General features: G+C 37.8%; 48 protein-coding genes and 1 pseudogene. 31 read left to right on the plus strand and 18 right to left on the minus strand.

Annotation, left to right across the window (positions count from 1 at the left end):
• Window positions 1-3,389: BapA/Bap/LapF family large adhesin (locus AC1M9C_RS06785; RefSeq protein WP_481953422.1), on the plus strand; the 3,389-nt coding region annotated here is incomplete at its 5' end.
• Window positions 3,390-4,431: 1,042 nt separating this feature from the next.
• On the opposite strand, the gene AC1M9C_RS06790 is transcribed toward AC1M9C_RS06785, so the two are convergent.
• Window positions 4,432-5,826, minus strand: a complete 1,395-nt coding sequence (locus AC1M9C_RS06790) for a hypothetical protein (protein ID WP_481607774.1) — start codon at window positions 5,824-5,826, stop codon at window positions 4,432-4,434.
• Between the two features lie 243 nt (window positions 5,827-6,069).
• Between AC1M9C_RS06790 and AC1M9C_RS06795 the strand changes: the two are divergent.
• Both AC1M9C_RS06795 and AC1M9C_RS06800 read left to right on the plus strand, forming a co-directional pair.
• A pseudogene (locus AC1M9C_RS06795) lies at window positions 6,070-7,001 on the plus strand (IS5 family transposase).
• A gap of 145 nt (window positions 7,002-7,146) precedes the next feature.
• Window positions 7,147-8,082 (plus strand): hypothetical protein, encoded by a 936-nt coding sequence (locus AC1M9C_RS06800; RefSeq protein WP_481607773.1) that lies wholly within the window; start codon window positions 7,147-7,149, stop codon window positions 8,080-8,082.
• Window positions 8,083-8,116: 34 nt separating this feature from the next.
• Here AC1M9C_RS06800 and AC1M9C_RS06805 read toward each other — a convergent pair whose 3' ends face one another.
• From AC1M9C_RS06805 to AC1M9C_RS06825, 5 genes are all read right to left on the minus strand, one after another.
• Entirely contained in the window at window positions 8,117-10,081 is a 1,965-nt protein-coding gene (locus AC1M9C_RS06805; protein ID WP_481607772.1) for a TniQ family protein, read from the minus strand.
• A complete protein-coding gene (locus tag AC1M9C_RS06810) occupies window positions 10,078-11,028 on the minus strand; it encodes a TniB family NTP-binding protein (protein WP_481953423.1) in 951 nt (316 codons plus the stop codon). Before AC1M9C_RS06810 ends, AC1M9C_RS06805 begins: the two co-directional genes overlap by 4 nt.
• Window positions 11,015-12,898, minus strand: coding sequence for a Mu transposase C-terminal domain-containing protein (locus AC1M9C_RS06815; RefSeq protein WP_481953424.1), 1,884 nt, complete (start codon window positions 12,896-12,898; stop codon window positions 11,015-11,017). Before AC1M9C_RS06815 ends, AC1M9C_RS06810 begins: the two co-directional genes overlap by 14 nt.
• Before the next feature lies 1 nt (window position 12,899).
• Window positions 12,900-13,598 carry a PDDEXK family nuclease gene (locus AC1M9C_RS06820; protein WP_481953425.1) on the minus strand — a complete coding sequence of 233 codons (699 nt, stop codon included), beginning with the start codon at window positions 13,596-13,598 and terminating at the stop codon, window positions 12,900-12,902.
• A 193-nt stretch (window positions 13,599-13,791) separates the two neighbouring features.
• Window positions 13,792-14,037, minus strand: a complete 246-nt coding sequence (locus AC1M9C_RS06825) for a hypothetical protein (RefSeq protein WP_481607769.1) — start codon at window positions 14,035-14,037, stop codon at window positions 13,792-13,794.
• Between the two features lie 105 nt (window positions 14,038-14,142).
• Between AC1M9C_RS06825 and AC1M9C_RS06830 the strand changes: the two genes are divergently transcribed.
• Window positions 14,143-14,949 carry a hypothetical protein gene (locus AC1M9C_RS06830; RefSeq protein ID WP_481953426.1) on the plus strand — a complete coding sequence of 269 codons (807 nt, stop codon included), beginning with the start codon at window positions 14,143-14,145 and terminating at the stop codon, window positions 14,947-14,949.
• A 1-nt stretch (window position 14,950) separates the two neighbouring features.
• On the opposite strand, the gene AC1M9C_RS06835 is transcribed toward AC1M9C_RS06830, so the two are convergent.
• Window positions 14,951-15,193, minus strand: coding sequence for a transposase (locus AC1M9C_RS06835; protein WP_481953427.1), 243 nt, complete (start codon window positions 15,191-15,193; stop codon window positions 14,951-14,953).
• 117 nt (window positions 15,194-15,310) lie between these two features.
• On the opposite strand from AC1M9C_RS06835, the gene AC1M9C_RS06840 reads away from it, so the two are divergent.
• The 3 genes from AC1M9C_RS06840 (at window position 15,311) to AC1M9C_RS06850 (ending at window position 21,282) form a co-directional block, all read left to right on the plus strand.
• Window positions 15,311-15,526 carry a helix-turn-helix domain-containing protein gene (locus AC1M9C_RS06840; protein ID WP_068517820.1) on the plus strand — a complete coding sequence of 72 codons (216 nt, stop codon included), beginning with the start codon at window positions 15,311-15,313 and terminating at the stop codon, window positions 15,524-15,526.
• 162 nt (window positions 15,527-15,688) lie between these two features.
• Complete coding sequence (locus AC1M9C_RS06845; protein ID WP_481953428.1) at window positions 15,689-19,348, plus strand: AAA domain-containing protein; 3,660 nt, start codon at window positions 15,689-15,691, stop codon at window positions 19,346-19,348.
• 35 nt (window positions 19,349-19,383) lie between these two features.
• Window positions 19,384-21,282 carry a phospholipase D-like domain-containing protein gene (locus tag AC1M9C_RS06850; RefSeq protein ID WP_481953429.1) on the plus strand — a complete coding sequence of 633 codons (1,899 nt, stop codon included), beginning with the start codon at window positions 19,384-19,386 and terminating at the stop codon, window positions 21,280-21,282.
• Between the two features lie 138 nt (window positions 21,283-21,420).
• On the opposite strand, the gene AC1M9C_RS06855 is transcribed toward AC1M9C_RS06850, so the two are convergent.
• The 5 genes from AC1M9C_RS06855 to AC1M9C_RS06875 all read right to left on the minus strand — a co-directional run bounded on the left by AC1M9C_RS06855 (window position 21,421) and on the right by AC1M9C_RS06875 (window position 26,784).
• Complete coding sequence (locus AC1M9C_RS06855) at window positions 21,421-22,704, minus strand: ribonucleotide-diphosphate reductase subunit beta (RefSeq protein WP_481953430.1); 1,284 nt, start codon at window positions 22,702-22,704, stop codon at window positions 21,421-21,423.
• A 111-nt stretch (window positions 22,705-22,815) separates the two neighbouring features.
• Entirely contained in the window at window positions 22,816-23,052 is a 237-nt protein-coding gene (locus tag AC1M9C_RS06860; RefSeq protein WP_481953431.1) for a CRISPR-associated protein Cas2, read from the minus strand.
• Between the two features lie 335 nt (window positions 23,053-23,387).
• Window positions 23,388-23,519 (minus strand): YhgE/Pip domain-containing protein, encoded by a 132-nt coding sequence (locus tag AC1M9C_RS06865; RefSeq protein ID WP_179999438.1) that lies wholly within the window; start codon window positions 23,517-23,519, stop codon window positions 23,388-23,390.
• A gap of 132 nt (window positions 23,520-23,651) precedes the next feature.
• On the minus strand, window positions 23,652-23,825 hold the full coding sequence (locus AC1M9C_RS06870; protein ID WP_481953432.1) for a hypothetical protein: 174 nt from the start codon (window positions 23,823-23,825) through the stop codon (window positions 23,652-23,654).
• Between the two features lie 133 nt (window positions 23,826-23,958).
• Window positions 23,959-26,784 (minus strand): ribonucleoside-diphosphate reductase subunit alpha, encoded by a 2,826-nt coding sequence (locus AC1M9C_RS06875; RefSeq protein ID WP_481953433.1) that lies wholly within the window; start codon window positions 26,782-26,784, stop codon window positions 23,959-23,961.
• A 604-nt stretch (window positions 26,785-27,388) separates the two neighbouring features.
• Between AC1M9C_RS06875 and bfmR the strand changes: the two genes are divergently transcribed.
• Together bfmR and bfmS are read left to right on the plus strand one after the other, a co-directional pair.
• The gene (bfmR, locus tag AC1M9C_RS06880) at window positions 27,389-28,105 is read left to right on the plus strand and encodes a response regulator transcription factor BfmR (RefSeq protein ID WP_035267251.1); all 717 of its coding nucleotides are present in this window, start codon (window positions 27,389-27,391) and stop codon (window positions 28,103-28,105) included.
• Window positions 28,106-28,152: 47 nt separating this feature from the next.
• Window positions 28,153-29,802, plus strand: a complete 1,650-nt coding sequence (bfmS, locus tag AC1M9C_RS06885; RefSeq protein WP_481953434.1) for a sensor histidine kinase BfmS — start codon at window positions 28,153-28,155, stop codon at window positions 29,800-29,802.
• A gap of 54 nt (window positions 29,803-29,856) precedes the next feature.
• On the opposite strand, the gene AC1M9C_RS06890 is transcribed toward bfmS, so the two are convergent.
• A complete protein-coding gene (locus AC1M9C_RS06890) occupies window positions 29,857-30,213 on the minus strand; it encodes a hypothetical protein (RefSeq protein WP_092766947.1) in 357 nt (118 codons plus the stop codon).
• 469 nt (window positions 30,214-30,682) lie between these two features.
• Between AC1M9C_RS06890 and ndhC the strand changes: the two genes are divergently transcribed.
• The 15 genes from ndhC (at window position 30,683) to AC1M9C_RS06965 (ending at window position 47,684) form a co-directional block, all read left to right on the plus strand.
• Window positions 30,683-31,231 (plus strand): NADH-quinone oxidoreductase subunit A, encoded by a 549-nt coding sequence (gene ndhC, locus AC1M9C_RS06895; protein ID WP_035267255.1) that lies wholly within the window; start codon window positions 30,683-30,685, stop codon window positions 31,229-31,231.
• Between the two features lie 6 nt (window positions 31,232-31,237).
• Window positions 31,238-31,918 carry a NuoB/complex I 20 kDa subunit family protein gene (locus tag AC1M9C_RS06900; RefSeq protein ID WP_035267257.1) on the plus strand — a complete coding sequence of 227 codons (681 nt, stop codon included), beginning with the start codon at window positions 31,238-31,240 and terminating at the stop codon, window positions 31,916-31,918.
• An 88-nt stretch (window positions 31,919-32,006) separates the two neighbouring features.
• Window positions 32,007-33,794 (plus strand): NADH-quinone oxidoreductase subunit C/D, encoded by a 1,788-nt coding sequence (gene nuoC, locus AC1M9C_RS06905; protein WP_035267259.1) that lies wholly within the window; start codon window positions 32,007-32,009, stop codon window positions 33,792-33,794.
• A 12-nt stretch (window positions 33,795-33,806) separates the two neighbouring features.
• The gene (gene nuoE, locus AC1M9C_RS06910; RefSeq protein ID WP_035267260.1) at window positions 33,807-34,316 is read left to right on the plus strand and encodes an NADH-quinone oxidoreductase subunit NuoE; all 510 of its coding nucleotides are present in this window, start codon (window positions 33,807-33,809) and stop codon (window positions 34,314-34,316) included.
• The gene (gene nuoF, locus AC1M9C_RS06915) at window positions 34,313-35,644 is read left to right on the plus strand and encodes an NADH-quinone oxidoreductase subunit NuoF (RefSeq protein WP_481587298.1); all 1,332 of its coding nucleotides are present in this window, start codon (window positions 34,313-34,315) and stop codon (window positions 35,642-35,644) included. Before nuoE ends, nuoF begins: the two co-directional genes overlap by 4 nt.
• Window positions 35,645-35,655: 11 nt before the next feature.
• On the plus strand, window positions 35,656-38,334 hold the full coding sequence (gene nuoG, locus AC1M9C_RS06920) for an NADH-quinone oxidoreductase subunit NuoG (protein WP_481587297.1): 2,679 nt from the start codon (window positions 35,656-35,658) through the stop codon (window positions 38,332-38,334).
• Window positions 38,335-38,337: 3 nt separating this feature from the next.
• The gene (gene nuoH / locus AC1M9C_RS06925; RefSeq protein WP_035267266.1) at window positions 38,338-39,348 is read left to right on the plus strand and encodes an NADH-quinone oxidoreductase subunit NuoH; all 1,011 of its coding nucleotides are present in this window, start codon (window positions 38,338-38,340) and stop codon (window positions 39,346-39,348) included.
• An 18-nt stretch (window positions 39,349-39,366) separates the two neighbouring features.
• Window positions 39,367-39,909: an NADH-quinone oxidoreductase subunit NuoI gene (nuoI, locus tag AC1M9C_RS06930; protein WP_035267267.1), complete on the plus strand. Its 543-nt coding sequence runs from the start codon at window positions 39,367-39,369 to the stop codon at window positions 39,907-39,909.
• Window positions 39,909-40,427: an NADH-quinone oxidoreductase subunit J gene (gene nuoJ, locus AC1M9C_RS06935; protein ID WP_171076777.1), complete on the plus strand. Its 519-nt coding sequence runs from the start codon at window positions 39,909-39,911 to the stop codon at window positions 40,425-40,427. Before nuoI ends, nuoJ begins: the two co-directional genes overlap by 1 nt.
• Window positions 40,427-40,735 carry an NADH-quinone oxidoreductase subunit NuoK gene (gene nuoK, locus AC1M9C_RS06940; protein WP_004695395.1) on the plus strand — a complete coding sequence of 103 codons (309 nt, stop codon included), beginning with the start codon at window positions 40,427-40,429 and terminating at the stop codon, window positions 40,733-40,735. The genes nuoJ and nuoK overlap by 1 nt, the downstream gene beginning before the upstream one ends.
• Window positions 40,732-42,627, plus strand: a complete 1,896-nt coding sequence (nuoL, locus tag AC1M9C_RS06945; RefSeq protein WP_481587296.1) for an NADH-quinone oxidoreductase subunit L — start codon at window positions 40,732-40,734, stop codon at window positions 42,625-42,627. The genes nuoK and nuoL overlap by 4 nt, the downstream gene beginning before the upstream one ends.
• Before the next feature lies 1 nt (window position 42,628).
• Entirely contained in the window at window positions 42,629-44,248 is a 1,620-nt protein-coding gene (gene nuoM / locus AC1M9C_RS06950) for an NADH-quinone oxidoreductase subunit M (RefSeq protein WP_481587295.1), read from the plus strand.
• 3 nt (window positions 44,249-44,251) lie between these two features.
• Window positions 44,252-45,808 carry an NADH-quinone oxidoreductase subunit NuoN gene (gene nuoN, locus AC1M9C_RS06955; RefSeq protein ID WP_035267275.1) on the plus strand — a complete coding sequence of 519 codons (1,557 nt, stop codon included), beginning with the start codon at window positions 44,252-44,254 and terminating at the stop codon, window positions 45,806-45,808.
• A 132-nt stretch (window positions 45,809-45,940) separates the two neighbouring features.
• A complete protein-coding gene (upp, locus tag AC1M9C_RS06960; protein ID WP_035267277.1) occupies window positions 45,941-46,576 on the plus strand; it encodes a uracil phosphoribosyltransferase in 636 nt (211 codons plus the stop codon).
• A gap of 118 nt (window positions 46,577-46,694) precedes the next feature.
• The gene (locus AC1M9C_RS06965) at window positions 46,695-47,684 is read left to right on the plus strand and encodes a hypothetical protein (RefSeq protein ID WP_481587294.1); all 990 of its coding nucleotides are present in this window, start codon (window positions 46,695-46,697) and stop codon (window positions 47,682-47,684) included.
• A gap of 29 nt (window positions 47,685-47,713) precedes the next feature.
• Here AC1M9C_RS06965 and gigC read toward each other — a convergent pair whose 3' ends face one another.
• Complete coding sequence (gene gigC, locus AC1M9C_RS06970) at window positions 47,714-48,592, minus strand: LysR family transcriptional regulator GigC (RefSeq protein WP_481587293.1); 879 nt, start codon at window positions 48,590-48,592, stop codon at window positions 47,714-47,716.
• An 84-nt stretch (window positions 48,593-48,676) separates the two neighbouring features.
• On the opposite strand from gigC, the gene AC1M9C_RS06975 reads away from it, so the two are divergent.
• Window positions 48,677-49,438 carry a ferredoxin--NADP reductase gene (locus AC1M9C_RS06975; RefSeq protein ID WP_035267285.1) on the plus strand — a complete coding sequence of 254 codons (762 nt, stop codon included), beginning with the start codon at window positions 48,677-48,679 and terminating at the stop codon, window positions 49,436-49,438.
• Between the two features lie 97 nt (window positions 49,439-49,535).
• Here AC1M9C_RS06975 and AC1M9C_RS06980 read toward each other — a convergent pair whose 3' ends face one another.
• Window positions 49,536-49,958, minus strand: a complete 423-nt coding sequence (locus tag AC1M9C_RS06980; RefSeq protein WP_035267287.1) for a hypothetical protein — start codon at window positions 49,956-49,958, stop codon at window positions 49,536-49,538.
• Between the two features lie 158 nt (window positions 49,959-50,116).
• Here AC1M9C_RS06980 and AC1M9C_RS06985 point away from each other — a divergent pair, with 158 nt between their 5' ends.
• From AC1M9C_RS06985 to AC1M9C_RS06995, 3 genes are all read left to right on the plus strand, one after another.
• The gene (locus AC1M9C_RS06985; RefSeq protein ID WP_035267289.1) at window positions 50,117-50,368 is read left to right on the plus strand and encodes a hypothetical protein; all 252 of its coding nucleotides are present in this window, start codon (window positions 50,117-50,119) and stop codon (window positions 50,366-50,368) included.
• Between the two features lie 201 nt (window positions 50,369-50,569).
• Entirely contained in the window at window positions 50,570-52,249 is a 1,680-nt protein-coding gene (locus AC1M9C_RS06990; protein ID WP_481587292.1) for a mechanosensitive ion channel, read from the plus strand.
• A 67-nt stretch (window positions 52,250-52,316) separates the two neighbouring features.
• The gene (locus tag AC1M9C_RS06995) at window positions 52,317-52,526 is read left to right on the plus strand and encodes a hypothetical protein (RefSeq protein ID WP_092766956.1); all 210 of its coding nucleotides are present in this window, start codon (window positions 52,317-52,319) and stop codon (window positions 52,524-52,526) included.
• Window positions 52,527-52,647: 121 nt separating this feature from the next.
• Here AC1M9C_RS06995 and AC1M9C_RS07000 read toward each other — a convergent pair whose 3' ends face one another.
• Both AC1M9C_RS07000 and AC1M9C_RS07005 read right to left on the minus strand, forming a co-directional pair.
• A complete protein-coding gene (locus AC1M9C_RS07000; protein ID WP_481587291.1) occupies window positions 52,648-53,847 on the minus strand; it encodes a BaiN/RdsA family NAD(P)/FAD-dependent oxidoreductase in 1,200 nt (399 codons plus the stop codon).
• Between the two features lie 102 nt (window positions 53,848-53,949).
• A complete protein-coding gene (locus AC1M9C_RS07005) occupies window positions 53,950-54,810 on the minus strand; it encodes a 1-aminocyclopropane-1-carboxylate deaminase/D-cysteine desulfhydrase (RefSeq protein WP_481953435.1) in 861 nt (286 codons plus the stop codon).
• A gap of 143 nt (window positions 54,811-54,953) precedes the next feature.
• Here AC1M9C_RS07005 and AC1M9C_RS07010 point away from each other — a divergent pair, with 143 nt between their 5' ends.
• The 3 genes from AC1M9C_RS07010 to AC1M9C_RS07020 all read left to right on the plus strand — a co-directional run bounded on the left by AC1M9C_RS07010 (window position 54,954) and on the right by AC1M9C_RS07020 (window position 57,211).
• Entirely contained in the window at window positions 54,954-55,148 is a 195-nt protein-coding gene (locus AC1M9C_RS07010; protein WP_035267295.1) for an NF038215 family lipoprotein, read from the plus strand.
• A 187-nt stretch (window positions 55,149-55,335) separates the two neighbouring features.
• Entirely contained in the window at window positions 55,336-55,959 is a 624-nt protein-coding gene (locus AC1M9C_RS07015) for a LysE family translocator (RefSeq protein ID WP_180028051.1), read from the plus strand.
• Between the two features lie 133 nt (window positions 55,960-56,092).
• Window positions 56,093-57,211, plus strand: coding sequence for a DUF6670 family protein (locus AC1M9C_RS07020; RefSeq protein WP_481587289.1), 1,119 nt, complete (start codon window positions 56,093-56,095; stop codon window positions 57,209-57,211).
• A 61-nt stretch (window positions 57,212-57,272) separates the two neighbouring features.
• Here the strand turns inward: AC1M9C_RS07020 and AC1M9C_RS07025 are convergent, their stop codons facing one another.
• Window positions 57,273-57,629 carry a hypothetical protein gene (locus AC1M9C_RS07025; RefSeq protein WP_035267298.1) on the minus strand — a complete coding sequence of 119 codons (357 nt, stop codon included), beginning with the start codon at window positions 57,627-57,629 and terminating at the stop codon, window positions 57,273-57,275.
• Between the last annotated feature and the right edge of the window lie 42 nt (window positions 57,630-57,671).

Genomic DNA, 57,671 nt, shown 5'->3' on the forward strand with positions numbered 1-57,671 from the left:
CAGAAGGAGCAGACAAAGACGCATTGGATGCACGCTTAGATGATCTAGTCGACATCACCTTACCAACAGTAAATGATGAAAACGAAGATGGCGTAGCAGATGAGTACGAACAAGTATTGGCAGATGCCGAAGCAGCAGTAGAGGCAGCAGAAGCAGCATACGCTGCGGCAGAACAAGCACTGATCGATGCAAATGCCAATGGCCTCATCACCCCAACAGAACTTACTGCATTGACTCAAGCACGTGATGATGCACTTGCTGCGAAAACAGAAGCACAAACAAAAGTGACAGCCTTACCTGAGGCAGTACAAGCAGAAAAAGATGCGCTACAAGGTCGTTTAAATGATCTGGTTGATATCACTTTACCAACAGTAAATGATCAAAATGAAAATGATATTTCTGATGATATTGATACATTACTAGCGGGGGTCGAAGCTTTAATAGAAAGTGCTGAAGAAGCTTATACAACGGCTGAAGAGGATTTAGCTGACGCCTTGCAAGACGGTACTGTAACACAGGCAGAGGCTGATAAATTGCAAGAGTCCCTAGAAGCTGCTCAGGCAGCAAAAACTCTTGCACAACAAGCATTAGACAATATTGATCAAACTTCAGATGCGATTGAAGCTGCAAAAGCTCTATTGCAAGAAAGAATAGATGATCTCGTAGATATTGAGGTACCTGAGCCATTTGCAACAGCGAATAATGATGTGCAATTGGTATTGGATATCACACCGACTGTAGATGTTAATGAAACACCAACAGAGCTTAACTCAACAGGATTTACGGTGGGTTCTGTTGGCTTAGGTCCAGTGTTAAATGCAAGTGTGCTTGAAAGCGTATTTAGCTCTTCAGTTTCCCTTTCAGTCGAAGAAGGCACCGAAAGAGATATTAGTTTCTATGCTGATGCTGGTGGTGTTACAGTAGGGACGATGAACTTATTTATGTATAAGTTAAATGAGTCAACTGGTGAATATGAATTAAAAGAAAAAATTGATAATTGGTATCTCGTTGTATTAGGTGGTGTGTCAGAAACGATAAGTCGTTCTTTAGATGAAGGAGAGTGGCTCATTGTATTAGGTAACGGCCAAGGGTTGTCAGCTGTTACGGGGTATACATTAAGATTTGAATCAGATGCTGTACGTGATTTTAATAATCCAGAAGCTGTGACAGGAACAATAAACGGTAATGTGATTACGGATCAGGATTATCAAAATGGTACAGATGTCGTCCCAGAGGGTAGTAAAATCAGTGGAGTTACTCATGGTGAAGATACCATTAATCAATTTACAGATGGTATTGCAACAATTAAAGGGGAGTATGGCACTTTAACTATCTCTGAAAATGGACAATATACATATACAGTAGATCCATCATTTAGAGATTACGGTGAAGTTGATCGTTTTGTATATGAGGTAACGGCACCAAATGGTGAAAAACGCACAGCTGAATTAAATATTGAATTAGTGCGTGTTGCCACAGATGAAAATGCCATCATTGATAATACAGTATTACTTGATGTTACTCCTGATCTAACTGAAACCACAGGCGAAGCATTAGGTATTTCAAATGCAGTCGCATTGAATTTACTTGATCTAGGTATTGCTGGTGATGTGTTGTCTGCAAGTGTAATTGGTACGGAAGGTGTCATGGACTTTACTGTTGAAGACGGTACTTTCCAAGAAATGACCTTTACTGGTTCCGCGGGCGGGGTAACGCTACTTTCAACATTTAGTTTGGTTATCTATCGTTTAGATGAGAATACTGAACAGTTGGTTCAAGTACATGAAATTCCGAATTTTGTTCAAGTGATCATCGGCGGTGGTGTTTCAACTCCTGTAACATTGAGTTTTGGTGAGGGTACTTACGTTGGTATTATCAAACAAACTAGTGGTGTAAACGTAATTGGAGGAGCATCGGCTCAAGTTACAGATGTCAATATTTATGATTATGCAAACCCAGAAATGATAACTGGATCAGTTCAAGGTGATGCAACCTCGATTACGACAGATAAATTAATATTGGTGAATAACACTGATGTAGTGGAAGGAGAAGTTTTAGTTGTACAGGGTCAATATGGCTCACTCAATATTAGTACTGACGGTACTTATACATACAATGTTACAGTTCCACAAAGTACAGTAGGTTGGACTCCACCATATGGTGAGATTGATCGTTTTGAGGTTGTAGTGGAACGAGCAGATGGCACAACTTACATTGAAGTTCTCAATATTAAGATTGATACCAATACAGTAGCTAACGATGCAGAAGTTGTAGACGTTCAAGCGGCAAACTATTCAACGCTCAATGAATCTGTAGAATCTGGACTTATTGGATCTGCAAGTCGTACATTAGAGTTTAAAGTTGAAGAAGGATCTTATATTAGTAGCTTAGATCTCCAAGGTAATATCACTCGTACTTTAACTAATGATAATCCTTCAATGAGTGTTGTGATTAATAAGGTGACTACTCAGCTTGTCAACGGCGTTGAACAGCAAGTGCTTGAACAAGTTTATACCGGAAATGTTAGTATTACATGGCCAGCTGGAACAATATTGAATCCTTCGACATCAACGACTTATGCCTCAGAAATTATTTTAGATGATGGCAAAGTGCTCGATGCAGGTGATTATGTTATTTCAATTAACACAACGAGTAGTACATTTAATTCAGTGAATGTATCTAGTGCATCAATTACTGGAATAATGGTCAATAATATTACTCCAACTGATACACCATTGCTCGAGGGTGATTTATTTGAAAATGATACAGCTATCGACCAAATTGATATTCTGAAAATTGGATCTAAAGAGCTTTATGTAAATGATCCAGCTAAAGGTGGTCAAGAATTCACAGTTCAAGGTAAGCATGGTGTCCTTACTGTGTTCAAAGATGGCACCTATGAGTATCAACCATCAGGTCTAAGTGGAGGTCTTGAAACATTCACCTATACAACAGTTTCTAAAGCGGGAACATCACAATCTGCAACACTTGAAATTAATGTTTCGATGACGCTAACTGGAAGTGAGGAGGCAGATACCGTGCAAGCATCTGCTTCAATCGATACTTACACTCTTGGTGAAGGCGCAGATACAGTCCTTTATGATGTGCTCAATCAAGCTCAACATACCGAAAGTCCAGATATTTGGACTGACTTTAATCAAGCTGAAGGTGATCGAGTTGATATTTCTGCTTTATTAAAAGATCAGAATGTTACATCGTCTAACATTGGTGAATTTGTAACGATCAAACAAGATGGTGCAAATACGGTGATTAGTGTTGATACTGATGGGGCTAAAACGAAATATAACCCAACTGAGCTTATTGTTCTGCAAAATACAGATAGCAGTCTTTATGCGATCGATGATCTGTTAAAATATAATCAAATTTAATTAAACAAATGAAAAGAGGTCTTTCGAGACCTCTTTTTATTTTTAAAAATGTGAAATCAAAAGTAATTGGTATGAAAAAAATAAAATACTAATAATTTGAATAAATTAATTTTTGAAGAACAAAAATTTTATTTGTTATTTCGTCATTTGAAAAATATTCTAATAAAAGAAAATGCATTATGGAGACGCGATTGCAACAAAAAAATCATATCTAAGCACCATTTTATAGAGCTTTATTTGTTAGTCATCAGGGGTAGACTTAATCATAAAAAAATGTTGTTTAGGATTTATTGATAATAAAAAATGGTAATGATTCAAAAAATTAAATTCCTACTCCAAAGAGATTTCATCTCTATATTTAGACCTGTTTTTGAACGTTATTAAATAGAATATAGAAACAAACACTCGCTCCGTTAAAAAAGTTAACCTTGCTCATTTTTATTTGTGTTTTCAGGTGGCTAGTATGGGGGTAGTAGTAATGTCTAATTTTATAACTCGATATGTGTTGCAGAATTAGGTTATAGAGATCATTTTGCCTGAGTTTGAAGAATAATCCGCTCATTACTCATTATTCACATTGGATTTAAAGGAGTGCTTGCATAATTCGATATTCTTAAATTCGTTGAAAACTCAGTGCTTTAACTTTGATTGATTTTGATGCTTAAATAAACATGTGAATATGAAAATTTTTAATCTGAAAATTTAACCCTGCTATTTTATTTTTTTATTCTTGTACCTTACTAAACCTACTTGAGTCTAAAAAATAAAAGAGCCATATAAGGCTCTTTTATTTTTAGATACAATAGCGTCGTCACGCGACACATAAGTTGTCATTTTGCTAAGTGTAAATCAATAAGTTAACGATCGTTGCGACACATAATGACATTTTTAGCGACACAACCTATGTCATTTTTTGGATAAAACGACACAACCTGTGTCATTTTCTTAAAAGTGGTTTGTTTAATATCATCTTTGAGCTGGTACGTATTAGTATTTATAAATGGTCTCTATATTTTGACACTATTGTTTAATAACCTTTATTTTAAATTTTGTCATTTCCTAATGGGAGCGTGAAATTAGAACTTTCATTATCTAACTGTGCTTTAGCTTCAGGTCGCATGTGACCACATTTTATAAGTTGATCTAATATTTTCGGATTGTTTTTTATACCTACTAGGGTCGACATTTGCTGTATTGCTATCATTTCGTTATTGCTTGATGGGAAGCCATCTGAAAACGTTGCATCGATGGTAGTTGCATTTTTTACTTGAGAAATGTTGGTTGGGTAATCTCTATATGCATAATGATTGTGTTTTTTTATTAATGTGTTTAATTGATTTGCTTTTTGGATTAAATCCACTGGAAGATCATCTGAATTTATATTCCTGCTGATGATTGCTATTTGTGCACTGATGCTATTTGTGATTGGGATATTAAAATCACGGTTTTTAAAATATGCGTACATCTGGAAATTAAATGCTTCTTTAATTTGTTTAGCTATGAAGTCATTGTTATTTTCATTTCCTTTGCTGTAGCAGATCAATTGTAAATTTTGCGCTAAGTTCTTTTCAAGATATCTAGTCATTTGGGCGGCTGCATAAGTTTCAATTGTTAGTTTGTCTAGAGTGTCGATAAAGACTTTAATTTGATCATAAGCTTGATCATCTACACTAGCTGCGTATTTATTCTGCAATTTTGCTAAGCTTTCTGATTGCTTGGAGATGGGTTGCACACACTGTTGTTGAAGCTGATCTGAGTTTAGAAACAAATGGTCTGAAGCTGATTCCAAACACCCGATATATGCTTGCTTTAAAAGATCCACATTGTCCGAAATAGCTTTTAAATAAACTTGTGTAATTTGAGAGCGTTGATTTTTATTAGCTTTGCTTGAGAGATAATTGTCATAAATAAAATAAGATACGAAGCTCATTACTGCAACATAAAAGATAAGTAAGAAAACTTTGTTATCTAAGCTTGATGCAGCATAGCCTGATTGTATAAATTTTTGTGCCCTAGGTGATTCATTTATTCTATCATTTATAGTAGCCCATCCCCATAAACAAACTTGAGCTTGACCTCCGGCTCTTTCTGAGTTGAGTTGTGTAACATAGTCTGTTAGTTGGGTGTCATTTGGCTTGGTGTGTAATATGTAAAATACATCACAATTGTTTGGATATTTTTCATCAATAAGCCTAATCATATCTGATATATCAGATTTTTTTAATTTTGTATTTATTGATTGATCGTAACATTTACACTGTAGCACTATGTGTTTGTTACCCACTATTCCTAAAATATCTGCACCATATTGTGCTTGCCCATTTCTACCATATTTATGAAAGTTAACTTTATATATATCTTCGAACAATACCACTATTAAGCTTTCGAAATCTTTTGGGTTTAATGGCGGGTTATTTTGTAGAGATACTAAAGGCATATGAACTCATCTTTTTAAAGGCTTTAGTTTTGAATTTATATTATTTTTTTATTTGATTTGTATTTATTTTTTACAAGACGATGATTTTAAATGTGGTGTGTTTCGTAGATGGGTTCTTCCAGTTATTATCAAATTATTCTGATACTAATTCATTAATCTCAGCCTTTTTGAAGATTCTTACATTTCATCGGCTTTGTTGCACAAAGCTATTCTTAAGGGCTTCTTCAGCCATATAATTTTCAAATGAAGAAGCCTACACACAAAATCTACCGCACAACCAATTGGCCCGCATATAACCGAGCACTCATTAATCGTGGAAATATTGCCATTTGGTTTGATCCTATTACGCAATGGTATGCTCTATCAAAAGGCAAACAAGGACGAAATAAAACTTACTCCGACGCAGCCATCCAATGCTGCTTAATGATTAAATCCTTATTTCGTCTGTCTTTACGTATGGTTACTGGCTTTGTACAAAGTCTGATTAAACTTTGCGGATTAAATTGGACAGCGCCAGATTACAGTAAGCTTTGTAGAAGACAAAAGTATATTGATATTGCAATCAGCTACCAAAAAAGTAGCTATGGGCTGCATCTACTCATGGACTCTACAGGCTTGAAGTTTCTAGGTGAGGGCGAATGGAAACGCAAGAAACATGGACCTGAATATCGTCGCCAATGGCGTAAGCTACATATTGCTATAGATGCTGAAACTCTTCAAATACGTGCTATTCAGCTCACAACCAATAATATCAGTGATTCACAGGTACTAGGTGATTTACTTGATCAGATTACACAAGATGAGCTGATTGACTCTGTTTATACCGATGGAGCTTATGACACCAAGCAATGCCGTCAGGCCATTGCAGATCGGCAAGCGCATGCGGTGATTCCACCTCGAAAAAATGCGAAACCATGGAAAGATACAAAGAGCAGCTCGCTAAAGCGAAATGAATTATTCGAACAGTTAAACATTTAGGTAGGACACTATGGAGAAAATGGTCAGGCTATCATCGCCGAAGTTTGGTTGAGACTAAGATGCACTGCATCAAATTATTAGGAGATAAACTCAGTGCAAGGAGCTTTGATAGCCAAGTCAACGAGGTTCATGCACGTGTAGCAGTCCTCAACAGATCTACGGAATTAGGTCGACCACTTACCCAAGTTACGCCTTAAATTTGGCTCAATTAGGGGCGCTTTGCCTTTCAAATCTTTGTGCAACAAAGCCGATATTAAGTAATAATAGCTAAAGCTAAATAATCTTGGCATGGATTTCTATTGATTAAAATGATTTGAAAGGAAAAATACAAATGGGGGATAAGTGAATTTTACTCTTTTTTTGGTTCAGAGAATTAAGCTAATTGTTGATAATAGTGGGTTTATTGCTAAATTTATAATAGGCGTTGGCTTATGTATGATCCTGTTATATTTTTGGCATATCGATTACTTTCCTACGGATTTATCTTTAGGAGATGGGCTACTATTTTTCCTTATTACAATAAAGTTTATATTCATTTATGTATTTTTTTTAGCCTCACACTATGCGCTCGGGAGTGTTTTATTATTTTGTCTAAAAGTTATAAGAAATTTTTTTATTATTCTATTCTCTTTACGACAATTCTTTTCTGAAAGAATAATTGATTTAATCTTTTTGAAGTTAGATTTAAAAAGAGTTTTTGAGAAATTAGGCAAAAATTTTCTTAAATTTATCTTTTATATTTATGGCTTTGCTTTTGCGTTAACATTTTATAGTGGAAATTCAAAAAATATATTGTTAATGCTAGTTTTAAGTCTTCTTTTAAAAGTTTTCATTGATAAATTCATTGAAAACCTGAAGTGGAATAACGACAAAATAGCTGACAATGCAAGTAACGAAAAAAATATAAAGCTTTTAATGATGCTACTTTATATTTTATTTGTTCCAAGTACTGTATATGCTTTCTATGCTGAAAAATCCAAAAATATATTTATTAATCTAGTATTAGGTTCCGTAAGAGAGGATGAGAAGAACAGTTTAATCTTTATCAAAACTGAATATAAGGACTTCTTTCCAGAGTCAAGTATTGGCAAGAAAAAAGGTGGATATGTAGAGTTAAAGAGAAGTGAATTACTCTTAAAAGGGATTGGTAAGAATGCATTGATTCAATATAAGACTAAAACCAAAGACCAAAATTCAGAAGATATAATGATAAAAGTGAAAGTTGAAATGCCTAATGATGCCTTATTAATTGTAAGAAGATCCCAACATAAAAACTAAAAGGGGTTTGAAAAAATATGTATTAATCTATTTTTTATATAAATTTCAATATATCAGATTTCTTAAAAAGCCTAATTTTCGTTTCAGTTTTACCAAAATAGTAAGGGATTATAAGTCCTTGAGTTTGTAAATTTGTAATATGTGAATGGCGCATTCCAAGGAGTGAACTAGCTTCAGCACCTGTTAAATACTCTTCTTTTAATTTAATGATTTCATCTAGTTGACTCTTCTTTACAAGTTTCCAATAAGTTAAATCCTTAATGTCTAAAAAGCCTGTTTTACACCAATATTGACTGAACCAGTTCATTCTACAATTGAGCTTTTCTGAAGCATCCTTAGTCGAAATATAGTCTTCACTTTCGATTAAGTTTTTTAGTTTATTCAGAGAAATACATTTAATTTTAATAGGGGTTAAAAACTCGTTCTCCCGCTCTAAAATCTTTAAGTGTGTTAACGTAATGACTTGGTTGGGACTAATTTTTAAGATTGCTGATGCTTCATTCAGTGAATAAGAATCATCATTCATTTTTCTTTTAAAATTTGTTCTTTTTCGACCAGTTTTTGTCGAGTATTCTTTTACCTGGTCTATGTGTTCTTTAGTAATATATTTAATAGAATCCCTAAAAAAAATATTTACAGGTAGTTTATCAATATGAGGACCACTAATAGGTTTGATTCCAATACTTATCATTTTTTCAACAAAATTTCCTCGATTAACATTCAATTTTTTTGCAAGAGTAGAGGCGATGATATAATTTTTTTGAAAACTTTTTAGTTTATGGTAAGGAATTTGTAACGGAAAATTGCTCTTTTTTTCATCATAATTGAGCCAATGGGATTTTGCTAACTTTCTTATCGTATCCGAATTTGTATTCAGTATTTCAGCAGCCAATTTTATATCTACTGTAAAAGATTCATTTGCGTTGTTACAGGTAGAAAGAGGATGCTTTTCAATTTCTAAACTCTTTGCTCCTATTAAAAACATTTCAATATCAGTGCTTGATAAAATTTGTTTTCCATGATTATTTTCTACGAATTCTAGTCGGTTAGAAGCTAGGAGGTTTGTTAGTTTTAGTCGTCCAATTCCAAGTAAAAGCCTTGACTCTTCGAGTGTTAAGTGGATATTTTTACTTTTAGTATTATGTCGATAAGAAATACAATTATTCTCAATATTTGAGAGATAATTCTCTTTAAACCTAACAGTTTTATCTTCTTTGTAAAATGGTAATAGTTGAACTCTTGGATGAGCTAATTGAATTCTATTGTTAATCCAATTACTCATGGTGATTATTGAATGGGGAGTATCTACGAAATATTCGTAGACTATTCTTAAGTAATCTTTATCTGAGCGTGGTTCATCTAATGCTGCAAATTTTTCTAATGCAAACCAAAAAGATGTAAATTCTTGAAATAGCTCATTTGAATTTTGATTTAAAATATAGATAAACCAATGAATTAAAAAATTTTCCGAATAGTGAATTTGTTGAGCCTCTCTTAAGTCTGCTAAGCATTTTGAACATTTTACAATAGAGCCTGATTGTAAGCTGATCTTATATCCGCACATGTAACAGCTGTCTAAGAGTAAAATGGAATGTATAGGGCAAGAGTATACAGGTCTTAAAAGCCAGAGTTTTCTGAAGTATGGTTGTTCCTTTAAGCATTGTGGACAATATGAATGGCCTTTAGTTTTGAACAAACGAAGATCGATGATCACATTCCTATAAATTCTGGGTGATCTACTGGTTAATTTATTTCGATCAAAGGCGAGGGTAATATAATCAGGGTTAAGGCTTAAGTTTTCTAATACATATTTAAAGCGTTTTTGGTCTAAAAAAGTGTAATTAGGTGCTAATTTAGTCAAAAAACTAAATTTTTCTTTGCCAAATAATTGATAGACTGATGTGTGACCATTTAATTCAACAGTTCTTATTAAGTAACTCGTAGCTGATTCATCAGGATAAGGTGTTGCTTCAATAAGAAGTCGTTTGTTTGTATTCATATTTGACTTCTTGCGTGAGTGGTCAATTGTGATAATGACATTTTAAAAGGGTCAGTGTTGAGTTTAGAAATATAGTCAGTAATTCCAAGTTTCCATGCCTCACTAAAATCATGGTTATTGATGATGGTTCGACCTTCATTTAATGCATTAACGATACTTTCTCTAATTAAACCAATAATATAAGAGTGATAACCTTTAGTAGCCGTGTAAATTTGCATACCCATGAGTGGATTGTCGAGAGGTGGTGAAAATGAAATATTTTTTTGTGCCATTTTACGAGAAATTTCACTTAAAAATGCGTAAATTGTGCCATGTCCTTGAGAGGATTCGATGTAAAGAGGATTTAATGTATAGATAAATGGAAATCTTCGGGCAATTTGGCTATCGACTTGTAATATTTCTGCAAATTCTGGAAGACCGACTAAGCAAAAACTGATGCCTGTTCGGTTAACAAGTGTTTTTAGCCAATTTCCTATGGTTACGTTCATTCGTGTATATGATTGTTTACGCTCGAATAAATGATGAAATTCGTCTAGAAATACGAGCTTAGTTTCACAGATACTGAGTAAATAACTTAATCTGTCAGTCAAGTAGGATGTTGTACCACTGTTATAAGTTGGATCACCTAGTTCTTGCAGCATTGTGATTGCGAGTGATTTAACAGTGGCTGGAGAAGGAACTTCAACATAAAATGCTGGAATAATTGTTTTTTTATGATCTTCTTCAATTTTAGTAGATTTAGGCATTTGGCTGACTATTGTTTTACACAAAGTCGTTTTCCCTAAACCTCCCTTCGCAAGAAGCATGCTTCCTATAGGCTCTTTATAGGCTATGCTTCTCTTTACACAATTTTGTATTCCTTGAAAGGCTGTCATAAACTCATCTGAAGTGACTACGATGTTATTAATCGAGCTAATTTGTTCAAAATATTTATCAAATTTTTCCATTTTTCATCACCTCAAATGATCCAAAACTCAAATTATTCTTTTTGTTATCACAAGAGGCTTCAATATTCGGTTTCTCGTGAATCTCTACGATAGGTGATAAATTCTTTTCGATATTTTGAAGTATGAGGGGAAGCTCAAGTTTTATTGGTTTTAACTTTGATCTGTTTCTAATCAAATCTGATTGAATTTCATGTAAAAGTTTGTAGAGGCCAAATAAGTCTGAAAACTTTCCTAATTTTTGTTGATCTTGTTCAGACAGCTGTTTTTTTCTTTTTTGAGCCTCTAGATGAATTGTCCTTGATAATCCAGAAGTGTAGTCTTGGTTGGTAGAATTCGCTTGTATTACGGTATTCATATCATTTGGATCAACGATATAAACTTCATTTAAGTCAAGATCATCAATGAGTACGGTGACTTTCTTAATGCCTTTTATTTGTAAAGTAGTTAAGGCATGAGAAAAATAACTTAAGCCATCAACTTTAACTTGGCCCTGATGGATTGTACGTTCGATTGGTCTTCGACATAAAATTTTCGCATCAACTTCAGAAATATCGCTCGGTTTAATATCGGTAATAGCATCTTGCCACATAACAGATGGTGAGCGACCAGTCATACTATGAATTGAGCAATGATAGACATCACTGATCCACATATCGATATATTTTTGAAGTTGCTCTATCGTAAATTGAACGTTTTTTGTGGAATTGTAGCTTCCTCTAGCTGATGGATTTGAAAAAGTGGTTCCAGGCAGTTTTTGAATAATGCCGTGAGTAAGGGTGCTAAAAAACCTTTCAATATGAGGCTTGTTGTTTGGAGTACCAATTTGAGAAGGTGTTAAAGTAATTTTTAACTGATCACAGACTCTTGCCAGGGAATTATTTTTAAATTCCACTCCGTTATCTGGAATGATAATGCTCGGAATACCGCCTGGTAAATTTTGATTCGGTCGAGTGATCATATCTTTGATGACTGCTAGCGTTGTTGTTGCACTCGGTGGATACATACTTATATAAGTGCCTACAATTGCCCGAGTATGTGTATCAATTGCACAAGCTAAAAAAGGGCGACCAAGAGCGACATTTGTTTTTGGATCTATCACAATAACATCAAGATAGTGCGTATCAATTTCAACCATATATAAAGCAAAAGGACTGAGAAGACCTCTACCTGAAGCTTGAAAAGTTTTTTTTGCAGTTCGATTTCCATTCTTAGCTTTTACGATTAGATATGGGTCAAGCTTTTTAATATACCTTTGTATGCATCTGCGGCTAGGTAATTGATCTAAAGAAATTCCTTTTTCTACTAATTTACCTAACATGGTTGCATGAACATCTTTACTCGTTCGAAATTCGGGCTTTAGATAAACTTCCTCTATGGTTTGATTGATAATCTGATAAATTTCAGGGCTAAAACGTAATGAGTTATTACCCTTACGTTCGTTTTTTAGAAAAAGTTTATTATGAGAATAACTTTTGTATTTAAAAATCCATCTTGCAACTGTTCTAGGCGAAGGAGGAGATTTATCATCTATCAAAGTCGCAATTTCTTGAATAAATGGTGAGAGTTGGTTAAGGCTTGTAGGGTATTCTAACTGCTGAAGTGCAGATAAAACATAACGTTCCTTTCTATGGATATCCTGACTACATTGAGGATTTAGAACAAGCTTCTCAGGTGCAAAACTACAAATGATTTCACCAGATTTATAGCGATTTTCAAATTCATTTAGATCCAGGGTGCATATTTTTCCTCCTATTATTGCGGCATAACGAATTGTGTTTAATGCAATTGATGCTATTTCAAAAATATAATCTGGATGCTCTGCAAAATAAAAGCGATATCCTGATTGAGGGATAAAAAGAGGAGTTTCCATATTAAAATATTCCTTGATGATTATATTTAGGGGGAAATTCTGTAAATTTATTGTGGAAAAAAAGGTAATCCCCCAGTTCTTGTTTAAAACCGATAGATTGAAGTTCTTTGTAGACTTGAATTGGACTTGAAGGTTGCTTAGTTTTTAAATGGTCTAAAGCGTATTCAATTTCAAATTTGCTCCAATCAAAACGATGCCCTCTTTGATACCAGTAAAGAAGTTGCTGAAGATGTTTTTCTGTAGGAAGTTCAGTTTGATCGATGAGTTTGAATGTAATTCCAACTGAAGTGAGTAATGTCGCAAGACGATCAAAACGGACATATTCATCTAAAGCTAATGATGCTATTGATGGTTTTACCTCATGTACTTCATAGCAGCCATCACTCGTTTGAATTAGAAAATCTGGATAGGAGTATTGTTCATGGGAGAGTTTGATTTTTAAAGCTTGGGATCTATAGTTGATTACACAGGGGTTTCTTTCTAGGCAGATAGCATGAGCTAGCTCTAGGCGACTTTCTGTAGGAATAGCACCACTGCATTTTTTACTTGGGAATAGGGCAGTTCTACGTCCATAGCAGCCTTGGAAAATTTTACGTTGTCCGTGAATGGTTGCTGCAATATTTGGCTCAGTTGCAAAGGCCGTTTTTATTTGTTCGAAAATATAATGATTAGAGTTGTTGTGATCATAGTTCAGGTACATAAATGTGTATCCAGTATTTCGGAGCACCCTAGATTTAGGGTGAGTGAAATTACTTGTTGCTTAAAATTAAGCTACAAGGCTTGACTGGTGACTGAATACGGAAGATACTTTGATTACCACGTCTTTGTACTTTTTGTATAGAGCCACCAACGGATCCTTTTAGGGTCCGTTTTTTATTGCAATTATATAATTTTCATAGTTTTTCCTTATGATTTAAATCTTTAAGCCACTTAGCTACATCGCTTGTGTAGGCAAATTTTCCTTTACGATTCTCAATTGAGAAAATAGGTATTGATATTTGATTTCTAGAAAGTGCTTGCCTAAATGAAGCAGTTGATCTATAGCCCATTAATTTTGCTAAATCGTAACCTCCTATCAATTCTCCATATCTTTCTTTTAATTCAATAACTTTTTCGTCTCTTTGATTTTCAATTCGCATGTTGATAATTCTTAGTAGCGCACTGTCACTATATTAGCCCCTCATATATGTGTTACAACACTGCACGAAATAGCTGAATTTCTTGCAGTGTTGACAGAGATAATAATGACTGAACCAAAAAAAAGAGGTCGCAAGCTTAGGCATCCGATAGAAAGTCTGAAGACAAGGGTTTGGGTTGAATACATTAAACAATCGGTGGATGCTTCAACATATTCAGTCGAGCTAATTCTGAGAGACAAACCTATAGAACCATTAGAAAAATTATATCGTTGGGATAAATACCAAAATGGACTTCATTCACCTAAACCTGAATATATTGATTTTGTAAATCAAAAATTCCCCGGATCAAAAGATTTATATAACCATGTTCTTTGGGATGTTCTAGTCCAAGATGGAATGACCTATGAAAAAATTGATCAATATATTGGTTTAATGAAACCTGAAATTTACTTTTTATTGGTTAGAGCTGTTGAAAATTTTGGTGTAAAAAGAAGACCATTTAACGATGAGATTATTGAAGTTCTAATCAATAGAGGTGAAGTAGACTGCTTAGTTGTTGCGATTCTGATGTTACATGAATCGACACACTTGTGTTCACCAGACTTAAGGCAGTTAGCTTTAAATTTATACTTTGGGCTGACACCTAAGATCGCAGCGCATCCATTGTATTTTAAAGTTCATCCAGACCTATTTGACTTTATTGATTCTACTTTTAAACATCATGTATTTTTAGCACCGAATATAAGGCTCGATATGGTTGTTTTTTGGCGAGCTTTCAGAGATAACTATTGGTCTAATGATTTAAAAGTTGCTTCTCAACATTTGGAAGAGAAGAATAATGGTAAAAATAGGGTTGGATCCTCAAAGACTCGTATAGAGTCTTTGGATGGTAAGTCTTACTATGATAATTAATTCATGCATCTAATCGTTTAGAAAGTTTTTCTTCTGCATACATTTGTTTTAAAACTAGATTTTCCTGTTCTAGTTTATCTAAACGAGTGAGAATTTGCTCACTTACGTCTAGATAGTTTGCTTTCCAGCGATAGAATGTTGCCACACTAATTTGATATTCCTGACAAACCTGTTCGATAGTGGCACCTGCTAAATGTTTTTTAACAATGCTATTGATTTGAGTTACAGAAAATTTTTGCTTCACATTGAGTTCCTCAACTATCGTTCAATCATTATCCAAAATAAAAAAATCAATAAACAGATAGGGTTAAATGAAAATATCCTATTTTGGGATATTTTTAATTGTAACTGATATTGAGCCATGCGCTCAATACACGATCCTAGGTATCAAGACCTAATTAAGAAACTTATAGAACTTCGAGAGTCCAAAAATGTGACTCAGGTTGAGCTTGCTCAGCGTTTGGGAAAGCCTCAATCTTATGTTTCTAAAGTAGAAATTTTAGAAAGAAGACTTGATGTGATTGAGTTAATGGATTGGCTAAATGCACTAAATACTGATTTATCTAGCTTTATTTAAAGCTTGAAGATTTATAACTTACCTTCTTGATTTTATAAGCTATTGAAATTTAATTAATTTTAAATTATTATTTGTCTGATAAATAAATCAGTATAAAAAAGATACGGGGATGTCGTGCTTAATTGTAAGCATTCTATTTGTAATTAAATTAGGTAAATTTTAATGCAAGATTATAAAGTACTACAAAACTATATTGATGAAGAAATAATATATGAGGGTAAGAATTATAATTTATATAAATTATATCGAGAAGCTTCTCCAAGTGATTATATAGGTGATGAATGTTTCTTTATGAAAATTTGGCCGAGAACTAATCAAAAAGATGAAATCATTAAAGAGATTTGGTTGGATGAAGTAAGACAATTACAATTATTAAAAAATTACCCAAATTCAGAAAGATATTTATTAGTTATTAATAATGCATATTATGATGATGAAAGCTTTAGTATCACATATGAGTGTGATGAAAATGATATTTTGTTATCCACATATATAGATGACATTAATAAATTAAGCCAAAGGTTAAAAAGAAAAAGCTGGATATATTTTCAAAATTTGATGATACCATATCATCGTATTAAGTTGTGGGAAAATATTTTAAGTATAGCCTTTGGTTTAGATATTTTACATCAAAATGGTCTTTTACATAGAAAAATAAGTCCAGAAAATATTGTAATTAGGTTTGAAAATGATATTGATTTTTTTAGATTAACAGGATTCGAATGGTTGCTCGCAGTTAATAAACTTAAACCTTCATATATGGTTAACTTAGAAAGTACTTCAATGGTTTCTTCATATAATGAAGATTGGTATTTGTTGGGTAATTTAATTGAATCATTACTAGTAGTAGGAATTGATGATAGTCTATCAGATCACGATTTTAATTATTTAACTGAAAATGAAAAAAAATTAATAGAAAAATTAAAAAACATTTGTAAATTGAAGAATATTTATCGAGATAGTCATCTTACTAGTGCGGAGATTATTGAAAGTATAAAGTATATTATTTTCTCATTAGAAAATGAACTAGATGCTGATACAAATGAAATTAAAACATATGATATAACAATTAATAGAAAGAAAATAGAAATTTTTTTGGGTGTTGTAAGTAAGTTTTTAAAAAAAGATAATGAAATCTTGATTGATGATTTTTATAATTTTGTTAAAAATGATATTGATTTAAATAAAATAAATATTATCAAAAGTAATATTAAAGATGGAGAGTTATTTTTTATACAAGGTAATCAGCTTTTATATGAAATAAAACCTACTAGAGTTGAGGGGACAAATAATTTTCAATGGAGTAATCTTGTATTAATTACAAATATTTATTGTGATTTTAAAAGTCTGAAAGGTTATCGTAAAATCTCTAAAGATTTTTCAATAAAATTAAATTTGGTTTCTAGCTCTAATTCATCAAATTCCTGGATGAATATAATTGATAGTTTTAAGAAAGAACAAGTATTAAGTGAGGATGTTAGGAATTTTATTAATACTATGTTGCTTTGTTATTCCATTGAGGTTTCAGAGTATTGGACAAAAGTTTTTAAAGCAAATGTTAAAGTTAAAAATGGGAATAATAACCAAGATAGTATTATTTTAACTATTGATCCTGAAAAAAATAATGAAAATTTAAAATTCTCAAAAATTATAGATAAGCCAATATCTACTCATCATTTTAAAAGTTTGGTCACTGAAATGGATGAAAAAGAATGGATATTATCTAATAAACTTCCTACTGAAAAAGATGATTTTCACGCTTCTCCAAATATTAAAACAAAAGGGTTTTCTACTAAAAACTTTAAAATAATAATCACTTTTAGGAAGCACGAAAAAAATCTAGCCTGTTATGATTTTGTAGTAAAAAATGATCCTCAAAATCCAAATACGTTAAAGGATGTAAGCCAGATCATTAATGAACAAGAACTATATATATACCCAAAATCTTTACTTGCAAATTATACAGCACTATTGCGCAGAAATTATACTTTAGAGCAAGTCGCGAAAAATTCTGCTTTAATTTCAAGTATTATGCATATGGAAAGCAGTACCTCAAAGCTGAAATATCCAAATAAATATGTAAAAGTATATGATAAGTTAGATAATTCTAAACAAACTATTTATCGTGAGGCATTAGATACTTATCCTAATTATATTGTGCAAGGACCACCAGGAGTTGGCAAAACATTTTTAGTAACCAGTTTGCTAGAGCAAATCTTTAATGATGAGCCAGATAGTAAAGTCGTTTTAAGTGCTCAAAGCCATGCAACTGTACAAGTTCTCTATGATGAAATTAAAAAAGGTCCACTATCAGATAATTTAATGATTTTAGATACTTTTAATAATATTGAAGATGAAATAGAGGATAGAGATGATATCCAGCAATTTGAAAAACATACTGCTACTTTGTGGGATAGTATTAGAGAAAGCCTGATGTGGCAGGATGCTTCAAAATATTTAGATTTAAATGAACAAATAAAGAAAGCTACTGATTCAAATTATCTGCGTAGATCTCTTTATAAGCATGTTCTTAGTAGTGCCAATATTGTATTAGCTACATCAAATTCTTCTACAATTGAGACGATTAATAGAAATAATTACCAATTTGATTGGACAATTTTAGAAGAGTCAGGGAAGGCCTCTGGTTTAGAGTTGCTAAGTCCTCTTTTACTATCATCAAAGCGTTTATTGATTGGAGATCATAAACAATTACCTCCTTTCTCTGAGAATACTATTAATAAAATTTTATTAGGTGAAAATTTTGATGTTCCTCTTTTAATACAAAGTGTCTCTAAAGGCCCTTTTTCGAGTAATTTAACAAAATTATCTAGTCTAAATGAGTTTTCTGAAGTAGCTCAATATGTAAAAGATAATTTAAATGATAATAGTGTAGAGTTTTTGGAATATTTTTCCAATAAATATCATCCGGTTATTGAAAATGTTCGAAAATATTTTTCACTATTCCAGACCTTGGTTAAAAATATCGAAAAATATAAAAAAGCTAAAAGTAGCCGTCTTATGGGGGATATTATTACTGAGCAATATCGGATGCATCCAGATATTTCAGAAGTGGTTTCTACATTGTTTTATAATTCAGAGCTAAAAAATAATTCAGAAAATGAAGAAAAATATTTAAACACAATTAATAGGCCATTCAAGTTTTCAATATGCTCTGATTTGCCAGATTTAAATAAAAATAAAGGTTTTATTTGGCTTGATATTTGTGATCCTAATAAATTGCGAGAAGCTAGGCCACTTGAAAATAATTTGGCTAATGAGGCAGAAGTTGATGTTATCAGAAGAATGTTAGAAGTAGTTCAAGTCACAGAAGTAGCTAAAAAGAATCCATCAATAGTTATTCTAACTCCTTATAAAAATCAAATTGCTAAAATTAATGAAATGATTAATGAGGAAAATTTAATTAATAAGTTGAAAAGCAAAGGATTCAATTGTGGGGTGGAGCTTTGTAAAACAGTTGATTCATTTCAAGGAGGGGAAGCGGATCTTGTAATTGTGAGTCTTGTCAGACATAACATCAATAAATCTGATAAGAGTTCATTAGGTTTTTTGCTTGATGAAAGACGTTTAAATGTAATGTTTAGTAGAGCAAAATATCAAATGTTTGTAATTGGAAGTATAGGAATGTTCGAATATTGGGCTTATCGAGCACCATTTGAGAAAAAATTGGATATTATTAATGACTATCAGTTTATAGACACATTATGTAAATGGGTCAACGAAGAACCTAATATAAATAAAGAGTGTGTTAGTCCAATTAAGAAGATAGATATTACTTCTCATATAAGCCAATTTTTTAAATAAATTTTACCTTTATTAATTTTCGTAAGCTATATAATATGAAATCATCCAATTCCAAACGTTCTAAAAAAGCACAACCTTTTTATCTCATTGTTCCTTTTTCTTACGGGACTAATCTATTTACTTTTAAAAAGAAAAGTAATTGGAATATTATCGACCATTTATTGTTGAGAACTATTGCAGATAATGAATTTACTATTGATAAATTGTCAGCATATTCTGGTATTCGTAGACAAATTTTAGTTCAAATGCTTCTACCATTTTTAAAATTAAATTGGATTGAAATTATTCAAGAGCCTAAGAGTATTAGTGTAAGAATTACTGAGCGTGGTAAATTTATTGCAAAAGCTTCTGAATTGCCTTCGATAAAAAAAGAATTTTATACATATAGAGATTTTCTAGTTAATCTTACAAATGGTCAGTATTTAGGATTGTGTAACCACTCTTTTATTACTACCTATAATGAGGGTGAAATCAATACTTTAGTTAATAGTTGGGATAATAAAAGATATATTAATATTAAGAATATACCGCATCCATATATTCTTGATACACAAGAACTTAGCTGTGCTGTTACCCAACCGAATGAAGAGCTTATTTCTGTATCGCCACCATTGGATAGAAGTTTATCAGTTAATAGATACTTAATATTTAATGCAAAAATCAATAAAAATAATGAAATAGATATACATTTTTATGAGAATTATCTCAATCCTACATCTAGTAATGATTATTGCTCTATTTTTGGTTCCTCCTTTAAAGAATATTTGTCTACAGAAATTAAAAAGCGATTAATCGAAAGTCAGAGGAACAATGAGAGTATAAAAGAAACATATCAATATGTCGGGGATAATAGTTCAGAAAATTTAGCAAATCCTCCCAAAAGTTATAAGATATCTGAACAGCATGTTTCACTTATTTTAGGAGGGAATGAACATCTTCAAAAATTTCTTGATGCTATTCGTGAGTGTAAAAACTATTTAATAATTCATTCTACTTTTATTCGTCCATCTAGAATAAATCTCTATTTAAGTGAACTATTAGATGCCGTTAACAGAGGGGTTAAAGTTATTATTTTATGGGGTAAAGATGATTTCGATTCACCTGATATTAGAGAAAAAGAATTAAGAAACTTTGAAGAGATTACCTCACAATTTAAAAAGCTTTATTGTGATTACAATGGAAGGATTATTTTACATGAAATCCAGACAGGGTCTCATGCTAAATATTTACTTTGGGATACTGAAAATAATCATTGTTCGTTAATAGGATCTTGTAATTGGTTTTTCTCAGAATTTAATCGTTATGAGGCTTCTGTATTTATTCAAGATAATGATTTTTCAAAAGAAATGATTCAAATATCAGCTAGTTTGACTACTGGTGCAAAATTAATTAATAACTATTTAGGCTCAGAATTATTAGATTTGGCTCAAAGTATTAAACCTAGTTCTAATCAAGACAATGAAAAAAATATTAATGTTTCACTTTTACTCAAAGGGCATCATTTGCGATATATACACGAAGCTAAGAAAGCAGAACATAGAGTTACCTTATTAAGTGATAAAATAAGCCCAAATCTACATAGAAGTATTTGGGATAGTTTATCAACTTGTAGGGCACGTGTTTCAGCATTTTACTCTACAGTCGATAAAGAAATTTTTGATCATAAGCAAGTGCAAAAGTTTTCTAACAGTATAGAAAACGATAAAATTGCATTAAAACTCCATTCTCCACCTTCTGGAAATCATAGCCATGCCAAAGTGCTGGCTTGGGATAAAAATCATATTGTTATCACAAGCTTAAACTGGATGTCTTCTGATTCTTCAGGTAACTATAAGAACAACGATCTCTATCATGAATTAGGTATTTATTTAGAAGCTGATAAAATTGAACAAAAATTTTATTCAAATTTTTTTAATAATTTAAATCATGCATAAGTTTTAACTAATATAAGGATTGTTAAGTTAAAAAAACCGCCATGAATGGCGGTTTCTCAATGACAACTTATGTGTCGCGCAATGACATTTTATGTGTCGCAAATGACAACTTATGTGTCGCGTGACGAGCGTGATCTATTACCAGCTTAACGCACCACCAGTTTGATAGTCTGTTACGCGAGTTTCGAAGAAGTTCTTCTCTTTACGTAAGTCCATCATTTCTGACATCCACTGGAATGGATTGTTCACACCAGCAAATTGCTCAGGTAAACCTAATTGAGCTAAACGACGGTTTGCAATGAACTTCAAGTATTCTTCCATCATTGCAGCATTCATACCCAATACACCGCGTGGCATGGTGTCACGTGCATATTCGATTTCAAGCATCGTACCTTCAAGAATCATTTGAATGATTTCTTCTTGGAACTCAGCAGTCCACAAATGTGGGTTCTCAATCTTGATTTGGTTAATCATATCGATACCAAAGTTTAAGTGCATTGACTCATCACGTAAGATGTACTGGAATTGCTCAGCAACACCATTCATCTTGTTACGACGACCCATTGACAAGATTTGAGAGAAACCACAGTAGAAGAAAATACCTTCAAGAACACAGTAGAATGCGATCAAGTTGCGAAGCAAGATTTGATCTGTTTCAGGGGTGCCTGTTTTGAATGTTGGATCACTCAATTCTTGAGTGTACTTCAAGCCCCATGCAGCTTTACGCGCAACTGATGGAACTTCGCGGTACATGTTGAAGACTTCGCCTTCATCCATACCTAAAGATTCGATGCAGTATTGATAAGCATGCGTGTGAATCGCTTCTTCAAATGATTGACGCAAGATATACTGACGGCATTCTGGGTTAGTAATGTGTCGGTAAATCGCAAGAACCAAATTATTCGCAACCAACGAATCGGCAGTAGAGAAGAAGCCTAAAGAACGCATCACGATGGTACGCTCATCTTCAGTTAAGCCATCTTCTGACTTCCAAAGTGCGATATCGTGGTTCATGTTAACTTCTTGTGGCATCCAGTGGTTTGCACAACCATCTAGATATTTTTGCCAAGCCCATTCATATTTAAATGGTACAAGTTGGTTCAAGTCAGCGCGACAGTTGATCATTGCTTTATCATCAACTTGAACACGTTGAGCGCCCATTTCTAACTCTTCAAGACCTGGAGCAACGTCCAAATGTTCTAAGGCGTTAGATGCTCTTGCCAACGGATCGGCTGAATTAGTTGTTCCGTTTGAACTGGTTCGAGAGGGTTGTGCAGCTGCCACACGCGTCGGTTCGTTGCGTGCATCAGATACCACTTGTGGATTAGGCGCTTTTTGCGGTTCGATGGGCGCAGACTGCTGTGCTTGTGCAGTTTGTTTCGGTTCATCATCTTCGAAATCGTCCCAACTGAGGATAGACATGGGATTCTCCTACTTTTAAGAAAAAAGTAATGAACCCCTGAAATAAAGAGGAGATTATAAACCTCTCTTTATTTCAAAACCATTTATTAAGTTAATAAATGGGTGGGGTATTTACTCCTTTAGAATGTTTAATAAAATTTGGTCAACTGGAAAAACAGCTAAACGGTCATTCTGGTCGACACAATGCCTAAAGTCATTAACGATTTCATCCGCTGATTTAGATGTTTGTAACAACCAAATCGACTGTTGTAATCGTTCGCAATCATATGATTCAAGTTTTTGATAAATCTTAGAGTAATGACTGCGTGATTTATTTTTAAGATCGTAACTTAAGCACCATTGGCTCATAAAAATCTCCTGTTACATTGAGGTTGAACAACATTAAAACTATTTGCATTTTTAAAGCTCCTAAAAAACATAGCCTTAGTGTGAAAATAAGAATTAACAGTTGACTCTAAACTCAAAGTAAACGAAGATTTATTTACTTTCTTTCAGGGAAGTTATCAGAGCCAACCGAATTCTCGGGTATCTGAGATTGGTGGAGGGGATATTGCAGTATCCCCAACATTTTTCTCAAAACTTTTCTAAATATCCTAATTACCATCTATCTTTAGTAATCATTTACTTAGATTTGATTTTGTATTACTACATAATCAAAAGAAGTAATTCGTCTTTAATAAAAACTACTTATTCTGCTTACGCTTTTGTTGTTTGCGAATGGCTAAGAATGCATAGACCATAGGCGTGTAAAAGAAAATAAAAGCAAAGACCAGTACCGCAAGTCCTAACATATAGTTATGGGTCATATGTGGCATGGTGGTTTCCTTTTGTTAGAAAAAATTAAATCCTCCCCAAATCCCTCCTTTATTAAAGGAGGGATTTTCCGTGAATTCTTTTGCTTCCACGGAGGTCCCCCTTTGAAAAAGGCGGATGTAGGGGGATTTGTATCAAGTAACTACCTGAGTAATTGGCTTAATATCTTCAATCTTTTGTTCATTCGCTTGGTTAATTGAAACCAATATTGCAACTGAGCAAGGTAATAAGCATGTGAAGCAAAAAATCTGAATTTCCTTGCGTACAATGCGAACTTTCTTTTTAAATTCTTTAAGCTTTTTCGACATGTTCTATTCCTTTTAAGGAATCGTTCATAACGAATTAGCAAAAGTGAATTCTTATGCTAACCGCTCATAAGAATCAACCATTGCTAATTCGCAATTAAGAGATAAATCTCGGTTGATTCCTAATTCGGTTAACTTATTGACAAGCCTCACAATCAGGGTTGTCAATTGAACATGCCATTGGTACAGGTGCTGCTTGTTCGAAGCCTTCTTCTGACGCTGCTGCTTCAGGTTTAGCTTCTTGAGCAACTGCTGCTACTGGTGTTGCAACTGTCGCAGGTTTAACTGCGTTTAATGCACCTGTGTTAATCGTAGATTTCTCAGCAGATGTCGCACCCAATGCACGAAGGTAATAAGTCGTCTTAAGACCACGTAACCATGCCATCTTATACGTGATGTCCAATTTCTTACCGTTTGCACCAGAGATGTAAAGGTTAAGAGATTGTGCTTGGTCGATCCATTTTTGACGACGTGATGCAGCATCAACAATCCAGCGTGCTTCAACTTCAAATGCTGTCGCGAAAATTGCTTTTAACTCTTCAGGAATACGCGCAATTTTTTGTACTGAACCTTCGAAATGTTTCAGGTCATTGACCATCACAGAATCCCAAAGACCACGTTCTTTTAATGCACGAACGAGGTAAGGGTTGATGACAGTGAACTCACCAGACAAGTTCGATTTCACATATAAGTTTTGGAATGTTGGCTCAATAGATTGAGATACACCACAAATATTTGAAATGGTTGCAGTCGGTGCAATGGCCATCACGTTCGAGTTACGCATACCATCTTTTTGGACTTTGGCACGTAACGTGTCCCAATCCAAACGTTGTGTGCGATCGACTTCAAACATACGTTCTGGGCGAGATTTCGCAACGAGCTCAAGAGAGTCAATTGGTAAAATACCTTGATCCCACAATGAACCTTTAAATGTTTCATACGTACCACGTTCAACCGCCAAATCGCTTGAAGTTTGAATCGCGTAGTAAGAAATCACTTCCATAGACTCATCTGCAAACTCAACCGCAGCATCAGAACCGTAAGCAATTTTCATTTCGTATAGTGCATCTTGGAAGCCCATGATACCCATACCCACTGGACGGTGTTTCAAGTTTGAATTACGCGCTTGTGGAACTGCATAGTAGTTAATGTCGATGACGTTATCGAGCATACGAACTGCAGTTTTAATCGTGCGAGCAAGTTTCTCACGGTCTAATTGACCACCTTGAACGTGTTGAACAAGGTTGATTGAACCCAAGTTACATACCGCAATTTCATCTTTGCTTGTGTTCAATGTAATTTCAGTACACAAGTTAGAAGAGTGCACCACACCTACGTGTTGTTGCGGTGAACGTAAGTTACATACGTCTTTGAATGTGATCCAAGGATGACCTGTTTCAAATAACATTGATAACATTTTGCGCCATAAGTCTTTCGCACGGACTTTCTTATGCAACATGTCTGTTTCTTTCGCAATGCTTTCGTAGTAAGCATAACGTTCTGCGAATTCAGCACCCGTTAAATCGTGAAGATCTGGTGTTTCAGACGGGGTGAAGAGTGTCCATTCAGCATCTTCAAATACACGTTGCATGAACAAATCTGGAACCCAGTTTGCAGTGTTCATATCGTGTGTACGACGGCGGTCATCACCCGTGTTTTTACGAAGCTCTAGGAATTCTTCGATATCCAAGTGCCAAGTTTCAAGATATGCACATACCGCACCTTTACGCTTACCACCTTGGTTAACTGCAACTGCTGTATCGTTCGCTACTTTAAGGAATGGAACAACACCTTGCGATTTACCGTTAGTACCTTTGATGTATGAGTTCAAGGCACGAACTGGTGTCCAGTCATTACCTAAACCGCCTGCCCATTTAGACAACATTGCGTTATCACGCATAGCGCCATAAATATCGAACAAGTCATCATCAATCGTTGTTAAATAACAGCTTGATAACTGAGGACGTAATGTACCTGAGTTAAATAGAGTCGGCGTAGATGCCATGTAATCGAAGCTAGAAAGTAAGTTATAGAATTCGATTGCACGATCTTCACGGTTGTCTTCATTGAGCGACAAGCCCATAGAAACACGCATGAAGAATAATTGTGGTAATTCGAAGCGTACGCCATCAGAGTGGATGAAGTAACGGTCAAATAATGTTTGAAGACCTAAATATGTAAATTGATTAGAGCGTTCTGGTTTAATCGCAGCCGCTAATTTTACAAGGTCAAAATTTAATAATTCTGGAGAAAGAAGCTCTAGCTCAACACCTTTTTTCAAGAAGGTTTCAAGCGCATCATTTTCAAGCGTGTCTTTAGATAGGCCAAGAAACTCAAGACCGGTTGCAACTAAGTTGTCACGCAACAAACGTGCAGTGACATACGTATAGTTTGGTTCTTGTTCAATACGTGTACGTGTCGCCATCATCATCGTTGTAGAGATGTCTGATGCTTTAACACCGTTGTATAGGTTTTTTACAGTTTCATCGATGATCGCTTGAACATCAATGCCTTCTAAGCCTTCGCTAGCTTTTTCAATCTTCGCTTGTAAACGACTCAAATCTAATGGTTGGAGCTGACCATTTTGACCTGTGATCTGAAGAGTAGGGTGATGATGAGCACCTAACTCTTTACGCGCTTCAGCACGTTGTTCACGATAGATCACGTATGCACGTGCCACTTTTTGTTCACCTGTGCGCATTAAAGCTAATTCAACTTGATCTTGAATTTCTTCAATATGAATCGTGCCACCTGAAGGTAAACGACGCTTAAACGTGTTCATCACCATCTCAGTCAGCTGAGTAATACGATCGTGAATTCTGCTCGAATCTGCACTTGGTTGACCTTCAACAGCCAAAAATGCTTTACCAATTGCTACAGAGATTTTATCTGCATCAAAAGTGGCAACATCACCAGTGCGTTTAATCACTTGAAGTTGACCAGGGGTTGTATTAGCGCTCATTTCAGCGTCGCTCCATTCTCATCATTTTTATGCTTATGGACCATTTGAATCGGATAAAAACTCAAAAAATGAGCTATCGCGATATTTGAGGGTAAACACAAGACTTAGTGGTTTAATGTAAATTAAGACACAAGATACGGTAAATTTCAGGGTAGATCAATATTGACATTTTGATAATTTTTTTTCTGAGTTTAACACTCAAATTTCCCTATACTTTTTCCATGTTCCGCCATTTTTGTTATGTAGTCAGCGTCACAGGGTGCTAAGCATAACAGAGACTTTTTAGAGTGCTTATAGATAAGTTTGTGGATAACTCTGAAAGTGCAAATTGCTTCTCGAAAATAATTTTTTTGAAATATTTTGTTTAAAATATCATCAAATTGATTTGTGTTTGAAAGTTTAAAGTTGATTGAAAATATTGATCGACTTGGCAAAACTATCTATTTATCAATAGTTAATAAAAAGATAACAAAAGACTACGCTCGTGTATCAGTTTCGTGAACAGGCTCTTGTTTACAATGTAAACGTGTGTATATTGCAAAACATATCGATGTAAATCTGTGAAGTTTAATCAGCAGATATCGTAACAATATAGGGGCATTCTATGAGCCAAGAAGAAAAGTTACCAAAGATTTTGATCGTTGAAGATGACGAGCGTCTTGCGCGTTTAACGCAAGAGTATTTAATTCGTAATGGATTAGAAGTTGGGGTAGAACCAGACGGTAATCGTGCAATCCGTCGTATTATCGCAGAGCAACCAGATATGGTGGTGCTGGATGTTATGCTTCCTGGTGCTGATGGTCTAACTGTTTGTCGTGAGGTTCGTCCACATTATCATCAACCGATTTTAATGTTGACTGCTCGCACTGAAGACATGGATCAAGTATTGGGTCTTGAAATGGGTGCGGACGATTATGTTGCGAAACCAGTTCAGCCACGTGTTCTATTAGCGCGTATTCGTGCTTTGCTTCGTCGTACAGACAAAACACCAGAGGATGAAGTTGCTCAACGTATCGAATTTGATGATTTAGTGATTGATAATGGTGGTCGTTCTGTAACCTTAAACGGTGAACTTGTAGATTTCACAAGTGCAGAATATGACTTATTATGGTTGTTGGCATCTAATGCTGGTCGTATCCTTTCACGTGAAGACATTTTTGAGCGTCTACGTGGTATTGAATATGATGGTCAAGACCGCTCAATTGATGTTCGTATTTCTCGTATCCGTCCAAAAATTGGTGATGATCCTGAAAATCCTAAACGTATTAAAACCGTGCGTAGTAAAGGATATTTATTCGTTAAAGAAACCAACGGGATGTAATCACATCCCCGCGGTAATGCCCTCACTCCTCAGAAGGTCATACCTTAGTGTCTAAACACAGTATATTCCTGCGTATCTACGCAGGTCTCGTCATTTTGGTGGTGCTGGTTGCCATATTTGGTTATTTGCTTGTGCAAATCATCAACTATCAACGCGCGCAGGAATACCGTGAGTCATTGACTGATGGGATTTCGTACGTCATTAGCGAGGGTGTTTCAAGACAACAAACCATGCAACAAAGAATGGATTGGATATCAGATGCATCTGATTTGCTCGAACTTCCAATCTATTATCTAGAATCTGATAAAGTCGAACTTTCACGCACCGAAAAATACCGTTTAGAAAAGCGCAAAGCAGTGGTGCGGTATGACGCCAAAGAAAGTATTGCGTATGTCATTATTGGTTTAATGGATGACCCTGAGCATTTACTTTATGTGAAAGTGGATAATATTGGTGAGCGTCAAATGAAGGCCTTGCCAATCTTTGTATGGGAATACTTGGTTTATTATCCAGGTCAGGAAAGGGAATATCTTGCAAAAATTAAGCAACACTTTTCTTATGATTTAAGCATTCAAAATCTGTCTGATCTCAATTTGGATTCCGAGCAAATTGGTCGTTTACGTGCGGATCAAGGGGTTATCCTGTATCAGGATAGCGCTAGCATTCGTGGTACTACGATTTCAGTCATTTCTCCAATGACGAATTCGTCTGGTGATGTATTGGTGATGGGACCAGTGCCAATGTTCAATTGGATGCCATTCCAATTGGCGGCAGGGATTACTTTGCTGAGTATGTTCATTTTGTCGCTTGGTGTGTATGGTCTGATTGTCCCAATGCAACGCAAGTTGAAGCAAGTTAACTCAGCCTTAAATGTTATGCAAAAAGGGGATATGTCCGTTCGCGTTCCTGTCGAAGGATATGATGAGTTAGCACATTTGGCAGCCAGTTATAACAGTATGTCAGATCATATACAGCGTTTGATCGAAGCCCAGCGAGAGCTAATGAGAGCTGTATCACATGAACTGCGAACGCCAGTCGCACGTATTCGCTTTGGTATGGAAATGTTGGTTGATGAAGAGGATTATGAGTATCGTCAGCAACAAGTAGAAATGATTGATAAAGACATTGAGGCTTTAAATACCCTCATTGATGAAATTATGACCTATGCCAAGCTTGAGCAAGGCATGCCTTCTATTGATTTTGAGGAAATTCGACTATACGAAGTGCTTGAGCAAGTCGCTATTGAAACTAAAGCATTAAAAACCAATAAAAATATTCAATTACATTTGCCATTACAAGCTTTGGTGGTGGATGCTGAACGCCGTTATTTACATCGTGTAGTACAAAACTTAGTCGGAAATGCGATCCGATACTGCGATGATACAGTGCTGATCACTGGTGGAATTGATGCTCAGGGAATGGCGTATATTTCAGTTGAAGATGATGGTCCGGGGATTCCAGAAGAGGATCGTAAGCGAGTCTTTGAAGCTTTTGCTCGCTTGGATGATAGTCGTACACGTGCCTCAGGCGGATATGGTTTAGGCTTGTCTATTGTAAGTCGAATCGCTTATTGGTTTGGCGGTTCGATTCAAGTGGATCAAAGTCCTAAAATGGGCGGTGCACGATTTACTATGCAATGGCCAGCTAAAAGATTTAAAAAGAAGAAGATTGTTCAAACCAGTCAAACATCAGAATAAAGCAAGAATTAAAAAAGCGCGATTAAGCGCTTTTTTTATATTTTATATTGCTTTTTATTGGTAATTATTGGCATTCGGTTCAATAATGCGTTTTCCTTGTTTAAGTGCATTTAAGGCATCGGCATTGAAATCGATCAGTAAACTGTTATTGGTTGCATCAATATGATAATTGCTAATCAGTTTTTGATCCCCGTGAATGGTCTCAACTGTATATTCATCTGCGATGTTGAGAATAGCATCAAGATTAGTGGTTGTAGAGGCGAGGTCTTGGCGGAAAATTTGATAAATATCGCGTAAATCAAAAATAGCATTCGTTGCATCAGGATGTTTTTTGATATAGCTGTCTAAATGATGGACGATCAACTGAGCAAATAAAAAATAGTTAGGTTTGTGTGTGAATTCTAGACTCATAGATCTTCTCCTTATTATTTAATTGAGCATATAACGAAAATCAGCACGATTTGTATAAAGTTAATTAAAACATTGTAAGCAATTAAAATTTAAAACTTTTAAAATAGAATAAATCAAAATTAATTGAGCCATATTGGTGCAAAAAAAGCTGACCTAACACGAATGGTAAAACTAAAAAAGTGATAGTGTCTGGATTGACGCCGCTTGAATTTTTTGAATGATTATTCGGAAAAAATAATCAGTTTTATCACCTTGATAACTTTCTACGATTAAATAAGGTTTTATTGACTTTAATCACCATGAAATCTGGAAAAAGGGCAAAATTCATCCTAAAGACTTAGAGGGATTGGCTAGCAACAGAAATCATAAATCAGGTACAATTGGCGGGATTAATTTTGTGTTTGGTGTATTTGAAGGCCAATACATACATTCTTTGTTAATAAATAGGCCTGCCAGGAGTTATCCCCGCATGAGTGCCATTACTCCATACGATTGGGCAATAATTGCCTTCGTGATCGGCGTTACATTTTTATGCGTCTTTATGCTCACTGTCCCGCTACTCCTAGGGGGTAAATCGTGGGGACGTGCTAAGCAAGAGCAGTTCGAGTCAGGCGTAGTTAGTGCTGGTGGAGCACGAATTCGTCTATCTGCAAAATTCTATTTGGTTGCAATCTTCTTCGTTGTGTTTGACTTAGAAGCGCTCTATCTCTATGCATGGGCTGCGTCAGTTCGTGAAGTGGGTTGGATCGGTTTTGCAGCAGCAGCTGTATTTATTTTAGTTTTACTCGTTGGCTTGATTTATGAGTTGTCTACTGGTGCATTAAATTGGGCGCCATCTGATAAGCGTAAAGCAGCAGGGATTAAACCTAAAATTGGTTCGCCAAATATGGATCTCGCAGAAATTACTCGCTTCAACTCAATTGAGGAGTTGGTGGTTGACCCTACAGGTCAAATTCCAGCGCAATCATCTGGTCGTGTAAAAGCTTCGCCAACGACTACATCATCTGATAAGGAGTAATACGGGATGAAATATACATTAACCCGTGCGAATCCGGATGCTGATCAGTATCCACTTCAAGAGCGTATCGTTGTAGAAGATCCGCTTCTACAAGAAGAAGTGAATAAGAATGTGTTCATGACTCGTTTAGAGGATTTGGCGCATACAGCAGTAAACTGGGGTCGTAAAAACTCAGTTTGGCCGTTCAACTTTGGTACATCTTGCTGCTACGTAGAGTATGCAACGACTTTAACAGGCGTGCATGACTTGTCACGTTTTGGTGCCGAAGTAATTCGTGCTTCACCACGTCAAGCGGACTTGATGATTGTAGCGGGTACATGCTTCGTCAAGATGGCACCTGTAATTCAACGCCTTTATGAGCAAATGTTAGAACCTAAATGGGTGATCTCAATGGGTGCATGCGCAAACTCTGGCGGTATGTATGACATTTACTCGGTTGTACAAGGTGTCGATAAAATCATTCCAGTGGATGTGTATATTCCAGGTTGCCCACCGCGTCCTGAAGCATTAATCCAAGCGTTGATGTTATTGCAAGACCAAATTCAATTAGAGCGTCGTCCGCTTTCTGCGGTGATCGGTGATGATCTTAAGCCAGTTTATAAGCCAAAGATGCAGCCTGAACGTGACCGTAAGAATGCTGAACGTATTGCAGTAAAACACTTACGCTCTATGGATGAAATTAAATAATCTTAACGGCAAATAATATTGATGCACCCGCTTGGGTGTAATTGTCGTTTTGGTTGAATGAATTTGTATTAAATAGGAAGCCAAGCCAATGGCTGAAACTGACATTGCTATGCCAGAATCAACTCCAGTTGATTCACGCCCAGCATTTGCAATTGTAGAAGAGCTCAAAACCAAGTTTGGTGAGAATTTCTACGTGCAAACGACTTTTGAAGACTTTCCAACAGTCTGGGTTGAGCGCTCACGTGTACAAGACGTATTAATGTTCTTGCGTACAGTGTCACGTCCTTACGTGATGTTGTTTGACTTGTCAGCGGTAGATGAGCGTTTACGTACTCACCGCGATGGGTTACCTGCGTCTGACTTCACTGTGTTCTATCACTTGTTGTCACTAGAGCGTAATACGGATATTCGTATTAAAGTTGCGTTGAATGAGTCTGATCTCAATATTCCAACAGCAACCAACATTTGGCCAAATGCCAACTGGTACGAACGTGAAGCTTACGATATGTTCGGCATTAACTTCGAAGGGCATCCAATGCTCCGTCGTATTTTATTGCCAACGTATTGGGAAGGTCATCCGTTGCGTAAAGAATATTCTGCACGTGCGACTGAATACACACCTTATCGTCAGAACCAAGCGAAACAAGATTTCGAACAAGAGCATTTACGTTTTGTGCCTGAAGATTGGGGTCTAAAACGCGGTAATGCTGATGAAGACTTCATGTTCCTGAACTTGGGTCCTAACCATCCATCTGCGCATGGTGCATTCCGTGTGATCTTGCAGTTAGATGGCGAAGAAGTGAAAGACTGTGTGCCAGATATCGGTTATCACCACCGTGGTGTGGAAAAGATGGCTGAACGTCAAACTTGGCATTCATTCATTCCGTATACAGACCGTGTTGACTACTTAGGTGGTTGTGCGCAAAACATGCCTTATGTGATGGGTGTGGAGCAGATGGCAGGGATCACTGTGCCAGAACGTGCACAATGTATTCGTGTCATGATGTCGGAACTATTCCGTATTAATAACCACTTGCTTTACATCGGTACAGCGATTCAGGATGCCGGCGGTATGACCCCTGTATTCTATATGTTCGCCGATCGTCAAAAGATCTATGACGCGATTGAAGCAATCACTGGTTACCGTATGCACCCAGCATGGTTCCGTATCGGTGGTACAGCACATGATCTTCCAAACAATTGGCAACATTTGATCCGTGAAATTTTGGATTGGATGCCTAAACGTTTGAAGGAATATCATACTGCAGCACTGAAAAACTCGGTATTTGAAGGTCGTACCCGTAATGTTGCTCAATACGATGCAAAATCTGCATTGGCATGGGGTGTAACAGGTACAGGTTTACGTGCAACAGGTATTGATTTTGACGTACGTAAATATCGTCCATATAGCGGTTATGAAAATTACGACTTCGAAGTGCCTGTAGAGTACGAAGGCGATGCATATGCACGTGTGATCGTTCACTACCGTGAAATCGAACAATCTTTAAAAATCATCAAGCAGTGCTTGGATAACATGCCATCTGGTCCTTATAAAGCGGATCACCCATTGGCTGTTCCACCACCGAAAGATAAGACACTACAAGACATTGAAACTTTGATTACGCACTTCTTAAGCGTGTCATGGGGTCCTGTCATGCCAGCAGGTGAAGCATCTGTTATGGCGGAAGTGGTAAAAGGTGCATCTAACTACTACTTGACTTCAGACAAGTCAACGATGAGTTACCGTACCCGTATTCGTACACCAACCTTCACGCACTTACAGCAAATTCCTTCTGTAATTAACGGCAGTCTTGTATCTGACTTAATCATTTATTTAGCGACGATTGATGTCGTAATGGCTGACGTGGATCGCTAAGGGGTACGCATTATGATGATTTTGACTGATAAAAAGCCACGTGTGAATGTCGAAGGGATTTTAACTGCGGAAGAAATCCACGAAATCGAGCATCACATTGGTCATTACCCATACCCACGTGCGGCATGTTTAGATGCGCTTAAATGCGTTCAACGTCGTAATGGTTGGGTGGATGATGCGCAAATGAATGCGATTGCGCAGATGTTGTCAATGAGCCTCGCTGATTTGGAAGGTGTGGCAACATTCTATAACCGTATTTACCGCCAGCCAGTAGGTCGCAACGTAATTTTGCTTTGTGATTCTATTGCTTGCTTCTTGATGGGTGCAGAAACTTTAGCAGAAGCATTCCAACGCGAACTCGGGATTTCATTTGGTCAAACGACTGCTGATGGTCGTTTTACTTTGCTCCCGATTTGCTGTTTAGGAAACTGTGATAAGGGTCCAACCTTGATGATTAATGAAGATACTCACGGTCTAGTAGAAGTTTCTTCAGTGAAACAGTTATTGGAGAAGTATGTATGAATACTGAACCAAAACCGATTTATGGCGACGGTAACCCAGAAACTCACCCATTAACATGGCGTTTGAGCAAGCAAGAATTTGTTCATAGTGTAGAAGACTATGAATCTCTTGAAGGGTATGAGGGTTTCAAGAAAGCACTCACAATGCCGCCTAAAGATGTATTGGAAATCATTAAAGCAGCGACTGTTAAAGGTCGTGGTGGTGCTGGTTTCCCTGCAGGGATTAAATGGTCGCTCATGGCGCCAAATGACAATTCAGGTCCTCGTTACTTGATTTGTAATGCCGATGAGATGGAACCAGGTACATTCAAAGACCGTTTGTTGATGGAAAAACTTCCTCATCAATTGATCGAAGGGATGTTAATTGCAGGTTATACACTCGAAGCAACCCATGGTTATATTTTTATCCGTGGTGAATACATCGAAGCTGCGAAGTATTTGAACCAAGCTTTAGAGCAAATTCGTGCCAAAGGTTACTTGGGTGAAAACATCCTTGGTTCTGGCTGGAACTTTGAACTACATGTGCACACTGGTGCGGGTCGTTATATCTGTGGTGAAGAAACTGCATTGATCAACTCGCTTGAAGGTCGCCGTGCAAATCCACGTACAAAACCACCATTCCCACAAGTTGCAGGTGCTTGGGGTCGTCCTACGATTGTTAACAACGTAGAAACCTACAATAACTTACCAGCAATTATGCTGCGTGGTCCTGAGTGGTATATCAATTTATCTGCAGGTAAGTCGAAAGATCCTGGCACTAAAATTTATGGTGCATCAGGTAAAGTGAAATTCCCAGGTCTATGGGAGCTTCCATTCGGTACAACTGCACGTGAAGTGATTGAGGATCATGCGGGTGGTATGCGTGATGGCTTAAAGCTTAAAGCATGGTTACCAGGTGGTGCATCAACTGACTTTTTGGCAGCTGAACACATCGATCTTCCAATGGATGCGGAAAGCATCATGAAAGCAGGTTCGCGTTTAGGTACGTGTTTGCTCATGGTGGTTGATGAAACTCAATGTATGGTTTCAGCAACACGTAACTTAGAAGAATTCTTTGCGCGTGAATCATGTGGTTTCTGTACACCATGTCGTGATGGTTTACCTTGGGCGGTTAAAGCGCTTAAAGCACTTGAAGATGGTACAGGCAAGAAAGAAGACATCGATCATTTGCAAGAGCTTACACGTAAGCTTTGGATTGGTAAGACTTTCTGTGCTCACGCTCCTGGTGCTATGGAACCACTCATGGGTGCACTCAAATATTTCCGTGGCGAATTTGAAGCGAAAGTGGTGAATGCCGCTGCTCAAGTTAGCAACGTAGAACAAGCTTAAGGAATTCGACTATGGCTACAATTCATGTCGATGGCAAATCGTATGAAGTCAATGGCTCAGAGAACTTGCTACAAGCATGCTTGTCTTTGGGTATTGATATCCCGTACTTTTGTTGGCATCCATCCTTAGGTTCTGTCGGTTCTTGCCGTCAATGTGCTGTAACTCAATACGCGAATCCAGAAGATACTCGCGGTCGTTTAGTTATGTCATGTATGACACCTGCAGCTGACAATACCTACATCTCGATTGAAGACAAAGAAGCAAAAGATTTCCGTGCGTCTATTGTTGAATTCTTGATGACGAACCACCCACATGACTGTCCAGTCTGTGAGGAAGGTGGTCACTGTCACCTCCAAGATATGACTGTGATGACACAACATGACCGTCGTCGTTACCGTTTCACGAAACGTACGCATTACAACCAAGAACTTGGTTCGTTCATTGCACACGAGATGAACCGTTGTATCGCATGTTACCGTTGTGTTCGTTACTATAAAGACTACGCAGGTGGTACAGACTTCGGTGTGTATGCAAACGCTTCACGTGTTTATTTTGGTCGTCCAGAATCAGGTACTTTAGAGTCTGAATTCTCGGGTAACTTAACTGAAGTATGTCCGACGGGCGTATTCACAGACAAAACACACTCTGCACGTTATAACCGTAAATGGGACATGCAGTATGCGCCAAGCGTCTGCCAAGGCTGTTCTTCAGGTTGTAACATCTCTCCGGGTGAGCGTTATGGTGAATTACGCCGTGTAGAAAACCGTTTTAACGGTGAAGTCAACCAATACTTCCTGTGCGATAAAGGCCGTTTCGGTACGGGTTATGTGAACCGTGAAGACCGTCCACGTCAACCGCAATTCCGTTCAGGTTCAAATGTTGAAACTGTTTCAGTTGATACAGCGCTAGACACCGTGATTGAGAAAATCCAAGGCAAAAAAGTGTTGGGTATTGGTTCTCCACGTGCATCTCTTGAGTCTAACTTTGCGCTTCGTGAATTGGTTGGACAAGCAAACTATTCAACAGGTATGTCTCAAAAAGAGCAAAACTTGGTTGAACTTGCTGCATCTATTATGCAAACCGAGGGTGTATATAACCCAGGTATGCGTGAAATTGAAAGTTACGATGCTGTCTTAATTCTCGGTGAAGATTTAACACAAACTGCACCACGCATGGCATTGTCTGTACGCCAAGCTGCGAAGAACAAAGCCAAAGAAATGGCTGCAGAACGCCGTACACAAGAATGGTTGGCTGAGCCAGTACAACGTATTGCTCAAGACGAAAAATCACCGATTTATATCTTGGCTGCGACTCAAACACGTTTATCTGACGTAGCTACTGGTGAAGTCGTTGCTTCTCCAAATGATATCGCACGTTTAGGTTTCGCTGTTGCTGCGGCGGTGAAAGGTGAAAGTATTACTGGTTTAGAAGAAGATGCAAAAGCATTTGCTCAAACCATTGCTGACACTTTAAAAGCTGCAAAAAAACCATTGATTATCTCTGGTACAAGCTTGCAAGAAGCTGCAATTATGGAAGCTGCTGCACAAGTTGCACAGAATCTGGGCAATGCGGGTCTAACATTGACTGTTCCTGAAGTGAACTCAATGGGCTTAGCAATCTTTGGTGGTAACAGCCTTGAGCAAGCATTTGCACAAGACTATGACACTGTCGTGATTGTAGAAAACGACCTTTATCGTCGTTTACCTGCGGCGCAAGTAGATGCTGCTTTGTCTGGTAAAGACGTGATCGTGCTTGACCATTCAGAAACTGAAACGGTGAAAAAAGCGAATATCGTTCTTTCTGCAGCGAGCTTTGCTGAAGGTGACGGTACTGTGGTATCTCAAGAAGGCCGTGCACAACGTTTCTATCAAGTATATGACCCAAGTTACTACAAACCAGAACTTGCGATCAAAGAATCTTGGCGTTGGTTACATGCCATTGAAACTGGCGTGAAAGGCAAAGCAATTTCTTGGACTGTGCTTGATGATGTCATCGAATCAGTTGCCAAGAATGTACCTGCGCTTGAAGCGATTCAAGATGTAGCACCAGATGCTGGTTTCCGTGTCCATGGTCTTAAAGTGGCACGTGAACCACGTCGTTACTCTGGTCGTACTTCACTTCGTGCGCCGTTGTCTGTTCATGAGCCTAAACAACCAACAGATCAAGACTCTGCATTAACATTCTCTATGGAAGGTTATGTCGGGAACCAAACGCCGTCAGCGTTAGTTCCATTTGCGTGGTCAGCAGGGTGGAACTCACCACAAGCTTGGAATAAGTTTCAAGAATCAGTGGGTGGTTCTTTAAAAGGCGGTGATTCAGGTATTCGTTTATTTGATCGCCTTGCGAAATTACCAGCACGCACATACGTTGCACCAGCACCAGTTCTTGTAAATGCTGAGAGTTTCCGCCTTGTTCCAATGCATCATATTTTTGGTTCTGGTGAATTCACAGTGAAAACACCTGCAATGGAGTCCCGTATTCCAGAGGCGGTATTTGCAGTGGGTGAGCAAGATGCAGCGCGCTTGAATGTGAAAGACGGCCAAAACATTACTGTGAAAGCAGGTGAGGCTTCGATCGTTCTTCCTGTTCAAGTCATTGAATATTTACCTACAGGTTATATTGGTTACCCAATTGGTCTCGCGCCAACGGTATCGTTAGCTGAGCCTGTATCAGTCGCGGTAGGAGCATAATTCATGGAACAAGAATTAATCCGTCAAACGCCGCTTTGGGCTGAGAACTGGCCAATTGCCTACTCTGTAGTTCAAGCGATTGTGATCTTGCTCGTTGTAGTTTTGATTGCTGCGTTGATGTCTTTCATTGAACGTCGTTTACTTGGCTTATGGCAAGACCGTTACGGTCCAAACCGTGTAGGTCCTGGGGGTATGTTCCAGATTGTTGCCGACATGCTGAAGATCATGTTCAAAGAAGACTGGACACCAAAGTTTGCAGATAAATTGACTTTCCGTTTAGCTCCAGCAGTTGCGATGGCAACTGCGGTGTTATCGTTCATGGTTATCCCTGTATCACCTTATTTAGGTGTTGCAGACATGAGTATCGGTCTATTGTTCTTTATGGCAATGGCGGGTATTGCAGTGTATGCAGTTTTATTTGGTGGTTGGTCATCAAACAACAAATATGCATTACTCGGTGGTCTTCGTTCAGCAGCGCAAACGATTTCTTATGAGGTCTTCTTAGGTATTTCGTTGATGGGTGTGGTTGCAATTGCAGGCTCATTCAACATGCGTGAAATCGTAGAAGCTCAAAAAGATGTATGGTTTGTTATTCCACAATTCTTAGGTTTCCTCATCTTCGTGGTTGCAGGAGTTGCGGTAACGCATCGTCACCCATTTGACCAACCAGAAGCGGAACAAGAATTGGCGGAAGGTTACCATGTCGAATATGGTGGTATGAAGTGGGGGATGTTCTTCGTTGCGGAATACGTCAACGTTGTCCTGATCTCAGCTTTGATCGTAACCTTATTCTTCGGTGGTTGGTTAGCACCATTTGGTCTAGATTTCCTACCTCCAGCATTCTGGTTCATGATTAAAACAGCATTCTTTGTGATGATGTTTGTCTTGGCACGTGGTTCATTAATGCGTCCACGTTATGACCAAGTGATGAACTTTGGTTGGAAGATTTGTTTGCCTTTAGCGTTGGTCAACTTGTTGGTGACTGGTGCTGTGATTCTGATGAATCAGGCCTAGGACAGCAGGGAGAACATTATGTATAAAATTCTAGCTGGGTTTGGGTCAATTGTACGTTCGTTGTGGATGGTATTTAGCCACGCAACACGTAAACGTGACACTATTTTATACCCTGAAGTTAAAGCTGAAGAAATCGTTCCACCACGATTCCGTGGCCGTATCGTATTGACACGTGACCCAGATGGTGAAGAGCGCTGTGTAGCTTGTAACTTGTGTGCTGTAGCTTGCCCTGTTGGCTGTATTTCATTACAGAAAGCTGAAAAAGAAGATGGTCGTTGGTATCCGGAATTTTTCCGTATCAATTTCTCTCGTTGTATTTTCTGCGGTATGTGTGAAGAAGCATGTCCTACAACTGCTATTCAGATGACACCTGATTTCGAACTCAGTGAATACGTTCGTCAAGACTTAGTTTATGAGAAAGAAAACTTACTCATTTCTGGTCCTGGTAAATATCCAGACTATAACTTCTACCGTGTAACTGGTATGGCTGTAGCTGGTAAAGACAAAGGTCAGGCTCAGCGTGAAAGCGCACCTGTCGATGTACGGAGCTTATTACCATGATGTGGCCATTTTATTTGATGGCACTTGTGGCCATCGTTTCTACGGTTCGTGTTGTGACTAATGCGAATCCAGTACACGCACTTTTAAGCTTAATCGTTTCGTTACTTGCAGTTGCTGGTATGTTCATGATCGTGGGTGCACCATTTGCAGGTGCACTTGAGATTATTGTTTACGCTGGTGCAATTATGGTTCTTTTCGTCTTCGTTGTGATGATGTTGAACCTTGGTTCTCAAACAGTTGAACAAGAACGTAAATGGTTAACATCTGATGCTTGGGCTTACCCTGCATTGATGAGCTTTTTAATGGGTCTGGTTTTAGTTTGGACAATGACTTCAGAGCACAGCATTTCTGGTCCTTTAATGGGTACAGAAGTTGTAGGCCCTAAAGAAGTTGGTCAAGCACTCTTTACACAATATTTATTATTGGTTGAAGTTGCCGCAATGTTATTGCTTGCTGCGTTAGTTGCTGCATTCCACTTAGGCAAACGTGAACCAAGTGCAGAAGAGGAAAAAGAATAATGGGTAATATCCCTTTAGAGCATGGTTTGATTGTTGCAACCATTCTTTTTGCACTCGGTTTCTACGGTGTAATGGTGCGACGCAACCTTTTATTTATGTTAATGAGCCTTGAGATCATGATGAATGCAGCAGCGCTTGCATTCGTCCTCGCTGGTAGTGCATGGGTGCAACCAGATGGTCAGATCATGTTTATCTTGATCTTAACGCTTGCTGCGGCAGAAGCGTGTATCGGGCTTGCGATCGTCCTTCAGTTCTATCATCGCTTCCATCATTTGGATGTAGATGCTGCTAGTGAGATGCGCGGATGAGTTTATTAGCATTAACCATATTATTTCCGCTCATTGGTTTTATCCTTTTAGCGGCAGGGCGTAATAAGCTTCCTGAAATTGTAGCTGCCATTATTGGTGTGGGTTCAGTTGGTCTTTCAGCACTATGTGCATTATTGGCTGGTATGAATTTCATCAACAGCGGTGAAACATCTCAAGTGACTCACCTTTGGACTTGGTTCAGTGTGGGTGGTTTTGAACCAGGCATTAGCTTGCACTTAGATGGTTTATCTTTACTTATGCTTGGCATGATTACGGGTGTGGGTTTCTTAATTCATATCTTTGCATCATGGTATATGCGTGGTGAAGAAGACTTTGCACGTTTCTTCTCTTATTTCAACCTATTCGTTGCAAGTATGTTATTGCTTGTGTTGGGTGACAACCTTGCGTTGTTATTCTTAGGTTGGGAAGGTGTTGGTCTGTGCTCATACTTGCTGATTGGTTATTATTACCAAAATCCAGCAAATGGTGCTGCTGCAATTAAAGCATTCACCGTGACACGTATCGGTGACGTTTTCTTACTCATCGCATTATTCTTAATTTTCCAACAATTTGGAACATTGAATATTGCTGAAATCGTTGCTGCTGCGCCTGTGGTAATGACACAAAGCTCATCGTTAACCATTTGGACTGCGTTAATGTTGTTCTTGGGTGCTGCAGGTAAATCTGCGCAAATCCCATTACAAACATGGTTAGCAGACGCGATGGCGGGTCCTACACCAGTATCTGCATTAATCCATGCTGCAACCATGGTTACAGCAGGTGTTTACCTATGCTGCCGTATGTTCTCTGTATTTGAAATGGCACCAGAAGTCATGGTGTTTATCTCAATCACAGGAGCGGTGACATTATTAGTTGCAGGTTTTGCTGCACTGGTTCAAACCGACATCAAACGTATTCTTGCTTACTCAACCATGAGTCAGTTGGGTTATATGTTTATGGCTGTAGGTGCTGAAGCATACCAAGCTGGTCTATTCCACATGTTGACACACGCATTCTTCAAAGCGTTGTTGTTCTTGTCATCAGGTGCGGTGATTCTTGCATACCATCACGAACAAAACATTTTCAAAATGGGTGGTTTGTTCAAGCGTAATAAATTCTTATTTGCTTGTTTCGCGATCGGTGGCGGTGCCTTAGCAGCGATTCCATTCTTAACGATTGGTTTCTTCTCAAAAGACGCAATCTTGGCGGCTGTGTGGACACAAAGTCATATCGCAGGCTTACCTGTATTCAATACATTGTATTGGGTCGGTGTTGCTGGTGCATTCTTAACATCAATCTATACTTTCCGTTTAATTTGGATTGTGTTCTTTGGCGAAGAGAAAACGCCATATCACGAAATCAAAGGTGCAACTTACTGGGCTCCTTTAGCGATTCTTGCTGTCCTTTCTACAGGTTTGGCAATCGTACTTAAAGCACCAGTCATGAGTATTCTTGATGCTGCACAAATCCCTGCATTTGTTATTCCTGAAGCGCTAGAAGCTGGTGCGCATGGTGCAGAATATGTCGCTATTGCAATCGCACTTGCTGGTTTAGCGGTTGGTGTTGTCTTATTTGCTTTTGCTTATAAAGCAGTTCAAGGTTTTGCTCGCACTTCATTGGGTGCTGGACTTGCAAATATCTGTCGTAATGCGCTTGGTTTCGATGCGTTATATGGCCTTGTGTTTGTAAAACCTTACTTATTTATTGCAAAAATGATTGGTCGTGACCCGATTGATGGCGTATGGCTTGTATTGCCAGCGATTGTTAAAGGTGGTCATAGCTTCACTAGTTCACGTCAAACAGGTTCTTTGCGTGAGTACGCATCGAGCATGGCGTTCGGTATCGTGGTGATTATCATGATTCTGATCGTGACTCAGATCGTGGGGAAATAAGATGGAAAACATCAATAACTGGTATTTACCCGCGCTGATCCTCATTCCGTTCATTGCTGGTTTTATTTGTTGGGTCGTTGATAAATTAGATCAACACCTACCACGTTATATCGCACTTGTGGGTATGCTCATTACTTTGGGCATCACCGTTGCTTTATGGCAATCAGGTACCTACAGCTACCAAATTGGTGAAACTGTACCGACTTGGTCTGCAGAGTTCTATGTACCTTGGATTCAAACCCTTGGCATTAACATCCACTTAGCGGTGGATGGTCTTTCACTTCTAATGGTCGGTTTAACTGCTTTACTAGGTGTATTGGCGGTTGGCTGTTCTTGGGGTGAAATTCAGAAGAACGTTGGTTTCTTCCACTTAAACCTTTTATGGTCTTTAGGTGGCGTGATCGGTGTATTCTTGGCTGTTGATTTGTTCTTGTTCTTCTTCTTCTGGGAGATGATGCTCGTTCCAATCTACTTCTTGATTGCACTCTGGGGCCACAAAGGTGCTTCTGGTAAATCTCGTGTTTACGCTGCGACTAAATTCTTTATTTACACGCAGGTGGCTGGTCTGATCATGTTGATTGGTATCTTAGGTCTTGTGATCTACGGTTTCATGATGACAGATACAATCAGCTTCAGTTATAACCATTTACTCGCTGTTGCGAATACATTGGATGCTAACCCACAAACGTCATCAATTGCCTTTGCATTTATGATTTGTTTGTTTATTGGTTTTGCGGTCAAACTTCCAGTATTCCCATTGCATGGTTGGTTACCAGACGCGCACGCACAAGCACCTACAGCAGGTTCTGTAGACCTTGCGGGTATCTTAATTAAGACAGCGGCTTACGGTTTACTTCGTTTCGTCATTCCATTCTTCCCAGTTGCTTCAGCACAGTTTGCTGATGTAGCAATCATTTTCGGTTTAATCGGTATCTTCTACGGTGCTTGGTGTGCTTTCCAGCAAACCGATATGAAACGTTTGTTGGCGTATACGTCGATTTCACACATGGGCTTTGTTTTACTTGCAATCTACGCAGGTAACATCCTGACTTTCCAAGGTCTGATGATCATGATGTTGGCTCACGGTTTATCGTCAGCAGCATTATTCATTATGTGTGGTCAAGTGTATGAGCGTCTTCACACACGTGATTTACGCTTGATGGGTGGTATTCGTGGTCAATTCCAGTATTTACCATTCTTTTTGATGTTCTTTATTGCTGCGCTTGTAGGTATCCCTGGCTTAGGTAACTTCATTGGTGAGTTCCTCATCTTGATGGGTGCATTTGCTCAATTCCCTACATTCACGATTATTGCTGCGATCAGCTTAGTATTTGCGGGTCTATATGGTTTAATCCTGATTCATAAAGCGTTATTTGGTGTGCCAAACGAAGAGCAAAAACAACACTATGCGAACCCATTAAAAGATCTTAATGCGCGTGAGCTTGGTATTTTGTTAATTTGTGCGTTCGGTCTGTTATGGCTTGGTTTGTATCCACAAAGCTTCCTTGATATTTCAGAATCAAGTTTGGCTTGGATTGCGAATAGCTACATTCCAGTACAAGAAGTAGTTGAAGTGGTTGAACAAGCCACAACTCAACTCGAAAATGTGGAGATGCAATAAGTCATGAACTTCACACTATCATTTTCTGAGCTAATGCCATTAGCTCCTGTGATGATTGTTGCTTTAACAGCAATCATCGTAATGATTTTGACTGCAATCAAACGTAATCATAATTTAATTGCGACAGTATCTGTTATCGGTCTTAACCTTGCATTGTTGAATATTCTATTCACGTTGTTTACAGGTTCTCAGATCTCACCAAATGTCATGAACCTATTTATGGTTGATGCTTTTGGTCTGTTCTATCAAGTGATTATTTTGATTGCTGCATTGGCTTGTTGCACACTGTCACATGCATATATCGAAACCTATAAAGATAATCGTGAAGAACTTTATCTATTAATGTTGATCTCTGTTTCAGGGGCAATGTTAATGGTAACAAGTTCACACTTTGCATCATTCTTCATTAGCTTAGAGTTAATGTCGATTCCAGTGTACGGTCTGATTGCTTATACCTACCAACGCGGTAAGTCACTCGAAGCGGGTATTAAATATCTTGTACTTTCAGCAACTGCTTCTGCAATGTTGTTGATGGGTATGGCTTATGTTTACTCAGTTCTAGGTTCATTATCATTTGCGGGTCAAGTGGATGATATGTTCTGGGCGTTAACTAAGTCTCAAGATCCTCAATTGATGATGGCGCTGCAAGCTTATATTCCTCAATTTGGTGAGAAACTTACCACTGTATTTGGAATCTTAGGTCTTGGTTTAATCATCGCAGCTGTTGCATTTAAATTGTCTTTAGCGCCATTCCATAAATGGACGCCAGATGTGTATGCAGGTGCTCCAGCACCAATTGCAACATTCCTTGCTACTGTAGCTAAAGTCGCAATGATTGGTTTATTCGTACGTTACTTACTGTCTTCAGGAGTAATTGGTATCGAATCGATCAAAACGATTTTGATCGTCATTGCAGTGTTATCAATCTTGATTGGTAACATGCTTGCAGTGAAACAAGTGAACTTAAAACGTATTTTGGCATACTCGTCAATTGCGCATTTTGGTTACTTATTCCTTGCTGTTGTTACGACATCTTTCTTAAGCTTAACGTCAGTAAGTTTATATGTATTAACGTATGTATTAACGACGATTGGCGCGTTTGGTGCTGTAGCGTTGATGTCTAGCCCATACAACAACAATGACGAAGCAGAATCACTTGCAGACTACCGTGGTCTATTCTGGCGTCGTCCAGTATTGACGGCAACACTGACTGTGATGATGCTATCTCTTGCAGGTATTCCGTTAACTGCAGGCTTCATCGGTAAATTCATGCTGATCATGACAGTTGTGTCTGAAGCACATTGGTTCTTCGCTGCGATGATTATTGTGGGTTCTGGTATTGGTCTATACTATTACCTACGTGTCATGATCGTCATGTATATGACGCCACCAGACACTCCACGTATTGATGCTGATAAACATTGGGGTCAAAAAGTGGGTGGTATTATGGTATTGCTTGCTGCGCTTGCAGTGCTTGTAATCGGTGTATATCCAGATCCAGTCATTGCGATGGCAAATCAAGCACAATTGATCGCGCCATTACATATCGTTCTTCAATAGTTGATCGATTAATCTAAAAAAACTATTGTTGTTAACAAAAAAAGCCCTCATTCATTGAGGGCTTTTCTTATTTCTTATATTAAAAACATTTATAATAGACAGAATTTACATTTATGCTTCAGGTGTTCTCCCGTGCCAATCCAAGAAATTCGTCATCCGCTCATTCGTCATAAATTAGGTTTATTACGCCGTGCAGATATCAGCACGAAGAACTTCCGTGAGTTAGCGCAAGAGGTCACAATGTTACTGACTTACGAAGCAACCAAAGATTTACCTGTTGTAGATCACGAAATTAATGGCTGGAATGGCCCGGTGACAACACAGCGTATTGCAGGTAAAAAAATTACTGTTGTACCAATTTTACGTGCTGGCATTGGTATGCTTGATGGTTTCTTAAATCTTATTCCTAGTGCAAAAGTTTCTGTTCTTGGTTTAGAGCGTGATGAGGAAACATTAGAAGCACGTACTTACTATAAGAAATTGGTACCTGACGTACAAAACCGTATAGCGATGATTATTGATCCAATGCTTGCGACTGGTTCATCATTGGTTGCTGCTATTGATGTGCTTAAAGCGAGTGGTTGTAAAGATATCCGAGTGATGGTTTTGGTTGCAGCACCAGAAGGCATTAAACGTGTGGAAGAAGCACACCCTGATGTTGTCATTTTTACCGCAGCTGTGGATAACGGTTTAAACGAGAATGGTTATATCGTTCCTGGTCTTGGGGATGCTGGCGATAAAATTTTTGGTTCTGTACAAAAAGATTAAAATTTGATTAAATTATAGAGGAGGCTAAGGCCTCCTTTTTTATTAAGATTTTGATTCATCGATAAATTTAAAAAAACTAATTACTAAGAATCAATCTTTTTTATGCTGGGGAAATAACATGTTTTACAGGGGTGTTTTACATTCGTACGACCCTGCATTAAAAGCAGGAATTATCAAAATCAATGATCATGATTTTGATGTACATTTCGTATTGAATGACATGGCAAATTCCAGTATCGCGCCTCAAATTGGTGAGCGTGTGAAATGTATCGTGGTCGATAAAGACGACCAACGTCATGCAAAATTTATCGTGCGGTTAGACAATAAACATGCACGGGTCGAGCAACCCTTGAATCAACTTTTTTATCGTGCGCACGAAGATTTAGAAGGTGAGTCTAAGAAGTTTGAACAAGAGCTAGATGAGCTGATCGAAAAGCGTCTTGCAGATCAGGAAAATACGCTTGACTCACCAACAGAAATCCAAGATTTTGAACTAAATTTCAATACGCTGAGCAAAGAATCAATCGTGCTAGATGGTTCTGGTGCTGAACATCATGCAGATCAAGTTTCAGATCCAGCAACTAAAATTTCTTTAGGTGAACCTCTTGAGGAAGAGCAAATTAAAGAAATGCTCGAATCAAAGCCAAGTCGCCGTGTGCCAGTCTTAGATGAGTCAGCTGTCGTACCACTCACGAAAGTTCAACCTTTGAATGAGAGTGCGCCTGAAGAGAACGTAGATGATCATTTACCCGAGCCAACCCATGCAAAAGGGCGCCCACCAAAAGTTGTACGTAAAGAAGTCCCTGATGTTAAAACGCATTTTCAATTAAAATTTAATGCGCAAAAATTCATTACGAGTTCGCGTGTTGATGAATTCGGAGCTGATAAAAAATCTAAGAAAAAAGCCAAGAAGATAAAAGATCCAAACAAGCAATTTAATCCATGGATATTTGCAAGTATTGTCCCTATTTTAGTGTTCATTAATCTGGGTGTTTGGGGATTTCAAAAATATGAGCAATACAGAGAAGAGCAAGACGCAAAAGCAAAAATTTATGCGGTAGAACAAGAACACATTATCAAAGAACAAAAGAAAGAAGCTGAGAAATAAAAAAAGCTCCGATGAGGAGCTTTTTTTAATTAAGCATCACAGAATTTCATAAAGGCTTTTAAACCAGGTCCCTGATATTTTTGACGGTGTACTAACATAAATAAAGGCCGTGTGAGTTGCCAGAACGGCGTTTCTAAAATCACCAGTTGCTGTTTTTCTCTTAATGGTTCAATAGCTAATTTTGAAATACATGACATGCCTAAACCACCAGCAACAATTTTCAAAATAGCTTCATTATGACCCAAAGTTAAACGAATATTGGCATTCGGTAAGTCTTGAAGGATTGCGTTGTCAAAGACTTCACGAGTTCCTGAACCTTCTTCACGTAAAATCCATTCAGCCTGTTTAAAGTCTTCAATGGTCAGAGGGCGGTCTAATTTCGCCAAGGGATGATCTGGTGAGCAACACACAGCAAGCTCATCATCACGCCAGTGGATCGATTGTAATTGAGGTAAATGACATGACCCCTCGATAAGTGCTAAATCAAGTTGGAATTGATTAACAGCTTCAATCATTTGACGCGTATTGCCCACTTGAAGTTGCAAATGTGCTTGTGGTTGTAATTGAAGAAAATCAGCCATTAAATCAGGCATCAAATAATCACTAATGGTCAAAGTCGCCCCAATACGAAGATCAATACTTTGAAGCTCGCCTTTTGCCGCTTGTTCAAATGATTCACATCGACCTAAAATTTCAAGCGCCTGTGGGAGTAAAAAACGACCCAAGTCATTCAGTTGAAGTCGTTTTCCTAAGCGATCAAATAATGGTGCACCGAGACCATCTTCAAGATCTGCTAACGCCATACTTGCAGCACTTTGTGTGAGTCGTACAGCATCACTTGCTTTAGTTACTGTACCCTCTTGAGCGACAGCTACGAAAACAGCCAGTTGGCGTAATGTCATGCGCATGAATGAAGCCTTAATGTGAAAAAATATTAATAAATTATATTGTCATGCTACCATGAGCGCAGTCTGTCATGCCACGTAGAAATTATGTCAATTGAAAAATTTAGCGTAGAAAAAGTCCTTTCTGTACATCGTTGGACCAACACTTTATTTAGCTTTACCATGACGCGTCCTGCACATTTTAAATTTACCGCAGGGCAGTTCGCGCGTATTGGTTTGAAAGTTGGCGATGATTTGGTGGTACGTGCGTATTCTGTCGTTTCATCGCCTTTTGATGAAACTTTAGAATTCTTTTCAATTGTTGTACCAGATGGTGCTTTTACATCAAATTTACAACATCTCAAAGTTGGTGATGAACTTTATTTGGAAAAGATTCCTTATGGATTTTTGACCTTAGCACGTTACCAGTTACCTATGCCAAATGACCTGTGGTTATTGGCGACAGGCACGGGGCTCGCACCATTTATTTCTATGTTGCAAGACTTTGAAGTATGGCAAAAATATAAAAATATTCATTTGGTTTACAGTGTGAGAACAGCAAGTGAATTGGCTTACGTAGACCGAATTCAGGAAGTCGCGGATACCTTTGGTGAAGGTCATACAGGATTTAAATTTGTGCCAATTATTACACGTGATCCAAATGCACCATTGCATGATCGATTGCCAGTATTAATCGAAAATAGAGCGTTAGAGAAAACCGTAGGTGTCGATTTTAATCCGCAAACGTCACATATCATGTTGTGCGGGAATCCCCAAATGGTTGAAGATACAAAAGAGGCACTGAAAGCTCGCGGCCTGACCATGAATCGCCGTGGTGAAGGAAATATTGCAGTAGAGAACTATTGGTAAGTCCTAATCACCCTATCCTACGAGGAGAATTACGGCACAAAAAACCTCCATCTCGGAGGTTTTTTTCTAAATTACATAGGAATACTATGCGACATACTTAATGGACAAACATATCCATAAATTGACGAATCTCTTGAATCGCAGTATCGACATCACTCGTGAGCCAAGTCGGTTCAAATAAACCTGCATAATGTTCCAAGCGATCGTGTGGAACCACTAAACGAATTGGGCATTCTTCCTCAAGTAAACGCCAAGGAATAATGGGCACTTCATTATCTAAGAAGCAAGCGATGTTACGAATGTCGATGATCATGCCGTTGACACATTCAGGAAAGGGCATCACCGAAAACTCTTCAGTGCGACGGCGGAAATACTCTAAGTCACCCCACTTCAGCACATAGCTTGGTTTCGTAAACTCAATAATTCCAATCAAATGCCCATCACGGGTATGATGCAAAGAACAGGCATGAGTGACATCTGTGTCTAAATCTAAAGAGACACTTTGTCGGCGATAGGTCATACAGATCGACAATAAAAATGAGGAGGGTGCATATTATACTCTATTTTGCATCACAGCTCATGTGCTTTGATCGGTACGAATTGATAATGTTTTTTCACACAAAACAACATGATAGATTGCTAGTATAAAAAATCATCAAAATACATAAGAGGGGCATCATGGTAGATCAATCCAATCATCCGACCCATAATGATCAAAAGAAGAAAAGTAAGATCCCAGTGTATATTCTGATTATCGTTGGTATTTTTTTAGCAGCCTTCATTTTCTATATGCTCGCTGATCGTGAACCAACACCAGGTCAAATTCCTGCTGATACGACTATTCCTGCAACTCAGGATAATGCAGATACAGCAACGGCAACAGATTCAGCAGTGGATAATACCGTTACTGCAGTCGCAAACGATCAATAAACCACTACACTTTTCATGTTTAAACCCAGCTTAGGCTGGGTTTTTTCTTGATTTGCAACAATGTGTTGTATTTATGATGCTTTGAGTTGATTAAAAAATATTCGAAATTTATGGTGTGATGACGCGATCGAAAAATGATCTAGGGAAAAGAATTAAATCAATCGTAATTCAGAACACTTAACATAAGAAGAGGCGTAACCAATGAATGATGAATATAACGGCTTCACTCGAAATGGGGGCTTTGATGCAATGTATTATTGGGAGCAATTCCAACCAATTATTGCTGCAGTGGCCATTTTACTCATAGGATGGATCATCGCTTTAATCGTTGCCGCAGGGGTTAAGAAGGTACTTGCAAAATTAAATACCAATCAAAAATTGAGTAGCGCGACAGGACATCGCTCAAATATAGAAAATATCATCTCCAGAGTCGTTTTCTGGCTGATTCTCATTATTGCTGTTATCGGTTCACTCAATGTTTTAAACCTGACCAGTGTGAGTGGTCCGTTTAGTAATATGGTTCAACAATTCTTACTATTTATCCCACAATTATTGGCTGCAGTAGCAGTTGGTTTTATTGGATGGATCGTAGCCAATTTGGTCAAAGTTGGATTAACTCGACTACTCAGTCGTACACAACTGGATGAAAAACTCAGTCAAGACGTAGGTGTGAGCTCATTTAGCCAAAATATCAGTGAAATTGTTTACTGGCTCATTTTATTGCTGTTCTTACCGATCGTGCTGTCTATTTTGGGCTTAAATGGTTTGTTATATCCAGTTCAGAATATGGTGACTGAAGCCGTTGCATACTTGCCGAATATCTTTATGGCAGGTGTGATTTTATTTGTTGGTTACATTTTGGCAAAAATTGTACGCGGTATTGTCGAAGGGCTACTTTCAAGTTTGAATGTTCAACAGCAAGCTGAAAAAATCGGAGTTTTTAAAAATTCCAATCTGCCTAAGCTATTAGGATCATTTGTATTCGCCTTAGTCATCATTACTTCACTGATTATTGCGTTTGAGGCTTTGGGTGTAGACGCGATTTCACAACCAGCAACGGCTATGTTGTATGAAATCATGAATGCAATTCCGCATATCATCGCAGCAGGTTTAATCCTGATCATTGCTTATGTGGTCTCACGTTTCGTATCTAATCTTGTGGTTGAAGTGATCGCTGGGACAGGTGTTGATAACATTCCTCAAAAGCTCGATATGCAACGATTTTTGGGTCAAACCAAAATATCAAAAGTTGTCGGTCATTTGATTGTATTCTTCACCATGCTCTTTGCGGTGTCTGAAGCTGCAAATCGACTAGGATTCGATCAAATTAGTGATTTGATTGCGATGTTCATTTACTTCGGAGCGAATGTACTTTTAGGTGCGGTTATCCTCGTCATTGGTTTCTGGCTAGCAAATCTAGTTGCCAATGTGGTGAAACGTGGTGAGACCAATAGCGCACATTGGTTAGCGAATCTTGTCCGAGTACTGATCATTGGTTTAGTCGTGGCAATGGGCTTGCGTGCAATGGGAATCGCTGACTCGATCGTAAATTTAGCCTTTGGATTAACACTTGGAGCGGTTGCTGTCGCTTTTGCACTTGCATTTGGTCTAGGTGGTCGCCAACCTGCAGAGCGATTGTTGACTGACTTAATCGATAAAGCGAAATCTGACGCGAATAAGCCAAGACCAAATCAGCCTGAACAAGTCACGCCACCACTTACTGAGCAAATGGATGCTTCAACTGTCGCGGAAGAATATCAAGACGAAGACATTCCACCCACGCAAATTGATGTAGAGGCACCAACTCAACCATTGAATAATCCTTATGGATCTACAGGAGAGTCGGATCAAAATACGCCGCCTAAAAATGACCCTAAATAACATGTAATTTTGTGTCGGGATCAGTCAGCATGGTTTGGCTGATCCTCATGAAAAAGAGTAAAAAATTATGAGTAAGAAATTTAATAAATTATTTGCCCCAATAGTGATTGCGGGTATCACCGTGGGTTTTTTAGCAAGCGCTTACCGCTTTGTTTTTGCAAATTCAAAAGCTACTGAAAACAACAGACTCAATACACCATCTATTGATGATGCAGTAACAGATCCAACCACACAAATGCTTGATTCAACTGATACCAACGCCCAAAGACCCTCATAAATTGCTGCATTTAGAAAAGATAAATGAATAATGAAGCATTCGATTGATCAATAGGGATGATAGTCAAAGAGGGCAAAGGATGCCCCCTTTAATTACAAAATGAACAATACTGGTTTTTTAATTAGACATATTCAGAGGCAGCATGTGCAGATGACCAAGCCCATTGAAAGTTAAATCCACCTAAATGTCCCGTTACATCGAGTATTTCTCCGACGAAGAAAAGTCCTTTTTGCTTTTTACTTTCCATTGTTTTTGAGGAAACTTCCGTGGTATCAACTCCACCTAACGTAACCTCAGCCGTACGGTATCCTTCAGTACCAGAAGGCTTAACTTCAAATGCATGAAGACGCTGGGCAATCGCCTCTAGCTTCTCATCACTGATATTCCCGATTGATATTTCAGCTTGATCCACCCAAATCAACTGTTGCAATTCAACTACGACACTTTTCGGTAAGTGTTCAGCGAGTAAGGTGCGAAGTAACACTTTAGGTTGATTTTGTTTTTTAGTTTTAAAAAAATTGAAGAGATCGATACTTGGTAAAAAGTCGACTTTAAAACTTTGACCCACATCCCAATAGTTTGAGAGCTGTAAAGAACTTGGACCACTTAAACCACGGTGCGTAAACAAGAGTGCTTCAGTAAAGCTATTGAGATGATTGCTTAATGTCGCTTCAACAGCATTGCCACTGAGTCGTGTCGTCACTTCTTTGAAACCATCAGAAAAAGTAAAGGGGACTAGACCTGCACGAGTCGGATAAACATAGTGTCCAAATTGTTTAGCAATCTCATAGCCAATGCCTGAGCCACCAAGCGTCGGAATTGAGAGACCACCAGATGCGACCACGACAGATTCAACTTCAAAAAAACCTAAATTGGTTGCCACTTGAAAACCGTGCTCCTCAAGGGCGTTGACGGCTTTCACCTCGCAACTGGTTTTGATGTCGACTAGACCAGTTTTATCACATTCAGCAAGTAACATGGCTAAGATTTCTTTCGCGCCGTTGAGGGTAAAGAGCTGACCGTGTTTACGTTCTTCGTATTCAATGCCATATTCGCAGACCAAGCCAATGAAATCCCAATTGGTATAACGAGTGAGTGCTGAGATAACAAAATGCGGGTTATGTGAAATATAGTTATCAGGCTCAACATACAGATTGGTAAAGTTACATTTACCGCCACCTGACATGAGAATTTTTTTCCCCACTTTATTGGCTTTTTCAACCACCACGACACGACGCCCACGTTGAGCAGCCATATATGCGGTCATTAAACCAGATGCACCCGCACCTATTACTAAAACATCGTATTGCTTGGAAGACATGAAAATAATCAAAAAACGAAACAGCGCAATTATAACGGTAAATTAAGATGAACTGAGCATTATCGGATTAATTCAAGCGAACAGCAGCAGAAGCAAGATCAACTAAATCGTTCGACCTTGAAGCCCGCCCGAATGAATGACTAAAACTTTAGCGTTTTTGGGGAAATAGTTTTGTTGTATAAGATCTTGAATGCCAAACATCATTTTTCCGGTATAGACTTGTTCAAGTGGAATACGGTATTCATATTCAAACTTTTCAATAAATTGAATCAGTTCAGATCGGGTCTTGGCATAGCCTCCGAAGCAATAATCATCAGTGATATGCCAGTTTTTTTTACCCGTCAGTAGTTTTACTTCATCATTCAGAAAATTGCCTTTCAATGCAGAAAATCCAATAATTCTTTGATGGTTTAAACTGCGCTCAATCAATCCTGAAATCGTACCGCCTGTTCCGACAGCACAACAAATGAAGTCAAAGGTCTGATCAGCATCTTTTAAAATTTCTTGGGTGCCCTGAATGGCAAGTGAGTTGGTACCACCTTCTGGAATTAAATAACTTTCAGGAAAGCGTTGCGCTAAGTGAGCTAAAAACTCAGGATCATTTTTGTGTCGATATGCTTCTCGTGAGATAAAATGCAGCGCCATACCAAAACGTTCTGCGGTGGCGAGGGTGTGATTGCGGGCTGAGTTTTTGAGTTCTTCACCACGAATGATCCCAATAGACTGAAAGCCAAATTGATGCGCAGCAAACGCTGTGGCGGCAATATGATTTGAATAAGCCCCACCAAAGGTCATTACATTCTCAAAGCCTTGACGTTTTGCCTCAATAAAATTGTATTTCAGTTTATAAAACTTATTTCCAGAGATATGTGGATGAATTTGGTCTAAACGGCGAACGGTGATGTTTAAACCATTTAAAGAAATTTCCTGATCTTGAACCTGTTGGGCAATCGTATCAAACATAGTGCGAGTATTTGGTTTTTTAAGAGTATATCGGATTTCGAATCTTAGCTCTTACTTGGAGAAATTGAAAAACAGTGAAAAATATGTTTAAAAAATAATCAAAAGTGCTAATCTGAAAGAAAACGGAATTTTGGGAGGGTGGGATGAAGCAATCTCTATCCATTTTATTATTGGGTTTGTTTGTTTTAACGGCCTTAGGCTGTGAGCAGGACTTTCTAAACAAACCGAAAACTGAAGCACGAAGTATGATTATTGCTGGCGTACCTGTACAGGAAAGGGACTATCGTTTGTCTCCGCACGAAACTGCATATAATGAAGCACTGTCAGATGATGATTAGCATGACTTGGCTATTTTTATAAAATCAATTGTATTTAATTTATACAGTAAACTAATTCGCTAAAAATAATAAAATAAATAGTGAATAATTTTAATATTTAAAAAAATCACTCAAATAATTAGGGAAATATTCATAAGGCTTCCAAGTAGAATAACGCGATAAATCAATCATCTACTATGGAATTAATGTGGAATCAATTTGGATTTTAGGTTCGATTGCAGCAGCACTTTTACTGGGCGCAATGAGTCCGGGGCCGACTTCAATCTATGTCGCTAAAAATTCAATCGCTATTTCGCGTAAACATGGTTTATTTACTGCACTGGGAACTGGTCTCGGTGCTGCGATTTTTGGTTTATTGGCAGTATTAGGCTTACAGGCATTCTTACTTGCAGTGCCTTCAGCATATTTGGCTTTGAAAATCTGCGGTGGATTATATTTATTGTTTTTGGCATATAAAATTATTAAACATGCCAAAGATCCAATCGAAGCTGATCATTCTGCATCGCATCCGATGAGTTTACGACGTGCATTTACCACAGGCTTAATTACTCAATTGTCGAATCCTAAAATTGCCATTGTACTTGCCAGTATTTTCACAGCTTTATTACCCAAAGAGATTCCGTTGTATTTTTACTTTGTGTTACCAATGCTGTGCTTTTTTATCGATGCTGGTTGGTGCTCGTTGGTGGCGGTTGCTTTATCAGCAGAAAAGCCACGTGCGGTGTATTTAAAATTTAAGAAAGTATTTGATCGTGGTGCGGGCATTGTGATGTCTGTGCTCGGATTGAAATTGATTTTTGGTGTGAAGTAGATCACATTTTTAATCTTGTCTAACAATTTTTATGATCTGACCTGAATTCACATTTGCCAGTCCTGATCAGCTATAAAGAACTGAGGAGAGGTTGTTTAGGGTGTAAACATCTCTCATTGTTTGTGAGTTTGTTATGTATTCTCTCCTCAGTAGTCATTCAAAAAATAAAAGTCTACAACAAAAGTTCTACTATCAATTGGGTCAAATGGCCAAAAACCTTTTGGGTGCAGTAGAGCCAGAAGAACAAGCACTTTTACCGCGCGAATATAATTTAGACGCGCATGTTTTTCATCGTCAATTCGCGAGTACGCATTATGGAATCATGATTCCAGATTTGCCTGAGCCTTTTCGATATCTGTCCTATGCTTCTGTCATTGGTGATGTCGGTGCGAAGATAACGCATTTACCCAAGTCGATTTCGGGTCTTAGTCCTGAAAATACCGCTACTTTGGTCCATGGAACAGCCTTATCGACAGATGAAGAAGCCTTTCGCATTTATAACATTCAAGACGAAATTGTATTCCATCAAAAGCCATTTAAGGTTGAGTTTGGTCGAGAATCTTTCCTTGCTGAAATAGAAGGGAGTTATCATCTAGTATCTGAACGTGATGATCTGCAAGTTGATCTTTGGTTAACCCCAACGCCTGCCATTACGTGGTTTGCACATAGCATGTTATATCAGCACTTTAGTGTATTGATGCAATATGACGGTCATTTGACCCAACATGGAAAACGTGTTGAAGTTAAAGGGTTATGTACACTGGAACATTGGAAAGCAGTCTCAAGCTCAATGTTGCCGACTCCCATTAAACCGACCACAGGATTGGTGCCTTTAGACAGTTTTAGTTATCAAGTCATCAACATAGATGATGAGTCACAATTGGTCTTGGCCTATATCGGTTTTGCAGGTGAACCTACTTATACCGCCGTGTCTTATCGCCATATTGATGGTACTTCTATTCAATATGATGGTGAGGTTGCTTTTCAAGTGATCGCATTAAAGCCTGATCCGAAAATAACACCTGACGGTTTTGAAATGGAGGTGCCTCAGTCTTTCAGATGGATTGCACATCATCAAGGTGAGAAAGTGTTAGATATTCTTGCGGTGGCAGATACGGAATATTGTTATGGTTTAGCTGCAGGTTATGTGAGTTCTTATCAGTGGAGTGGTTTGCTGAATGGAACTGAACGTAAGGGGCGAGGTTATGTTGAATATATCGACCGAAGACAGAACGTAAATTTAGACACCTAATTTTTGATTTAAATATGCCCATAAAAAAGCCTCTAAACGTATTAGAGGCTTTTTTAAAATCTTATTTCTTACATTCAGGCTGTGAACGGTCAATTACTTGTGTACCTTCTACACGATAACCAATTTGACCAACAATGAATGCTTGATTCAATTGAGTGATCACCACATCAGAAAGAGCCACAGCGCAACGATTTTTTTCAATAGCACGATCTACAGCAGTTTTAAAGTTTGGAACCCCTAAAGGGAACAAGACAACTGGGACCTTATCTTCACCTGTTACACGTTCACCTTTCACGAACTGATTAGAGTTAAGATTGTAGTTTTTAGTTGAAGCAACTGTCATATCCGCCATACGAACTGAACAGCCTGTCGCCAATACTGAAGTTGCTGCGATAATTGAAATTAATAATTTTTTCATTAGTTTACCCCCGTTTTTAAGCGAGGGAACTTTAAATAAAAA

It is taken from the genome of Acinetobacter sp. 24-47-39 (genome assembly GCF_056783825.1).

Bases quoted from the DNA above. Each gene is read 5' to 3' on its own strand.
- AC1M9C_RS06790 (WP_481607774.1), bottom strand. From the start codon at position 5,826: ATGCCTTTAGTATCTCTACAAAATAACCCGCCATTAAACCCAAAAGAT.
- AC1M9C_RS06805 (WP_481607772.1), bottom strand. From the start codon at position 10,081: ATGAATACAAACAAACGACTTCTTATTGAAGCAACACCTTATCCTGAT.
- AC1M9C_RS06810 (WP_481953423.1), bottom strand. From the start codon at position 11,028: ATGGAAAAATTTGATAAATATTTTGAACAAATTAGCTCGATTAATAAC.
- AC1M9C_RS06815 (WP_481953424.1), bottom strand. From the start codon at position 12,898: ATGGAAACTCCTCTTTTTATCCCTCAATCAGGATATCGCTTTTATTTT.
- AC1M9C_RS06820 (WP_481953425.1), bottom strand. From the start codon at position 13,598: ATGTACCTGAACTATGATCACAACAACTCTAATCATTATATTTTCGAA.
- AC1M9C_RS06825 (WP_481607769.1), bottom strand. From the start codon at position 14,037: ATGCGAATTGAAAATCAAAGAGACGAAAAAGTTATTGAATTAAAAGAA.
- AC1M9C_RS06830 (WP_481953426.1), top strand. From the start codon at position 14,143: ATGACTGAACCAAAAAAAAGAGGTCGCAAGCTTAGGCATCCGATAGAA.
- AC1M9C_RS06840 (WP_068517820.1), top strand. From the start codon at position 15,311: ATGCGCTCAATACACGATCCTAGGTATCAAGACCTAATTAAGAAACTT.
- AC1M9C_RS06845 (WP_481953428.1), top strand. From the start codon at position 15,689: ATGCAAGATTATAAAGTACTACAAAACTATATTGATGAAGAAATAATA.
- AC1M9C_RS06850 (WP_481953429.1), top strand. From the start codon at position 19,384: ATGAAATCATCCAATTCCAAACGTTCTAAAAAAGCACAACCTTTTTAT.
- AC1M9C_RS06855 (WP_481953430.1), bottom strand. From the start codon at position 22,704: ATGTCTATCCTCAGTTGGGACGATTTCGAAGATGATGAACCGAAACAA.
- AC1M9C_RS06860 (WP_481953431.1), bottom strand. From the start codon at position 23,052: ATGAGCCAATGGTGCTTAAGTTACGATCTTAAAAATAAATCACGCAGT.
- AC1M9C_RS06865 (WP_179999438.1), bottom strand. From the start codon at position 23,519: ATGCCACATATGACCCATAACTATATGTTAGGACTTGCGGTACTGGTC.
- AC1M9C_RS06870 (WP_481953432.1), bottom strand. From the start codon at position 23,825: ATGTCGAAAAAGCTTAAAGAATTTAAAAAGAAAGTTCGCATTGTACGC.
- AC1M9C_RS06875 (WP_481953433.1), bottom strand. From the start codon at position 26,784: ATGAGCGCTAATACAACCCCTGGTCAACTTCAAGTGATTAAACGCACT.
- bfmR (WP_035267251.1), top strand. From the start codon at position 27,389: ATGAGCCAAGAAGAAAAGTTACCAAAGATTTTGATCGTTGAAGATGAC.
- AC1M9C_RS06890 (WP_092766947.1), bottom strand. From the start codon at position 30,213: ATGAGTCTAGAATTCACACACAAACCTAACTATTTTTTATTTGCTCAG.
- ndhC (WP_035267255.1), top strand. From the start codon at position 30,683: ATGAGTGCCATTACTCCATACGATTGGGCAATAATTGCCTTCGTGATC.
- AC1M9C_RS06900 (WP_035267257.1), top strand. From the start codon at position 31,238: ATGAAATATACATTAACCCGTGCGAATCCGGATGCTGATCAGTATCCA.
- nuoC (WP_035267259.1), top strand. From the start codon at position 32,007: ATGGCTGAAACTGACATTGCTATGCCAGAATCAACTCCAGTTGATTCA.
- nuoE (WP_035267260.1), top strand. From the start codon at position 33,807: ATGATGATTTTGACTGATAAAAAGCCACGTGTGAATGTCGAAGGGATT.
- nuoF (WP_481587298.1), top strand. From the start codon at position 34,313: ATGAATACTGAACCAAAACCGATTTATGGCGACGGTAACCCAGAAACT.
- nuoG (WP_481587297.1), top strand. From the start codon at position 35,656: ATGGCTACAATTCATGTCGATGGCAAATCGTATGAAGTCAATGGCTCA.
- nuoH (WP_035267266.1), top strand. From the start codon at position 38,338: ATGGAACAAGAATTAATCCGTCAAACGCCGCTTTGGGCTGAGAACTGG.
- nuoI (WP_035267267.1), top strand. From the start codon at position 39,367: ATGTATAAAATTCTAGCTGGGTTTGGGTCAATTGTACGTTCGTTGTGG.
- nuoJ (WP_171076777.1), top strand. From the start codon at position 39,909: ATGTGGCCATTTTATTTGATGGCACTTGTGGCCATCGTTTCTACGGTT.
- nuoK (WP_004695395.1), top strand. From the start codon at position 40,427: ATGGGTAATATCCCTTTAGAGCATGGTTTGATTGTTGCAACCATTCTT.
- nuoL (WP_481587296.1), top strand. From the start codon at position 40,732: ATGAGTTTATTAGCATTAACCATATTATTTCCGCTCATTGGTTTTATC.
- nuoM (WP_481587295.1), top strand. From the start codon at position 42,629: ATGGAAAACATCAATAACTGGTATTTACCCGCGCTGATCCTCATTCCG.
- nuoN (WP_035267275.1), top strand. From the start codon at position 44,252: ATGAACTTCACACTATCATTTTCTGAGCTAATGCCATTAGCTCCTGTG.
- AC1M9C_RS06965 (WP_481587294.1), top strand. From the start codon at position 46,695: ATGTTTTACAGGGGTGTTTTACATTCGTACGACCCTGCATTAAAAGCA.
- gigC (WP_481587293.1), bottom strand. From the start codon at position 48,592: ATGCGCATGACATTACGCCAACTGGCTGTTTTCGTAGCTGTCGCTCAA.
- AC1M9C_RS06975 (WP_035267285.1), top strand. From the start codon at position 48,677: ATGTCAATTGAAAAATTTAGCGTAGAAAAAGTCCTTTCTGTACATCGT.
- AC1M9C_RS06980 (WP_035267287.1), bottom strand. From the start codon at position 49,958: ATGACCTATCGCCGACAAAGTGTCTCTTTAGATTTAGACACAGATGTC.
- AC1M9C_RS06985 (WP_035267289.1), top strand. From the start codon at position 50,117: ATGGTAGATCAATCCAATCATCCGACCCATAATGATCAAAAGAAGAAA.
- AC1M9C_RS06990 (WP_481587292.1), top strand. From the start codon at position 50,570: ATGAATGATGAATATAACGGCTTCACTCGAAATGGGGGCTTTGATGCA.
- AC1M9C_RS06995 (WP_092766956.1), top strand. From the start codon at position 52,317: ATGAGTAAGAAATTTAATAAATTATTTGCCCCAATAGTGATTGCGGGT.
- AC1M9C_RS07000 (WP_481587291.1), bottom strand. From the start codon at position 53,847: ATGTCTTCCAAGCAATACGATGTTTTAGTAATAGGTGCGGGTGCATCT.
- AC1M9C_RS07005 (WP_481953435.1), bottom strand. From the start codon at position 54,810: ATGTTTGATACGATTGCCCAACAGGTTCAAGATCAGGAAATTTCTTTA.
- AC1M9C_RS07010 (WP_035267295.1), top strand. From the start codon at position 54,954: ATGAAGCAATCTCTATCCATTTTATTATTGGGTTTGTTTGTTTTAACG.
- AC1M9C_RS07020 (WP_481587289.1), top strand. From the start codon at position 56,093: ATGTATTCTCTCCTCAGTAGTCATTCAAAAAATAAAAGTCTACAACAA.
- AC1M9C_RS07025 (WP_035267298.1), bottom strand. From the start codon at position 57,629: ATGAAAAAATTATTAATTTCAATTATCGCAGCAACTTCAGTATTGGCG.